At 44.3% G+C, this 56,074-nt stretch carries 64 protein-coding genes and 2 pseudogenes (1 of these 66 cut by a window edge); 26 read left to right on the top strand and 40 right to left on the bottom strand.

All coding sequences use genetic code 11. From position 1 onward, the window contains the following. The 15 genes from rplE to FTV29_RS11170 all read right to left on the bottom strand — a co-directional run. Positions 1-402: the 5' portion of a 50S ribosomal protein L5 gene (gene rplE / locus FTV29_RS11240; protein ID WP_005094146.1), read on the bottom strand. 135 nt of this gene lie to the left of the window's left edge; the window shows 402 of its 537 coding nt (coding positions 1-402); the start codon lies at positions 400-402; its stop codon lies beyond the left edge, outside the window. Between the two features lie 16 nt (positions 403-418). Beyond that, positions 419-736 (bottom strand): 50S ribosomal protein L24, encoded by a 318-nt coding sequence (rplX, locus tag FTV29_RS11235; protein ID WP_004281502.1) that lies wholly within the window; start codon positions 734-736, stop codon positions 419-421. A 9-nt stretch (positions 737-745) separates the two neighbouring features. Then, positions 746-1,114: a 50S ribosomal protein L14 gene (gene rplN, locus FTV29_RS11230; protein WP_005094147.1), complete on the bottom strand. Its 369-nt coding sequence runs from the start codon at positions 1,112-1,114 to the stop codon at positions 746-748. Between the two features lie 91 nt (positions 1,115-1,205). Continuing rightward, positions 1,206-1,463, bottom strand: a complete 258-nt coding sequence (rpsQ, locus tag FTV29_RS11225; protein WP_004281504.1) for a 30S ribosomal protein S17 — start codon at positions 1,461-1,463, stop codon at positions 1,206-1,208. Further along, positions 1,460-1,657, bottom strand: coding sequence for a 50S ribosomal protein L29 (gene rpmC / locus FTV29_RS11220; RefSeq protein ID WP_004281505.1), 198 nt, complete (start codon positions 1,655-1,657; stop codon positions 1,460-1,462). Before rpmC ends, rpsQ begins: the two co-directional genes overlap by 4 nt. Beyond that, positions 1,657-2,070, bottom strand: coding sequence for a 50S ribosomal protein L16 (gene rplP, locus FTV29_RS11215; RefSeq protein WP_004281506.1), 414 nt, complete (start codon positions 2,068-2,070; stop codon positions 1,657-1,659). Before rplP ends, rpmC begins: the two co-directional genes overlap by 1 nt. A gap of 3 nt (positions 2,071-2,073) precedes the next feature. Next, positions 2,074-2,826, bottom strand: coding sequence for a 30S ribosomal protein S3 (gene rpsC / locus FTV29_RS11210; RefSeq protein ID WP_004281507.1), 753 nt, complete (start codon positions 2,824-2,826; stop codon positions 2,074-2,076). 1 nt (position 2,827) lies between these two features. Beyond that, positions 2,828-3,157 (bottom strand): 50S ribosomal protein L22, encoded by a 330-nt coding sequence (gene rplV / locus FTV29_RS11205; protein WP_001982638.1) that lies wholly within the window; start codon positions 3,155-3,157, stop codon positions 2,828-2,830. Between the two features lie 11 nt (positions 3,158-3,168). Then, positions 3,169-3,444, bottom strand: a complete 276-nt coding sequence (gene rpsS / locus FTV29_RS11200; RefSeq protein WP_004281508.1) for a 30S ribosomal protein S19 — start codon at positions 3,442-3,444, stop codon at positions 3,169-3,171. A 19-nt stretch (positions 3,445-3,463) separates the two neighbouring features. Beyond that, a complete protein-coding gene (rplB, locus tag FTV29_RS11195) occupies positions 3,464-4,288 on the bottom strand; it encodes a 50S ribosomal protein L2 (protein ID WP_005094148.1) in 825 nt (274 codons plus the stop codon). An 11-nt stretch (positions 4,289-4,299) separates the two neighbouring features. After that, complete coding sequence (gene rplW, locus FTV29_RS11190; RefSeq protein ID WP_005094149.1) at positions 4,300-4,620, bottom strand: 50S ribosomal protein L23; 321 nt, start codon at positions 4,618-4,620, stop codon at positions 4,300-4,302. Next, positions 4,617-5,219, bottom strand: a complete 603-nt coding sequence (gene rplD / locus FTV29_RS11185; protein ID WP_005094150.1) for a 50S ribosomal protein L4 — start codon at positions 5,217-5,219, stop codon at positions 4,617-4,619. The genes rplW and rplD overlap by 4 nt, the downstream gene beginning before the upstream one ends. Positions 5,220-5,230: 11 nt before the next feature. Further along, on the bottom strand, positions 5,231-5,869 hold the full coding sequence (rplC, locus tag FTV29_RS11180) for a 50S ribosomal protein L3 (protein ID WP_005094152.1): 639 nt from the start codon (positions 5,867-5,869) through the stop codon (positions 5,231-5,233). Between the two features lie 60 nt (positions 5,870-5,929). Next, the gene (gene rpsJ, locus FTV29_RS11175) at positions 5,930-6,241 is read right to left on the bottom strand and encodes a 30S ribosomal protein S10 (protein ID WP_000070912.1); all 312 of its coding nucleotides are present in this window, start codon (positions 6,239-6,241) and stop codon (positions 5,930-5,932) included. 246 nt (positions 6,242-6,487) lie between these two features. After that, positions 6,488-7,249: a type 1 glutamine amidotransferase gene (locus tag FTV29_RS11170; RefSeq protein ID WP_005094154.1), complete on the bottom strand. Its 762-nt coding sequence runs from the start codon at positions 7,247-7,249 to the stop codon at positions 6,488-6,490. Between the two features lie 161 nt (positions 7,250-7,410). Here FTV29_RS11170 and FTV29_RS11165 point away from each other — a divergent pair, with 161 nt between their 5' ends. The 6 genes and pseudogenes from FTV29_RS11165 to FTV29_RS11145 all read left to right on the top strand — a co-directional run bounded on the left by FTV29_RS11165 (position 7,411) and on the right by FTV29_RS11145 (position 12,634). Continuing rightward, the gene (locus FTV29_RS11165) at positions 7,411-8,613 is read left to right on the top strand and encodes a PLP-dependent transferase (protein ID WP_159138630.1); all 1,203 of its coding nucleotides are present in this window, start codon (positions 7,411-7,413) and stop codon (positions 8,611-8,613) included. Positions 8,614-8,672: 59 nt separating this feature from the next. After that, positions 8,673-8,760 (top strand): annotated as a pseudogene (locus FTV29_RS15310) (hypothetical protein); the annotation flags it as partial. A gap of 436 nt (positions 8,761-9,196) precedes the next feature. Beyond that, a complete protein-coding gene (gene hmpA / locus FTV29_RS11160; RefSeq protein ID WP_005094157.1) occupies positions 9,197-10,408 on the top strand; it encodes an NO-inducible flavohemoprotein in 1,212 nt (403 codons plus the stop codon). Positions 10,409-10,497: 89 nt separating this feature from the next. Next, positions 10,498-10,950 carry an Rrf2 family transcriptional regulator gene (locus FTV29_RS11155; protein ID WP_100357821.1) on the top strand — a complete coding sequence of 151 codons (453 nt, stop codon included), beginning with the start codon at positions 10,498-10,500 and terminating at the stop codon, positions 10,948-10,950. Positions 10,951-11,038: 88 nt separating this feature from the next. Then, positions 11,039-11,983, top strand: a complete 945-nt coding sequence (gene yihA / locus FTV29_RS11150; protein WP_005168732.1) for a ribosome biogenesis GTP-binding protein YihA/YsxC — start codon at positions 11,039-11,041, stop codon at positions 11,981-11,983. Positions 11,984-12,214: 231 nt separating this feature from the next. Next, positions 12,215-12,634, top strand: coding sequence for a VOC family protein (locus FTV29_RS11145; RefSeq protein WP_180050822.1), 420 nt, complete (start codon positions 12,215-12,217; stop codon positions 12,632-12,634). Here the strand turns inward: FTV29_RS11145 and FTV29_RS11140 are convergent. Further along, entirely contained in the window at positions 12,631-13,869 is a 1,239-nt protein-coding gene (locus FTV29_RS11140; protein WP_034608350.1) for a dicarboxylate/amino acid:cation symporter, read from the bottom strand. The genes FTV29_RS11145 and FTV29_RS11140 overlap by 4 nt on opposite strands. A gap of 176 nt (positions 13,870-14,045) precedes the next feature. Then, positions 14,046-14,918: an acyl-CoA thioesterase II gene (locus FTV29_RS11135; protein ID WP_005094170.1), complete on the bottom strand. Its 873-nt coding sequence runs from the start codon at positions 14,916-14,918 to the stop codon at positions 14,046-14,048. Between the two features lie 285 nt (positions 14,919-15,203). On the opposite strand from FTV29_RS11135, the gene plsB reads away from it, so the two are divergent. Next, positions 15,204-17,771, top strand: a complete 2,568-nt coding sequence (gene plsB, locus FTV29_RS11130) for a glycerol-3-phosphate 1-O-acyltransferase PlsB (protein ID WP_159138633.1) — start codon at positions 15,204-15,206, stop codon at positions 17,769-17,771. 138 nt (positions 17,772-17,909) lie between these two features. On the opposite strand, the gene FTV29_RS11125 is transcribed toward plsB, so the two are convergent. Beyond that, positions 17,910-18,725 carry an NAD(P)H-binding protein gene (locus FTV29_RS11125; protein WP_159138634.1) on the bottom strand — a complete coding sequence of 272 codons (816 nt, stop codon included), beginning with the start codon at positions 18,723-18,725 and terminating at the stop codon, positions 17,910-17,912. A gap of 33 nt (positions 18,726-18,758) precedes the next feature. Between FTV29_RS11125 and recG the strand changes: the two genes are divergently transcribed. Continuing rightward, positions 18,759-20,804, top strand: coding sequence for an ATP-dependent DNA helicase RecG (gene recG, locus FTV29_RS11120; RefSeq protein ID WP_159138635.1), 2,046 nt, complete (start codon positions 18,759-18,761; stop codon positions 20,802-20,804). After that, complete coding sequence (locus FTV29_RS11115) at positions 20,791-21,426, top strand: ComF family protein (protein ID WP_100329359.1); 636 nt, start codon at positions 20,791-20,793, stop codon at positions 21,424-21,426. The genes recG and FTV29_RS11115 overlap by 14 nt, the downstream gene beginning before the upstream one ends. 3 nt (positions 21,427-21,429) lie before the next feature. Here the strand turns inward: FTV29_RS11115 and FTV29_RS11110 are convergent, their stop codons facing one another. Both FTV29_RS11110 and FTV29_RS11105 read right to left on the bottom strand, forming a co-directional pair. Then, positions 21,430-21,831: an NUDIX domain-containing protein gene (locus FTV29_RS11110; protein ID WP_005094183.1), complete on the bottom strand. Its 402-nt coding sequence runs from the start codon at positions 21,829-21,831 to the stop codon at positions 21,430-21,432. A gap of 31 nt (positions 21,832-21,862) precedes the next feature. Beyond that, positions 21,863-22,453, bottom strand: coding sequence for a TIGR00730 family Rossman fold protein (locus tag FTV29_RS11105; protein WP_005094184.1), 591 nt, complete (start codon positions 22,451-22,453; stop codon positions 21,863-21,865). 152 nt (positions 22,454-22,605) lie between these two features. Here FTV29_RS11105 and FTV29_RS11100 point away from each other — a divergent pair, with 152 nt between their 5' ends. After that, entirely contained in the window at positions 22,606-23,619 is a 1,014-nt protein-coding gene (locus FTV29_RS11100; protein WP_005168743.1) for a CorA family divalent cation transporter, read from the top strand. Between the two features lie 325 nt (positions 23,620-23,944). On the opposite strand, the gene FTV29_RS11095 is transcribed toward FTV29_RS11100, so the two are convergent. The 8 genes from FTV29_RS11095 to dxs form a co-directional block, all read right to left on the bottom strand. Continuing rightward, the gene (locus FTV29_RS11095) at positions 23,945-24,235 is read right to left on the bottom strand and encodes an STAS domain-containing protein (RefSeq protein WP_005168745.1); all 291 of its coding nucleotides are present in this window, start codon (positions 24,233-24,235) and stop codon (positions 23,945-23,947) included. A gap of 15 nt (positions 24,236-24,250) precedes the next feature. Continuing rightward, on the bottom strand, positions 24,251-24,883 hold the full coding sequence (locus FTV29_RS11090; protein WP_005094187.1) for a phospholipid-binding protein MlaC: 633 nt from the start codon (positions 24,881-24,883) through the stop codon (positions 24,251-24,253). Positions 24,884-24,901: 18 nt separating this feature from the next. Continuing rightward, entirely contained in the window at positions 24,902-25,579 is a 678-nt protein-coding gene (locus tag FTV29_RS11085; protein ID WP_180071967.1) for an outer membrane lipid asymmetry maintenance protein MlaD, read from the bottom strand. Further along, entirely contained in the window at positions 25,579-26,358 is a 780-nt protein-coding gene (gene mlaE, locus FTV29_RS11080; RefSeq protein ID WP_074383590.1) for a lipid asymmetry maintenance ABC transporter permease subunit MlaE, read from the bottom strand. The genes FTV29_RS11085 and mlaE overlap by 1 nt, the downstream gene beginning before the upstream one ends. After that, a complete protein-coding gene (locus tag FTV29_RS11075; RefSeq protein WP_005094190.1) occupies positions 26,355-27,173 on the bottom strand; it encodes an ABC transporter ATP-binding protein in 819 nt (272 codons plus the stop codon). Before FTV29_RS11075 ends, mlaE begins: the two co-directional genes overlap by 4 nt. A 406-nt stretch (positions 27,174-27,579) precedes the next feature. Further along, positions 27,580-29,457, bottom strand: a complete 1,878-nt coding sequence (locus FTV29_RS11070) for a DEAD/DEAH box helicase (protein WP_005168750.1) — start codon at positions 29,455-29,457, stop codon at positions 27,580-27,582. Between the two features lie 550 nt (positions 29,458-30,007). Beyond that, positions 30,008-30,838, bottom strand: a complete 831-nt coding sequence (locus FTV29_RS11065; protein WP_034608351.1) for an inositol monophosphatase family protein — start codon at positions 30,836-30,838, stop codon at positions 30,008-30,010. A gap of 114 nt (positions 30,839-30,952) precedes the next feature. After that, the gene (gene dxs / locus FTV29_RS11060; protein WP_180075518.1) at positions 30,953-32,863 is read right to left on the bottom strand and encodes a 1-deoxy-D-xylulose-5-phosphate synthase; all 1,911 of its coding nucleotides are present in this window, start codon (positions 32,861-32,863) and stop codon (positions 30,953-30,955) included. A gap of 309 nt (positions 32,864-33,172) precedes the next feature. Between dxs and ribA the strand changes: the two genes are divergently transcribed. Further along, complete coding sequence (gene ribA, locus FTV29_RS11055) at positions 33,173-33,775, top strand: GTP cyclohydrolase II (protein ID WP_180075517.1); 603 nt, start codon at positions 33,173-33,175, stop codon at positions 33,773-33,775. Positions 33,776-33,925: 150 nt separating this feature from the next. Here the strand turns inward: ribA and hemN are convergent, their stop codons facing one another. Next, a complete protein-coding gene (hemN, locus tag FTV29_RS11050; RefSeq protein WP_180075516.1) occupies positions 33,926-35,299 on the bottom strand; it encodes an oxygen-independent coproporphyrinogen III oxidase in 1,374 nt (457 codons plus the stop codon). Between the two features lie 236 nt (positions 35,300-35,535). Between hemN and hemF the strand changes: the two genes are divergently transcribed. From hemF to FTV29_RS11025, 5 genes are all read left to right on the top strand, one after another. After that, positions 35,536-36,492 carry an oxygen-dependent coproporphyrinogen oxidase gene (gene hemF / locus FTV29_RS11045; protein ID WP_005094200.1) on the top strand — a complete coding sequence of 319 codons (957 nt, stop codon included), beginning with the start codon at positions 35,536-35,538 and terminating at the stop codon, positions 36,490-36,492. A gap of 134 nt (positions 36,493-36,626) precedes the next feature. After that, positions 36,627-36,833: a hypothetical protein gene (locus tag FTV29_RS11040; protein WP_005094202.1), complete on the top strand. Its 207-nt coding sequence runs from the start codon at positions 36,627-36,629 to the stop codon at positions 36,831-36,833. 98 nt (positions 36,834-36,931) lie between these two features. After that, entirely contained in the window at positions 36,932-37,720 is a 789-nt protein-coding gene (aroE, locus tag FTV29_RS11035; RefSeq protein WP_005094203.1) for a shikimate dehydrogenase, read from the top strand. A gap of 396 nt (positions 37,721-38,116) precedes the next feature. After that, the gene (locus FTV29_RS11030) at positions 38,117-39,940 is read left to right on the top strand and encodes an acyl-CoA dehydrogenase C-terminal domain-containing protein (protein ID WP_100357830.1); all 1,824 of its coding nucleotides are present in this window, start codon (positions 38,117-38,119) and stop codon (positions 39,938-39,940) included. A gap of 346 nt (positions 39,941-40,286) precedes the next feature. Then, positions 40,287-40,496, top strand: a complete 210-nt coding sequence (locus tag FTV29_RS11025; RefSeq protein WP_004281542.1) for a cold-shock protein — start codon at positions 40,287-40,289, stop codon at positions 40,494-40,496. Positions 40,497-40,717: 221 nt separating this feature from the next. On the opposite strand, the gene hemW is transcribed toward FTV29_RS11025, so the two are convergent. Beyond that, positions 40,718-41,872, bottom strand: a complete 1,155-nt coding sequence (gene hemW / locus FTV29_RS11020) for a radical SAM family heme chaperone HemW (RefSeq protein WP_180075515.1) — start codon at positions 41,870-41,872, stop codon at positions 40,718-40,720. 126 nt (positions 41,873-41,998) lie between these two features. Between hemW and FTV29_RS11015 the strand changes: the two genes are divergently transcribed. After that, complete coding sequence (locus FTV29_RS11015) at positions 41,999-42,457, top strand: DMT family transporter (RefSeq protein ID WP_005168764.1); 459 nt, start codon at positions 41,999-42,001, stop codon at positions 42,455-42,457. A 40-nt stretch (positions 42,458-42,497) separates the two neighbouring features. Beyond that, entirely contained in the window at positions 42,498-43,874 is a 1,377-nt protein-coding gene (locus FTV29_RS11010) for an MATE family efflux transporter (RefSeq protein ID WP_005094210.1), read from the top strand. On the opposite strand, the gene FTV29_RS15305 is transcribed toward FTV29_RS11010, so the two are convergent. Then, positions 43,863-44,003 carry a hypothetical protein gene (locus FTV29_RS15305; RefSeq protein ID WP_005094217.1) on the bottom strand — a complete coding sequence of 47 codons (141 nt, stop codon included), beginning with the start codon at positions 44,001-44,003 and terminating at the stop codon, positions 43,863-43,865. The two genes, FTV29_RS11010 and FTV29_RS15305, sit on opposite strands and share 12 nt — an antisense overlap. 389 nt (positions 44,004-44,392) lie before the next feature. Here FTV29_RS15305 and FTV29_RS11000 point away from each other — a divergent pair, with 389 nt between their 5' ends. Both FTV29_RS11000 and FTV29_RS10995 read left to right on the top strand, forming a co-directional pair. Beyond that, the gene (locus FTV29_RS11000) at positions 44,393-45,691 is read left to right on the top strand and encodes an AarF/ABC1/UbiB kinase family protein (RefSeq protein ID WP_180075514.1); all 1,299 of its coding nucleotides are present in this window, start codon (positions 44,393-44,395) and stop codon (positions 45,689-45,691) included. A 97-nt stretch (positions 45,692-45,788) separates the two neighbouring features. Next, positions 45,789-46,040 carry a type B 50S ribosomal protein L31 gene (locus FTV29_RS10995; RefSeq protein ID WP_180075513.1) on the top strand — a complete coding sequence of 84 codons (252 nt, stop codon included), beginning with the start codon at positions 45,789-45,791 and terminating at the stop codon, positions 46,038-46,040. 86 nt (positions 46,041-46,126) lie between these two features. On the opposite strand, the gene crcB is transcribed toward FTV29_RS10995, so the two are convergent. After that, entirely contained in the window at positions 46,127-46,507 is a 381-nt protein-coding gene (gene crcB, locus FTV29_RS10990; RefSeq protein WP_004281556.1) for a fluoride efflux transporter CrcB, read from the bottom strand. Positions 46,508-46,682: 175 nt separating this feature from the next. Here crcB and FTV29_RS10985 point away from each other — a divergent pair, with 175 nt between their 5' ends. Next, positions 46,683-47,015: a HopJ type III effector protein gene (locus FTV29_RS10985; protein WP_180075512.1), complete on the top strand. Its 333-nt coding sequence runs from the start codon at positions 46,683-46,685 to the stop codon at positions 47,013-47,015. A 70-nt stretch (positions 47,016-47,085) separates the two neighbouring features. Here the strand turns inward: FTV29_RS10985 and FTV29_RS10980 are convergent, their stop codons facing one another. Beyond that, the gene (locus FTV29_RS10980; RefSeq protein ID WP_034608360.1) at positions 47,086-47,649 is read right to left on the bottom strand and encodes a hypothetical protein; all 564 of its coding nucleotides are present in this window, start codon (positions 47,647-47,649) and stop codon (positions 47,086-47,088) included. Between the two features lie 191 nt (positions 47,650-47,840). Here FTV29_RS10980 and FTV29_RS10975 point away from each other — a divergent pair, with 191 nt between their 5' ends. Then, positions 47,841-48,470 carry a class I SAM-dependent methyltransferase gene (locus FTV29_RS10975; RefSeq protein WP_180075511.1) on the top strand — a complete coding sequence of 210 codons (630 nt, stop codon included), beginning with the start codon at positions 47,841-47,843 and terminating at the stop codon, positions 48,468-48,470. A gap of 18 nt (positions 48,471-48,488) precedes the next feature. Here FTV29_RS10975 and FTV29_RS10970 read toward each other — a convergent pair whose 3' ends face one another. Both FTV29_RS10970 and FTV29_RS10965 read right to left on the bottom strand, forming a co-directional pair. Continuing rightward, positions 48,489-49,067 carry a hypothetical protein gene (locus FTV29_RS10970; protein WP_180075510.1) on the bottom strand — a complete coding sequence of 193 codons (579 nt, stop codon included), beginning with the start codon at positions 49,065-49,067 and terminating at the stop codon, positions 48,489-48,491. Between the two features lie 28 nt (positions 49,068-49,095). Beyond that, positions 49,096-49,563 carry a Holliday junction resolvase-like protein gene (locus FTV29_RS10965; protein ID WP_005094229.1) on the bottom strand — a complete coding sequence of 156 codons (468 nt, stop codon included), beginning with the start codon at positions 49,561-49,563 and terminating at the stop codon, positions 49,096-49,098. A gap of 124 nt (positions 49,564-49,687) precedes the next feature. Between FTV29_RS10965 and FTV29_RS10960 the strand changes: the two genes are divergently transcribed. The 4 genes from FTV29_RS10960 to FTV29_RS10945 all read left to right on the top strand — a co-directional run bounded on the left by FTV29_RS10960 (position 49,688) and on the right by FTV29_RS10945 (position 52,862). After that, positions 49,688-50,332: a ParA family protein gene (locus FTV29_RS10960; RefSeq protein ID WP_005094230.1), complete on the top strand. Its 645-nt coding sequence runs from the start codon at positions 49,688-49,690 to the stop codon at positions 50,330-50,332. A gap of 128 nt (positions 50,333-50,460) precedes the next feature. Next, positions 50,461-51,591, top strand: coding sequence for an AI-2E family transporter (locus tag FTV29_RS10955; protein ID WP_373683609.1), 1,131 nt, complete (start codon positions 50,461-50,463; stop codon positions 51,589-51,591). 122 nt (positions 51,592-51,713) lie between these two features. Beyond that, positions 51,714-52,256 (top strand): superoxide dismutase family protein, encoded by a 543-nt coding sequence (gene sodC, locus FTV29_RS10950; RefSeq protein ID WP_005168781.1) that lies wholly within the window; start codon positions 51,714-51,716, stop codon positions 52,254-52,256. A gap of 303 nt (positions 52,257-52,559) precedes the next feature. Beyond that, entirely contained in the window at positions 52,560-52,862 is a 303-nt protein-coding gene (locus FTV29_RS10945; protein ID WP_005094233.1) for a DUF3817 domain-containing protein, read from the top strand. A 74-nt stretch (positions 52,863-52,936) separates the two neighbouring features. Here FTV29_RS10945 and FTV29_RS10940 read toward each other — a convergent pair whose 3' ends face one another. From FTV29_RS10940 to FTV29_RS10925, 5 genes and pseudogenes are all read right to left on the bottom strand, one after another. Further along, positions 52,937-54,166, bottom strand: coding sequence for an MFS transporter (locus FTV29_RS10940; RefSeq protein WP_005168783.1), 1,230 nt, complete (start codon positions 54,164-54,166; stop codon positions 52,937-52,939). 172 nt (positions 54,167-54,338) lie between these two features. Then, positions 54,339-54,665 carry a hypothetical protein gene (locus FTV29_RS15160; protein ID WP_252721262.1) on the bottom strand — a complete coding sequence of 109 codons (327 nt, stop codon included), beginning with the start codon at positions 54,663-54,665 and terminating at the stop codon, positions 54,339-54,341. Between the two features lie 16 nt (positions 54,666-54,681). Then, on the bottom strand, positions 54,682-54,921 hold the full coding sequence (locus FTV29_RS15155; protein WP_005094237.1) for a hypothetical protein: 240 nt from the start codon (positions 54,919-54,921) through the stop codon (positions 54,682-54,684). An 82-nt stretch (positions 54,922-55,003) separates the two neighbouring features. Next, positions 55,004-55,381: a hypothetical protein gene (locus FTV29_RS10930; RefSeq protein ID WP_005094245.1), complete on the bottom strand. Its 378-nt coding sequence runs from the start codon at positions 55,379-55,381 to the stop codon at positions 55,004-55,006. Between the two features lie 104 nt (positions 55,382-55,485). Next, positions 55,486-56,074 (bottom strand): annotated as a pseudogene (locus tag FTV29_RS10925) (RNA-guided endonuclease InsQ/TnpB family protein); the annotation flags it as partial.

The raw sequence follows: 56,074 nt of genomic DNA, 5'->3' as shown, positions 1-56,074 counted from the left end.
TTCCTTAAGACCCATTGAGTAGTTACCACGACCGTCGAATGATTTCGCAGAGAAACCACGGAAGTCACGGATACGAGGGATCGCAATCGAGATCAAACGGTCTAAGAATTCGTACATACGTTCGCCGCGTAAAGTAACTTTACAACCGATCGGCCAACCATCACGGATTTTAAAACCAGCGATTGATTTACGAGCTAACGTAAGTACTGGTTTTTGACCAGCGATAGCTTGCATATCTGAAAGAGCACCATCAAGGAGTTTTTTGTCAGCAGCAGCTGCGCCAACACCCATGTTGATCGTGATTTTAGTGATGCGAGGAATTTCCATCACATTTTTAACGCCTAAAGTCTCTAATAACTGAGCTTTAAGTTCGTCATTGTAACGTGTTTTAAGTCTGGCCATGGCCTATATCAACCTATTACTTCGCTACCGCCACTGATTCACCATTTGATTTGAATACGCGAGTTTTCACGCCATCAATCACTTGGTAACCAACACGGTCAGCCTTTTGGGTTGTAGCATTAAAAACTGCCACGTTTGAAATATGAAGCGAAGCTTCCTGAGTTACAACGCTACCTTCAGCGCCTGTAGCACGGTTCGGCTTTTGGTGCTTCTTCACCAAGTTAAGGCCTTCAACCTTAACACGGTCATTAGAAACAGACAGAACAGTACCCTGTTTGCCTTTTTCTTTACCTGCGATCACAATTACTTGATCGCCTTTTTTAATCTTAGCCATGATCGCCTCTTATAGAACTTCAGGAGCCAATGAAATAATTTTCATGAACTGTTCAGTACGAAGTTCACGAGTCACTGGTCCGAAAATACGAGTTGCAATCGGCGCTTTGTTGGTGTTCAAAATAACAGCAGCGTTATCGTCGAAACGAATCACTGAACCGTCTGCACGACGGATACCGAATTTTGTACGAACCACAACTGCATTCATCACGTCACCTTTTTTAACACGTGCGCGTGGAATTGCTTCTTTTACAGTAACTTTAATAATGTCGCCAACAGAAGCATAACGACGATGCGAGCCACCAAGTACTTTAATACATTGTACGCGGCGTGCACCACTGTTGTCTGCTACGTCGAGCATCGTTTCGGTCTGAATCATTGCCCTACTCCAAAACCGAGCAACACCGGTCGAAATTTCGAAAGGCTCAAAGAGTACTCGAAATTGACCGATGATGCAACAAGAACGTTAATTACTCAGCAGCTGCTTCAACAACTTCAACTAGAGTCCAAGACTTAGTTTTAGAAATTGGGCGGCTTTCTTTAATGGTTACAACATCACCAGCTTTCGCTGTGTTGTTCTCATCATGAGCATGTAATTTTGTTGAACGGCGGATTAATTTGCCATACAACGGGTGTTGAACTTGGCGTTCAATAAGAACAACGATAGATTTATCCATCTTGTCGCTTACAACTTTGCCAGTTAACGTGCGGACTGTTTTATCACTCATTGTCCGTTCCCCTGTTTTTCGGTAAGGAGGGTCTTAATACGAGCAATCGTCTGACGAGTAAGTGCAACTTCATGCGATTTACCCAATTGACCAGTTGCTTTCGCCATACGAAGACGGAATTGGTTAAGCTGTTGCTCATCAAGCAAAGCTGTCAACTCTTCTACCGACTTTTCACGTAGATCTTTAGTTTTCATTACATTACCGTCCGAGTCACGATAGCGGTTTTAAACGGAAGCTTAGCTGCTGCAAGCGTAAACGCTTCGCGAGCCAATTCTTCGTTAACACCATCAATTTCGTACAAGACTTTACCTGGTTTGATTTGGCAAACCCAATATTCCACAGAACCTTTACCTTTACCCATACGCACTTCAAGCGGCTTAGAAGTAATCGGTTTGTCCGGGAATACACGGATAAAGATCTTACCACCACGCTTAATACGACGGCTAATTGTACGACGCGCTGCTTCAATTTGACGCGCAGTCATTTGACCACGTTCAACTGATTTAAGTGCAATAGTACCGAAAGATACTGTGCTACCGCGGTGTGCTAGACCAGTGTTACGGCCTTTCTGCACTTTACGGAATTTAGTACGCTTAGGTTGCAACATGGATTATTCTCCTTTTTCAGCAGAACGATCATTGCGACGACCACGACGCTCTTGACCTTCACCACGACCACGACCGCGTTTAGCTGGACGTTCTTCTGCTGGAGCTGGGTTCATGACTTGTTTCATGCCGCCCAAAATCTCACCACGGAAGATCCAAACTTTAACACCAATCGTACCGTAAGTAGTCTCAGCACGCATAGTCGCATAGTCGATATCTGCACGAAGCGTATGTAGAGGTACACGACCTTCACGATACCACTCAGTACGAGCAATCTCAGCACCACCTAAACGGCCTGAAACTTCTACTTTGATACCTTTAGCACCAGCACGCATTGTGTTTTGTACTGCACGCTTCATAGCACGACGGAACATTACACGTTTTTCCAATTGAGAAGCGATTGCTTCAGCAACTAGACGCGCGTCTAAGTCTGGACGATCAATTTCATTGATACTTACTTGCGCAGGAACACCCATGATAGATGTTAATTCGCGTTGTAGTTTCTCAATATCTTCGCCTTTTTTACCGATTACGATACCAGGACGAGCAGTGCTAATAGTTACTTTAGCAGCGCCTGTAGGACGTTCGATAAGAATGTTGCTGATCATCGCGTTTTTAAGTTTTTTGATTAAAAACTCACGAACTTGAAGATCTTTAAGCAAGTATTCAGCGTATTGTTTCGGATTCGCATACCAGTTAGCGTTATGACGTTTCACAACACCTAGGCGGATACCGATTGGATGAACCTTCTGACCCATATCAAACCCCTACCTTAACGGTGATGTGACAAGTACGCTTAGTAATACGATCTGCACGGCCTTTAGCACGTGGCATAATACGTTTCAGGCTCATGCCTTCATCAACGTAGATCGTAGAAACTTTAAGGTCGTCTACATCTAAACTGTTATTGTGTTCAGCGTTTGCAATCGCAGATTCCAACGCTTTCTTAACTAGAACTGCAGCTTTTTTGTTGCTGAAGTTAAGGATGTTAAGCGCGTGCGCAACAGATTTGCCGCGGATAAGATCTGCAACCAAACGAGCTTTTTGTGCCGAGATAGCGGCACCGCGTAATTTAGCAGTTACTTCCATCATAGCACCCATTAACGTTTAGATTTCTTGTCAACACCGTGACCGCGATAGGTACGAGTTGGTGCAAATTCACCAAGCTTGTGACCAACCATGTGTTCAGAAACGATCACAGGAACGTGGTTACGGCCATTGTGTACAGAAATTGTTAAACCAACAAAATCCGGTAGGATCATCGAACGACGCGACCAAGTTTTGATCGGCTTACGGTTATTAGCCGCGATAGCCGCTTCAACCTTAGCGAACAAGTGCGCATCGACGAATGGGCCTTTTTTCAGAGAACGAGGCATTGTCAGATTCCTTTACTTGTTACTTAACGCGACGGTCGCGAATGATCATCTTAGTCGTACGCTTATTGGTACGTGTCTTGTACCCTTTAGCTTTTTGACCCCATGGGCTTACAGGTTGAATACCTTTGTTACGCCCTTCACCACCACCGTGCGGATGGTCAACTGGGTTCATTGCCATACCACGAACGGTAGGACGAACACCACGCCAGCGCGATGCACCAGCTTTACCAAGCGAACGAAGATTGCTTTCCGAGTTAGATACTTCACCTAACACAGCGCGACATTCAACGTGAATTTTACGCATCTCGCCTGAACGTAGACGAACGATAGCGTAAGAACCGTCACGACCCAACAGCTGAACTGAAGTACCAGCTGAACGAGCAATCTGCGCGCCTTTACCGATTTTAAGTTCGATGTTGTGAAGAGTAGAACCGATTGGCATGTTGCGAAGCGGCAAGCAGTTACCTGGACGAATTGGAGCATCGTTACCAGACTGTACTTTATCGCCAGCGCGAAGGCCTTTAGGAGCGATGATATAACGACGCTCACCATCAGCATACAATACAAGTGCAATGTGTGCAGTACGGTTAGGATCGTATTCGATACGCTCTACAGTTGCAGGAATACCATCTTTGTTACGTTTAAAGTCAACTAGACGGTAGTGCTGCTTATGACCGCCACCAACGTGACGAGTCGTGATGTGACCGTTATTGTTACGGCCGCCAGTACGTTTTTTAGCTTCAACCAACGGAGAGTACGGTGCGCCTTTGTGAAGGTGATCATGAACCACTTTCTCTACAAAGCGACGTCCTGGAGACGTTGGCTTACATTTTTGAATAGGCATAATTCTCGTCCTTATTCCGCTGTGCTTTCAGCGGTATCGCCCAAGTCAGCCATTTCAACATCTTGGCCAGCTTTCAGGGTGACGTATGCTTTTTTAACATCAGAACGACGTCCTAATGTTTTACCAAAGCGTTTAGACTTACCTTTAGTGATAGTCGTGTTAACTTTAACAACTTCTACACCAAAGAGTTGTTCCACTGCTTTTTTGATTTCAAGCTTGTTTGCGTTGATAGCAACTTTAAACACTTGAACACCAGCAGTTTCACCTAAAACTTGTGCTTTTTCTGAGAATACAGGTCCTTGCAGGACTTGATAGATACGTTCGTTGTTCATCCGAGTTCTACCTCAATTTTCTTAGCAGCAGCTACAGACATAACAACTTTGTCGAACGCAATCAAGCTAACCGGATCGATTGCAGCAGCATCAACCACATCTACGTGTGGAATATTGCGTGCAGCAAGATACAAGTTCTCATCAACAGCATCGGTAACGATCAATGCACGAGTTGCATTCAAGTCGTTAAGCTTTGCAAGCAATTCTTTAGTTTTTGGAGCTGCAACAGCAAACTCATCAACTAAAATTAGGCGATCTTGACGAACAAGTTCAGCCATGATGCATTGCATAGCACCGCGGTACATTTTACGGTTTACTTTTTGAGACCAGTCTTGTGGACGAGCAGCAAAAGTTTTACCACCGCCAACCCAGATTGGGCTACGAATAGAACCAGCACGAGCACGGCCAGTACCTTTTTGACGGAATGGCTTGCGGCCACCGCCAGAAACGTCTGCACGTGATTTCTGAGCTTTTGAACCTTGACGGCCACCAGCTAAATAAGCTGTAACCACTTGGTGAACAAGAGCTTCATTAAATTCACGACCGAACGCAACTTCTGATAATTCAACAGCAGAGCCGGAAACAGTATTTAAATTCACGTTATTTCCCCTCAGGCCTTGATCGTAGGACGAACGATTACGTCGCCACCAGTAGCACCAGGAACCGCGCCTTTAACAACAAGAACTGAACGTTCTGTGTCGATAGCAACGATCTCAAGACCCTGTGTAGTTACGCGTTCAGCACCTAAATGGCCAGCCATTTTTTTGCCTTTGAATACGCGACCAGGAGTCTGGTTTTGACCAGTAGAACCTAAAACACGGTGAGAAAGCGAGTTACCGTGAGTTGCATCTTGCGTACGGAAGTTCCAACGCTTAACACCACCTTGGAAACCTTTACCTTTAGATTGACCAGTTACGTCAACGACTTGACCAACCTGGAACAATTCAACGGTAAGCGTACCACCAACTTCACGACCTTCAAGATCAGCTTCTGTAGCGCGGAATTCTTGAACTAGACGACCAGCTGCAACACCTGCTTTCGCGAAGTGGCCTTTCTGAGCGTTAGTTACGCGAGATTCGCGACGTTCACCAGTAGTGATTTGAATCGCTTGATAACCATCAGTTTCAAGCGTTTTGATTTGAGTGATGCGGTTAGGATCAACCTCAATCACTGTAACAGGCACAGAAACACCAGCATCTGTAAAGATACGTGTCATACCGCACTTGCGACCGACTAAACCAATAGCCATGTGCATAAACCTCTAAAAAAGCGGCCTAATTAACTTAGAGTGTTAATTAACCCGAAAGCCTTAACCCAATGCGATCTGAACATCAACACCAGCTGCAAGATCTAACTTCATCAATGCATCTACAGTTTTGTCTGTAGGTTGAACGATGTCGATCAAACGCTTGTAAGTACGGATTTCGTACTGGTCACGCGCGTCTTTGTTTACGTGTGGTGATGTTAAAACGTTAAAACGTTCAATGCGTGTTGGCATTGGAATTGGACCACACACTTGTGCTCCAGTACGTTTTGCGGTTTCTACGATTTCTTGAGCAGATTGATCAATCAGGCGATGATCAAAAGACTTAAGACGGATACGAATTCTCTGGTTAGACATACCAGTAAACTCCAAGCCAAATATATAAAGAATCACTCCTGACGCATCTCACCCCACTTTAATACGGGTAAGTGTCAAGAGCAGTGAAATATCACTAAGGTCGTGATCGATGCCACGACTGTAACGATAGTTAACTACTTTATTCGCAGTTAACCCCCTTCCTATCGAAGGGTCGCTTATTATAGCCATTGTTTAATGCATAAGCAAATCCCTTTTATGGTTTTATCCAAGTTTTCAATTTACCCCCTAAAACAAGAGTTTATTTTCTGAATGCGGGGCAGTTTTCGCCAAGACATATTCTATAGCTCGATTTAATATCTGATTTCCTTCAACAAACTTATTTTTATGGGTCTTTTTTAATTCAGAGAGATCCTGAACATATTTTCCTGAAAATTGTGCAAGCTGCTCCTCATCTTCCAAAAATAAAGACAGGGTTTCTGGGGTACTCTCTGGATGAAACTGAAAACCGAGCACATTTTTGCCCAACTGGTACATCTGATTACGACAGGCTTGGTTTTCTGCCAGATGCACTGCCCCTTTGGGTATTTCAAAGCTTTCACTATGCCATTGCAGAATATTGAACTGTTCGGGTAAGCTAAAACATTCTTGCGGTAGATTGGCTACCTTGTGTACCGTGGCCCAGCCCAATTCCTGCTCAGGATTACGACTGACGCCCGCCCCCAATGCATTGGCAATCAATTGTCCACCCAGGCATAAACCGATTGCCGGTTTGCCATGTGACAGATAACGACGCAACCAGCGTTTCTCTATCTTTAACCAGGGGAAATTCGCCTCATCATTGACACTCATGGTTCCGCCCATGATGATCAGTAAATCGACGTCCTCAACCCTTGGCAAAGCCTCAATCTCTAAAGGACGATCCAACGGTAAAGCAAAAAACTCAGTCGCACTAATGTACGCCTGATACTGCTTTAAAAACTCATGACAACTACCATAGCCTTCACCAGCAATATGCTGAAAATAATGCACTTTTAAATGCGACTTCATGCTCCTCAACCTATTTTTTAGCTAGATAGTTTTAGGTTTTGCAAAAATGAAGCCAACTTTTTTCAAGGACCAATTTTTTTAACAATTCACAACCGAACTGGCAGTGAGTCACAGATTCTCTTAAGCTAAGGTAATATTTGATTACATTTAAGGGCATTCACGTGAAAAAAAACGCTCAAACCACCCTGATTCATGCACCACGAAAAGCCCCTCAATCCATTTCTACGGTTCAACCTCCCCTGTTTCGTGCATCGACCATTATTTTTGAGAATACTGATGCGCTATTTAATCGCCACTGGACCGATGCTTATGACTATAGCTACGGCACCCACGGCACACCCACGACATTCACCTTAGGCGATAACATCGCGCAAATTGAAGGGGGTGAATACTGCCTACTTGCGCCGAGCGGTTTATCCGCCATTAACCTGGTGAATTCTTGTTTCTTGAGCCAAGGTGATGAAGTCTGGGTTGCCGATAACATCTATGGCCCAAACATGGAACATCTGCGCAATCTGGAAACGCGTTATGGCATTGCGGTCAAAGTGTATAACCCGCTTGAGGTCGAAACCTTTACACCAAGTGAAAAAGCAAAACTGCTTTGGCTGGAAGCGGCCGGTTCAGTCACACTGGAGTTTCCAGATCTGGTCGGTTTAATCAAAAAAGCCCAGGCACATCATATTTTGACGGCGCTGGATAATACCTGGGGCGCAGGTCTGGCTTTTAATGCTTTTGATTTTGGCGAAGAGCATTTAAGTGTCGATATCACGGTTCATGCCCTGACCAAATATCCAAGCGGTGGTGGCGACATCTTGATGGGCTCAGTTGTTACACGAGATAAAACCCTGCATCACAAACTGTTCCGTACCCATGCCATTCAGGGCATTAGTGTTTCTGGTGATGATGTGGCGCAGGTACAACGCAGTCTGGCTTCGATGCAACTGCGTTATCAGCATCAGTCCGAAAGCGCACTGACTTTAATGAAGTGGCTCAAACAGCAAACTGAGCTTGTTCAAGTTTTACATCCAGCCGATCCAGATTGCGCTGGACATCAATACTGGAAAGATATTTGTAAGACAGGTCAAAGTGCCGGCCTGGTTAGCGTGATTTTTGATCATTCTTATAAGCTGCAAGATATTCGCAATTTCTGTGACAGCTTAAACCTGTTTAAGCTCGGCTTTAGCTGGGGTGGTCCTGTTAGCCTGGTCATGCTCTATAACTTAAAAGACATGCGTGTACTGAAACATTCACATTTAAAAGATGGCTTTTTGGTTCGTTTTTGTATCGGACTGGAACATCCGCAAGATTTGATTCAAGATATCCAGTACGCCCTAGAACACATGAAAAAGCCTAAAAATGAATAATAAACAATAGGAAAAGTTATGTGAGCACCCCTTGGTATTGCTAAAAAACCACAAATACCATGCAAGACATTGTCTTATGCTCACAGCTTACCAGTCGGCATGGTCTGCTTGTCGGTTTAACTGAAACTAAAAAAACAGTCACTCTTATTTATGAACAGAGTGTCGATCGGAATAGTGCTTTTGAAATGCTGCAAAACCCAAGTGGCCGAACCTCAAAAAAATGCCAAACAAGCAGAATTTGCAAAACAGCAAGCCAAGGAACAGTGACCTCTAACCGGTGAGCAACAAAAGGAATTAGAACACGCGACTTAGGCAACCTAAAAAGTTCATAAAAGATACTGATCGATTTATCAAACTGCGCACGCAGGCTCGGAGATGATACCGGGGAGAATTGTCCGCGAGTTTCATGACTGCTTTTTCAGTGAAAATAGCACGATTTATTCCTATCAAGATTTTTAAAATTATGGGATATTCAGATATCCCATAATTTTTTTATGGTTTTATTAAAAGATGTATTTACAAGGCATGCTTTAAGATGTATTTTAAATACATCTTATAAATAAACAGCCATGAGAGATCAAACATGACTCCGCAGCAAATTGACCTTGTAAAAGCAACAGTGCCTGTACTCCGCGAAAATGGTGTGGCACTCACGGGCTATTTTTATAACCGCATGTTAGGCAACAACCCTGCCCTTAAAGAAACGTTTAATATGGGTCACCAACGCAGTGGTGCACAGGCGCAAGCTCTTGCCGGCGCTGTATTGGCCTATGCCGAAAATATTGAAGACCCATCTGTACTTTTACCTGTGGTTGAGCTGATCGCGCATAAACACGTGAGCTTAAACATTCAAGCGCCAGACTATAATATTGTGGGTGAAAACCTGCTGCATTCTATTAGTGAAGTATTAAGCATCCCGATGGAAGATCCATTAATTGATGCTTGGGCTACAGCTTATGGTCAATTGGCTGACTTGTTCATCAGCACTGAAAAAACGATCTATGAGCAGCATCAGCAAACCAAAGGTAGCTGGTTAGGCTGGCGCAATTTCAAAATTGCCCGAAAAGTAGTAGAAAGTGACGAGATTACTTCAATCTATCTACAACCGGTAGATGGTGGCGATTTACCGAAATATGAAGCGGGTCAATATATTTCAGTTCGTGTATTCGTAGAAGAACTCGGCTTAAAACAGCCGCGTCAATATACGCTTTCAACCAGCCCTCAAGCAGACTATTTGCGTATTTCAGTTAAACGTGAACCGGGCAATGGCGCAGATCAAGTTGCAGGTTGGGTGTCTAACACTCTACATGGTTTGCCGGAAGGTTCAGAAATTGAAGTATCTGCACCAACAGGTAACTTCTACCTGATCGATCCAGCTAAACGTAATGTGTTTATCAGTGGTGGTGTTGGCCTGACGCCAATGATCGCGATGCTGAACCAGCTGGTGACTCTGGATATGCCACAACCTGTGACCTTTATCCATGCTTGCCGTAGCAAACAGGTTCATGCGATGCACCAGCATATTCATGACCTGAAAGCAAAATATCCGCGCTTAAGCACCCTTACTGCTTATGAATTTCCACATCAAGCTGACAAACTGGGTGAGGATTATGATGTAGCAGGTCGTCTGGATCTGAGTACAGTTGATGCAGCGCTGTTACCAGTCAATGCCGATTACTACCTTTGCGGCCCAATGCCATTTATGGCAGAACAGCAAAAAGCACTCGTTGCCCGCGGTATTCCTGCTGAAAATATTCATAGTGAAGCATTTGGTACAGGTGGGGTTCACCACTAAGCCCTCGCTTCAAGCTGAATAGGTGGGGCTAGTCTGGTTATGCTAGACTAGCCCTTATCTATTTAATTCTTAAAGATATTAGTGCGATCATGCAATTAAACAAATTTACCGACTATGCTTTGCGTATTTTAATGTACATCTCCCAGCCGCGAGATACGCTGTATACGATTGCGGAAATTGCGCGAGATTTGTATGTGTCACAAAATCATTTAATGAAGATTGTGCATTTCATGTCGAAACAAGACTGGATTATTGCCACACGCGGTAAAGGCGGCGGCATCCGCTTAAATCCTACTACACTAAATCTAAAACTCGGTGAGATCGTGCGTAGCTTGCAGGGTGAAAATCATGTGATTGTCGAATGTAATACCCCACCCTGCGTACTGCGTAGCAATTGTGGTTTAAAAGGTATTCTCGACCATGCGCTGGAACAGTTTTACCAAAGCCTGAACCAATATACCCTGGCCGATGTGCTCACCCCATCTAACCAATCTCATTTTAGTACTGTTTCTCCAATCGGTTTAATTAACCTGATGGATTAAGTTGCAATAGCATTGCAAAGCAAAGTTCGCTTGCCTGTGCGACTTCCTTTATAATGTTTCTTTGTAGATCATTTATTGAAGTTGAGTTATGCACCACAGCAGAGGAAAATCCAAAAACAGTAAGACAGCCCATGCACCCAAGCAAAAGATCAGCTACGAGAAAAAAGTTGATTCTGCTATTACTGAATATTCTGTGCGCTCACTCAACTGGCTACGCAAAGCCGAATTTTTAATGAGTGCACCAAAACTCAGTCTTTGTGTAGAAGATACAGGCTATGAAATTGCTTTTGCCGGTCGCTCCAATGCCGGTAAATCCAGTGCGATTAATGCCCTGACCAACCAGAAACAGTTGGCACGTGCATCAAAAAGACCCGGCCGCACCCAGATGATTAACTTTTTTAGCTTGGGTAATCCAGATCAGCGTCTGGTCGATTTACCAGGCTATGGCTATGCTGCCGTACCAGAGGCGATGAAAATTGTTTGGCAAAAAGAACTGGAAAATTATCTGATTCATCGCAAAAGCTTACAGGGCTTGGTGCTGTTGATGGATATTCGTCATCCGCTACAACACTTTGATGTGATGATGCTGGAATGGGCTTATTCACGTCATTTGTTTGTGCATGTTCTTTTAACCAAATCAGATAAGCTGAATCGTGGCCCTGCCTCTAAAGCGCTTCAGGAAGTCAAAGCCGCATTAAAAAAAATGAAACTGGACTTCTCGATTCAATTGTTCTCCTCTATGAACAAAGAGGGACTTGAAGAACTGGCCAGCGTCATGGGCGGCCGTCTGAATTTCACTTTAGATCAATCAACTCAATTTGATTTGGACAGTATTCCGGAAGTATCGGCTCATGATCTAAATCAATTCGATGAACCAGTTGAACTCGACTCTGGGTCTGATGCAACTGCTATTGGTGAGGTTTCACCGCATGACTTAAATGAAGCTGAAGAACCGCTTGAATTACTTGAGCAGGATCAGTCAGAACTTAAAGCAGCAGATGAGCTAAACCAGAATAAACGCTCAGCTGAATAATCAAATGACAAAATATTTGATTGATTAATTTAAATTAAAAACCTCCGTTATGCCGCATAACGGAGGTTTTTTTCTAAGGTGATTTTCACCATATCAAGCTGGTCAAGTGATAGCAGCGCCGGATTGATCAGATTTACCTGTTTTTACATGAAGACTGCATTGTTTACTTAGTGATTAAATCCTGATTCATATTAGAATAAATCTTGATCAGCCTTAGATCAGGAACCCATTATGAAACCATCTATCTCTGTGATTACGCTGGCTGTTCAGGACATAGAACAGCCATTGCAATTTTATTGTGAGGGTTTAGGCTTTAAAAGTGACGGAATTATGGGGCAGGAATTTGAATATGGTGCGGTGGCGTTTATTCAACTGCAATCCGGTCTTAAGCTTGCCTTATGGCCGCAGCGCAGCCTTCAGCAAGATACCGGTCTTGAATTGAGCCCGATCTGCCCAACCCAAATGGCGCTGGGACATAATGTCTATAGTCCATTAGAGGTTGACCAGATCATGGTACTGGCTGAACGTGCGGGCGCTAAAATTATCAAAGCTGCACACACCACCTTTTATGGCGGATATGCTGGTTATTTTCAGGATCCCAATGGTCATCTCTGGGAAATTGTCTGGAATCCGGACTTAGATAAAGATTAAACCGGCGCTTCAGGTTCACGGGTATGCCGGTCTACCACCACACTGATCATCATATCGCCCTGCACATTCACCACGGTACGTACCGTATCCAGTAAACGGTCGATCGGCAATAAAATCGCAATCGCCTCGGCAGGCAATCCCACAGATTGCAACACCATAATCATGGTGACCATGCCAGCGCTTGGAATCCCAGGTGCGCCTAAGGATGCAATCATTGCCGTGGCACAGACCACCAGCTGTTGCCCCAGACTCAGATCCAGCCCCATTAAATTGGCAATAAACAAGGCGGCGGCTGCTTCATAGAGTGCTGTGCCATCCATATTCAGCTGTGTTCCCAGTGGAATCACAAAACCTGCCGTATGCGGACGTACGCCCAGATTTTCCTGCGCACATTTCATTGACAGTGGCATGGTGGCCGAACTGGAACTGGTGGCAAATGCGGTAATTAAAGCAGCGCGTGTGCCTTTAAAGAACGTGATCGGATCCATCTTGCCAAAAATCCACAGCAATAAAGGCAATACCACGATGCCATGGAAAATGGTGGTTCCGGTGACCACGGCCGCAAATTCAGCCAGACGACTGAGTACCGAAATATCCTCAGTCGCGATCAGCTTGGCCAATAAAGCAAAAATACCGAAAGGTGCCAGTTTCATCACCCAGCCAATCATCAACATCATGATTTCAAAAAACTGGTGACTCAACTTGCGCACGGTACGGAATTTATCTCCGCCTGCGACCAGTGCCACACCGACAAACAAGGCAAAGACCACCACTGCCAGGACATTGCCATCTGAAAATGCCTTAAACGGATTGATCAGAGTATTTTGGATAAAATTGGTAAAGAAAGAAGATGGCGTTAAGGTGTCCGGAGTCTGATGCTGCGCCATGGCATCCTGGAACATCAGTACATCGACACCCTTGCCGACATCAAACAGATGTGCACAGGCCAGACCTAAAATGAGTGCCAAAGTCGTTGTGGTCACACAGCACATCAGGGTGATTTTCCAGGTGCGATTCAGTTGTCCGCCTGCCTGTAGATTAGATACCCCGACCACAATCGACGTAAAAATTAGCGGAACCAACAGCATTTTTAATAAGCCGATAAAAACACTGCTGACGATGCCGATGCCGTATAAACTGACATCAAAAAATGAGGTCTGCGGAAATATTGTGAGTAAAAATCCAAACAGCACCCCCAATACGGCGGCAATTAAAATTTGCGTATTTAAGCTCATCTTTTCATGCATTTTAATATAGATCTTAAGCGGCACTATGCCATGCCGATTCTACAGAATCGAGTAATATTTTATAAACGCGTGCCTAGAACAAGATCTCAAATAATGATTGTTCTGCGGATTAAAAACAAAAAAACCGAATCTGGGATTCGGCTTTTTGAGCAAAAATATAAAAATTATTGGGTTTCGATTTCACGTAAGCGGATCAGCCCTTCCTGCGTGGTACTACAGACCAGTTCGCCATTCTGCCACATCCGTCCAAAATTCAGACCACGCGAACTGGCACTCTGGGTGGCATCCATGTCATATAGCATCCATTCATCGGCACGAAATGGCTTATGGAAGTACATGGCATGGTCAATACTGGCACATTGCAGGCTTGGCGAAATATAGCTCAGACCATGTGGACGCAGTGCCGTGGTCATCAAGGTAAAGTCTGAATAGAAAGCGGCAATGGCCTGATGCAAAGAAATCTGATCCACTTCTGCAGCAATTCGGTCATGCGTGCGGATATAGTGCGCATAAGACGGCGCTTCCGGTTGCGGCTGAAACGGATTTTGCGGATTGATCGGGCGAATCTCGACATGACGATCACGGGTGAAAGACGCACGGACATTTTCCGGAATAAACTCAATCATTTGTTTGATCAGTTCTGCTTCATTTTTCAGGCTTTCTGCTGGCGGATATTCCGGCTCTGAAATCTGGTAATTGAGACCTTCTTCCTGATGCGCAAAAGACACCATACACATAAAAATAGTGCGACCATGCTGAATCGCACGTACTTGACGGCTGACAAAGCTCTTGCCGTCACGGATACGATCCACTTCATAAATAATCGGTGCATTGACATCTCCACCAAACAGAAAATAGGCATGTAACGAGTGTGCCGGACGGTCTGTGGTATAAGACGCAGCGCGGAGTGCCTGCCCTAAAACCTGCCCACCAAACACGCGCTTGCCCACCAGATTACGGCTGATTCCCCGAAAAATGTTTTCTTCTAACTTTTCCAAGCTGAGCAGCTCGACCAGTTCCTGTGTTAAGGCATTCATAAGCAACCTACGTAATATTGGAGATATCCCAAAAATGGAAAAACAGATCTAAATAATTAATCTGGAATATTCTGCCACAAAATCAGACCGAAACTCTAAAGATTGCATGACTGTTCTGTCATACTGATGTCATAAGTGACTAGGAAAAGCATCTGCTTTCACGCTAAAATTAGAGCACTTCTGTTGAAGTTGTTAAAAAAAGATATATGGTTTCGCTTTGGAAACCCGCAAAAATAAACCCCCTCAGAAGTCCTGTGGTTTTGGTCAGTAAAATTAGGAGCAGCTATGTCCAAGAATGGCTTTGGTCAAATGTATCGCAAGCTTTCAAGTAAGCTACTTGATCTTGTGGTTACCCCTCATGTTCTTGGGGAAGTACCAAGTGAAGTGACAGCACCTGAACCTGATCAGACTGCAACAGAATCGCGAAAGCTGGTCTGCTACGTTTTACAGAACCATTCGCGTAGTAATGCGCTGGTCGTCGATGCAGAAACCCGCCGTTTAAAGTTGCCAGCTGCGCTCGATCCAATGCAACTGGGCAATAGTAAGGAAAAAGCTTCGCTGCTGTTTTTACAGCATCATGATGAAAATAACCTGCTCAGCTCACCGCCGCATGCGTTTCCGCCGCGCCTGTTACGCCTGATTGAAATCCTGGAACAACATCCTGGACTAGATGTGGAATTGGTACCAGTCACGGTGCTTTGGGGACGTGAACCTGAAAAAGAAGATTCCTGGTTCAAACTGCTATTTACCGATACCTGGTCTACGCCAAGCCGGGTCAAGCAACTGGTCAATATCGGTCTGCATGGCCGTCAGTCTTATTTAGAGTTTCACGAACCCCAGTCTTTACGTGCCATGATTGAGCATGCCAAAGAAACGCATCCAAATTCAGCGCCAGCGACTTATATTGTTAGCACTTTAAATGATTATCTGGATGGTCAGCGCGAAGTGATTCTCGGGCCGGATCTGTCCGATCGCCGTAACGTCATGCACGGCCTCATCAAATCGCCAGATGTACAGGCTGCGATTCGCAATGACAGTATTCGCAGTAAAATCTCGATGCTGGAATCTGAACGTCGTGCCATTGGTTATCTGAACGAAATCGTTTCCGATTATTCTCATTCGACTGTACGTTTTGCCGATAAAGCTCTGACCCGCTTATGGACGCAACTCTATGACGGCGTAGAAGTACATAATTTCAGTACCGTGCGTGAACTGGCCAAAGATTATGAGATTGTCTATACCCCATGTCACCGCAGTCACATCGACTATTTATTATTGTCTTATGTGATCTATCGTCGTGGCTTGATGGTGCCGTATATCGCTGCGGGCGATAACCTGAATATGCCTTTTGTGGGTCAGATTTTACGTGGTGGCGGTGCGTTCTTTATCCGCCGTACTTTCCGTGGCAATGCGCTCTATACCACAGTCTTTAAAGAATATTTATATAGCGTTCTGTCACGCAATACCCCACTGGAATACTTTATCGAAGGTGGTCGTTCACGTACTGGTCGTTTGCTACCACCTAAAACTGGGATGCTGGCGATGACCGTACATGGTCATTTACGCGGCAAAGCCAAACCAATTGTCTTTGTACCGACCTATATCGGTTATGAACGCCTGATGGAAGGTGGCACTTATGTCGGTGAAATGAGTGGCAAGCCAAAAGAAGCTGAGTCTATTTTTGGTATTGTCAAAACCCTGCGCAAAATTGAACGCATTTTCGGTAAAGTGCATCTGAATTTTGGTGAGCCGGTATTTCTGGATGACATCCTGAAACAGCATGGCGCAGAAAATATTAAAATTGAAAAGAACGATGATCCAATTCCACAAGCAGTTTCTGATGCAGTAAACAGCTCTGCGCAAGCGATTCTGGAAAATATCAACCGTGCAGTGGTGATCAATCCGGTATCGCTATTATCGTTGATCCTGTTGGCGACACCGAAACATACGCTGGATGAAGAAATCTGTATCAAGCAGCTTGATACTTATCGTACCCTGCTGGCGGCATTACCTTATGATGAACGGATGGAAGTAACCCCGCTTTCAGGCAAAGAAATTATTGCCTATGCAATGAAGCTGAAACTGATCAAGCGGGTAAAACATGTGCTGGGCGATATCATTGCCATTGAAGATAATCAGGCAGTTTTGCTGACTTATTTCCGTAACAATATCGTGCATTCCTTTGTGCTTCCGTCATTGATTGCAGCACTGGCTGAACACAATGGAACGATTCGCCGTGATGATGTCGTCAACATCAGCAGCACCCTGTATCCATTCCTAAAAGCAGAGCTGTTTTTAAAATGGCGTGAAGATGAGATTCAGGATCAGGTCAATGCGCATATTGATAACTTGATTTCTGCCAAACTGATCACGCAAGATGGTGAAAATCTGCTTGCTCCGGCACCCAATACTGAAGTCCATCATCAGCTCGAAGTTCTGGCTGCACCAGTGACTCAAAGTCTGGAACGTTATTACATGACTTTGGCACTGATTACCCAGCGTGGTTCAGGCAATATTTCGACCCGTCAGGTTGAAGAATTGAGCTATCTGGTCGGTCAGCGCCTGTCTGTGCTATATGAATTCAACTCGCCAGAATTCTTCGACAAAGCCCTGTTTCAGAGCTTTATTAAAGTCTTAACCCAAAAAGGTTATCTGTGTACCAATGACGACAATGCCATTGTTTTTGATGAGCAGCTGACCAACGTAGCGCAATATGCAGATCTGGTACTGGATGAAGTGAAATTACAGATGTTGCATCACATCACCGCCTTTACCGATGAAGAACTCAAAGAAGCACTTGATGCAGTTGCGGCTGAACAAGCCAAGAAACGTGCCAAGCGCAAAAAGAAGTAAAGCTTTTATTCTCTCTCCTTTCAGGAGATGGGAAGCAATGCTTCATAAGGGGATGAGGGGGAATTTAAAATCCTTCCCCTTCTCCCCAGCTCTCTCCTACAAGGAACGGGAATTTAATCCTCCCTTTTTAAAGGGAGGTTAGGAGGGATTACTTTTCCTCATTAGTTCCAAATAATCCTCAAAAAAATCTGTATGCTTTAATTCAAATCCTGTTTTTTGCATCCGAGTGGCATAGAGCTTTTTACCGGTGACCTGCTTGTTCTCAACTTCGAGTAAAGGCAGCCCCATCTGCTGCTGAAACCATTGCAAGACTTCATGTAAAAGCTGTGGCTGGTTATTGCTCACAATATAAGAAGACTCAGGATGTTCCACGTGAATCATCTGTGATAAGAAACGTGATAAATCTTCGATATGAATCCGGTTTGACCAGTGCAGATTTGGATAGCTGGTCGTAGATACTGCCATTTTTTGTAAGCGCTCTACCGATGTTCCATAAATTCCACTTGGGCGAATAATTGTACATTGCTCAGGATAAGCCGCTAAATAGATCTGCTCCATCCGATGCAGGATTTTTCCTTGTACATCGTTGGGATGTAGAAGCGTTTCATCATTGACATTTTCTCCAGCATTTTGCCCATAGACCCGTGTCGATGACACCACCACAATCCGCTGCACTGGATGCTGTTTCAAGGCAGTGACAATCGGCTGAACTGAATCCAGATAGGTCTGTTGATAACCATCGACAGCACTTTGTTTTGGACTAAGCAATACATAGACCCAATCAATCGGTGTGACTGTCGTTAAATTCAGTTTATGCACATCTTGAATCAGATGAGTTGCAAAGGAATCTGTTTTGGGACTTGAGCTAATTGTGCTAATTTGATGACCTTGCTCAAATAGTTGTTTAGCAACACGTCGGGATGTTTTACCATAACCGATAAATAAAATATGCATTGAGCACCGAATCACAAATCTGGTTGAGGGGACATGGCTGCAGTCCATCAGTTACAAGGCGTTGGCAATGCCGCCGCTGCATTACTCGAAAAATTAAATATCTTCAATACTGATGATTTGCTTTTTCATCTACCACGTGACTATGAAGACCGTAGCACGATCATTCCCATGAATCAATTGAGCGTGGGGCGTAGCTATTTGCTCGAAGGTATCGTCAAAGGTGTGGATTTCCCGCCGGGTAAACGCAAGTCCATGGCTGTATTACTGGATGATGACTGCGGTAAAGTCACTTTGCGTTTTTATCATATTTATAAAGGCATCACCGATCGCTGCAAGCTCGGTCACCGTTTAAGAATTTTTGGTGAAGTCCGGGTCGGTGCGCGCGGTCTGGAAATGTATCATCCCGAGCTGCAAGTCATTACTGAAGATACCCCGCTACCGCAAACCCAACTTACCGCGATTTATCCGGCCACTGAAGGTCTGACCCAGCCAAAAATACGCGATTATATTCAGCAGGCTTTGGCTCAGTATAGCGATCATCTGCCTGAACTGCTGCCAGCAAAATTTAGCAATGGTTATGCGTTAAAACAGGCACTGGAATATATCCATCATCCGCCAGTCAATGCCAATATGTTGCAACTGGCACAAGGTTCGCATCCCGCACAGCAACGCCTGATCTTTGAAGAACTGGTGGCGCATCAGATCAGTTTATTGACCCGGCGTGCCTTTATTCAGCAGGTTGAAGCCCCTTCATTTACACCGAGTAAAACCTATGCCAAACAGCTTCTGACCAGTCTGGCTTTTGAAATGACCGGTGCGCAAAAACGTGTATCCAAAGAAATCGCACAAGATTTAAAAGCCAATAAACCGATGTTACGTCTGGTACAAGGCGATGTCGGTGCCGGCAAAACATTGGTGGCCGGTGTCGCAGCCTGTCATGCCCTGGAAGAAAGCTGGCAAGTGGCGTTGATGGCCCCTACCGAAATTCTGGCCGAGCAGCATTATCTCAACTTTAAACGCTGGTTTGAGCCACTAGGTCTTAATATCGCTTGGCTGTCCGGCAAGCAAAAAGGCAAAGCCCGCGCCGCAGCGGAACAGCTGATTCGGGACGGGAGCGCCCATCTGGTGATTGGCACCCACGCCCTGTTTCAGGAGAATGTCGAGTTTGCCAAACTCGGTCTGGTGATTATTGATGAGCAACACCGCTTTGGAGTCGATCAACGTCTTGCACTCAGAAATAAAGGTCTGGATGGCATGTCCCCGCATCAGCTGGTGATGACCGCAACCCCGATTCCCCGCACCTTGGCCATGTCGGCTTATGGTGATCTGGATACCTCGGTGATTGACGAGCTGCCACCGGGTCGTACCCCGATTCAAACGGTGACCATTCCACTGGATCGGCGTGAACAAGTTCTGCAACGTATTGCGACGAATTGCGCTGAAGGCAAACAGGCCTATTGGGTCTGTACCTTGGTGGAGCAATCCGAAACTTTAGATGCCCAGGCCGCGGAAGCCACTTTTGCCGAAATTCGGGAACGCTTTCCTGCGCTGAATATCGGTCTGGTACATGGCAAAATGAAAGCCGATGAAAAACAGGCGGTGATGCAGCAATTTAAGAATAATGAATTACAGCTACTCATTGCCACCACCGTAATTGAGGTCGGGGTCGATGTACCCAACGCTTCCATTATGGTGATTGAAAATGCCGAACGTTTAGGCCTGTCACAGCTACATCAGCTACGTGGCCGGGTCGGCCGTGGTGCCAAAGCCAGTTTTTGCGCCCTGCTATACAAGCATCCGCTGTCGCAAAACGGTCAGGAACGCTTAAGAATCATGCGTGAAACCAATGATGGTTTTATGATTGCCGAGAAAGATCTGGAATTGCGTGGGCCAGGTGAATTACTGGGGACTAAACAAACCGGCGATATGAATTTCCGCGTGGCCAAACTTGAACGCGATGATCACCTGCTCAATCAGGCACATTATGTGGCGCAGCAAATTTTAAAAGATTATCCAGATCAGGCTGAGGCGTTATTACAACGCTGGCTACCGGAAGCACCGCGTTATGCCTATGTTTAAATTACTGGCACAGGGAATCTCCAAGCTGAATACGCTTCAGCCCTGCCAGTTGTGTCAGACTGATTATCAGAGCATTTATTCAGTCTGTCAGGATTGCTGGCAGCAGTTGCCGTGGATACATCAAACCATTCAGCGTCAGGAAATGCAGTTTCAGATTGCCTGCGATTATGCCTACCCGATGGATCGGTTGATTCAGCTGTTTAAATATGAACAGAAGCTGCATTTGCAAAATTTACTGGCCGGTACGCTGTTGAGTTTAGAGCTACCCAAAGTCAGTGCAATAGTCCCGATGCCGATCTCGACTGAACGCCTGGCCGAACGCGGTTATAATCAATCTCTGGTGCTGGCCAAGCATGTGGCGAAAAAATTGAATGTTCCCATCTGGCAACCTATTAGCCGGCTGAAACAGCATTCACAAAAAGGCTTAAGCCGTCTGGAAAGAATCGAAGATATCCAGTCGCAATTTCAGATCAGTACACCGTCTAATATTCGTTACCGACGCGTGCTAATCATTGATGATGTAGTGACGACTGGCAGTTCGATTCTAGCGCTCACTCGAAAACTTGAAGAGCTAGGCTGTCAGAAAATTTATGCAGCCTGTCTGGCAGGCGCGCAAATCTAAAATTTAAGCTTGGGCGAGCAAATGTGACTTCACCCACGGAATCACAATTTCAGTCGTTAAGGGCGCCAGCAAGACCTCTTTTTCATCCAGATCAACCCATTTCATTTCAGCGATTTCTGCTTCAATTTTAGGTGCTTGATCGAGCCTTACCCAATAGACATAACTCACCAGTTGATGATCAGGTTCATTGGCAGTCTGGGTTTCAAAACGGCCAATGAATTGCTGAATCTGGGCTTGTGTGCCAATTTCTTCCTGAATTTCACGCAACATGGTGGCTTCCGGGGTTTCATTTGGCTCCAGCTTGCCACCGACCTGCATAAAGCAGGATGTTCCTTGCTTGCGAACCACCAGCAGTTGCTGCGCTTCATTTAAAATAATGGCTGCAGCCACCGTAATCACTTTCATTTATTTTCTACAATTGCGTATTCTAGATAACTTATTTTACAAGGTCGGTCTGATCAACCATACCCCATTTGGCTTCAGGCGGCTGATAACTTTCGAATTGGCGCAAAATATCGTCCAGATCATCACTGATAATCAAAGCCTCAGTGAAACGTGATTTAGTAAAACCCTTCTCCGTGGTCATACGGATGAATTTAATCAGGTCATCATAAAAACCATCGGTATTGAGAAAAGCACAAGGCTTCTGATGAATCCCCAATTGTGCCCAAGTCCATTGTTCAGAAATCTCTTCCAGTGTTCCTGCACCACCGGGAATGGCAATAAATCCCTGAGCCAGTTCCGACATCCGGGTTTTACGCTCATGCATATTATCCACCACATACAGCTCGGTAATATGTGGATGTGCCAGCTCACGATTGACCAGCTGCCTTGGAATCACGCCAATCACCTTACCGCCCGCCGCCAATGCACTATCAGCCACAATACCCATTAAGCCAGAACGACCTCCTCCATAAACCAGCGTTTGCTGTCGTGCCGCCAGAGTCTGACCGACTTTTTCGGCAACCTGCGTATAAAGAGGATCCGAGCCAAGCGCTGAACCACAAAAAATTGCGATAGAATTCATCATTTCATCCTCTAATTGACGCCATATTGTACGAAATCGCGGCAAGCGCGCTTTTTACCAAAATAACTGCTTAATATCAGTGTTTTTATTCAATTCCTTGTCTAAAATACACCCATTCCAATTCACATACTGCGCCCGGGAGAAAAGACAGCATGCTTGAAGCCTTTTACGCCACAGAGCGCGGTAGCTTAGAAGATATCACGATTAATGGTGATTTCGACCTGCATCCAGATTTAGTCTGGCTTGATCTGATTGCGCCTTCACAGGAAGAGCAGCAATGGATTTTAGATGCCTACGAGCAAAATTTACCGACCTTAAAATCGCTGGAAGATATTTCCTCGAGTGCCCGATTTTACCGTGATGATGACGGTATTTTGCATATCAGCACCTATTTTTTAACCAAGAATAAAAACTATCAGGTCGAAAATGAACACGAAGATGAATCCAGTATGCTGGCAACAGTACAAACCGTTGCATTCATTCTGCACAAGGATCGTCTGTTTACTTTGCGTGGTGAAAAACTGGTGGCTTTTCGCGCCTTTCGTGCCCGCGCGCGCCGCAATGATTATGAAATCGATTATAAAGATCCGACCTGGATTTTATTGGGCTTACTCGAAGCCAAGCTGGATGAGCTGGCCGATATTCTGGAAGATGTGCATAAAGATTTAGAGAAATATTCAACTGAAGTGTTGAATAACCGCCATCGTGAACAGATTCTGGATCTGGATGACATGATTACCCGCTTGGCGCAACTTGAAGATATGTTGGGTAAAGCGCAACTGTGTTTAATCGATTTACGCCGCGTCCTGACCTTCCTGTCGCGTCCACGCGCCTTGGGCAGTCATATTTATGATGCGGATATTCGAGAACTGAGTGAAGATGTGCGCTCGCTGGTCGAGCATGATGCTTTCTTGTTCCAGAAAGTACGTTTCCTGCTCGATACCACGTCCGGATTCATTAACACTGAGCAGAACGATACCATTCGTCGATTCTCGATTCTGCCGAGTATGCTTGCGCCACCAATGCTGATTGCCAGTATTTACGGTATGAACACCGAAGTGCTGCCCTTTGCACAAGGCACCATGAGTTTCATCATGGTCAGTATTATTTTAATTGGCTTCCTGATTGGCCCATTAATTTACTTTAGATGGAAGAAGTGGATCTAGAATCCCTCCTAACCTCCCTTTTGAAAAGGGAGAGATGTTTCCTGTCAGGGAGAGGTTTTTTTATTAGATATCCCTTTCTAAGTCTCACTTGCTCTTTAATTAAAGTGAAGCGCAAGAAATGCCTGTATTTAATTCATATTTATTTAATCCCTCTTCAACTTCTCTTTAAAAAGTGAAGAAAATGGTTAGGGAGGATTTTTACACCCCTCTCTCTAACTCTCTCCCTGAGGCAGAGAGGACGTGCAATCCATATTTAGATCTATTTGATTTGAATGATTTCTTAAAATTTGATCACAATAAAAAAGCACCTTTCGGTGCTTTTCTTTTACTGAACGATGTTTAAATCATCCTGCAAATGGCTGGCCTGAATGATATTCATCATTTTAGCAGGAACAGCTTTAAACTGTAGCCCTTGAGCCTGAGGAGTCTGGCGCAGCCAGCGCACCAACACTGCCAAAGCCAAAGTACTGCCACTTTCAAGCTCAGCCAGATTAACCACAAGTGGAAACTTGCTTTGTGACTGGATCACACGCAGACCATTTAAGTAATAGTCCTGTGCATTGTCATAGTCAATCTTGCCTGAAACCTGTAGTTCCTGATCATTGAATGTAATCACGGCTCACCTGTTTGATTATTTCTTGTCGATTGCAGCTTCTGCATCCGGTTTAAAGTTAGCAATTGCTTTATCAATATTACCGCCATTACGTTTTACCGTCGCAGCAAACTGGTTACGGAACTGCAAACCCAGGTCAATACCCGATACGTTGATATTGCGGATTTTCCATTGTGAACCCTTGTCCACCAGCTGGAATGCTACTGGAATTTTCTCGCCCTTGTTATTAAAGTCGATGGTCACAACAGGGTTTTTGCTGTTGCTGGCCTTGTAAGGACGCACGCTATAAGTCTGATTACTGAACTTGGCAAAGGCAGAACCATAGTTTTCAATTAAGGTTTCACGGAAATTCTTTTCAAACTGCGCACGCTGTGCCGCCGTACTATATTGGTTCGTGGCATACGTGCCCATCACAATACGTGTGAAAGACTGAGAATCAATATACGGATCCAGATTCTGGCGCACAATGCTTTTGACCAAAGCTGGATTTGATTGCAGTTTTGCATTGTCAGCTTTGAGGCGCTCAATTAAACCATCTGCTACTTTTTTAATAAAAGCAGGTGGTGCTTCAGACGGTGCAGCAAACACTGTACCAGCAACCATTGTTGAAAGAATGCTTACTGCAAGCGTTTGTTTTACTAAAGTCTTCACTGAATTCTCCTCAATCTATTATTCAACAAATGCAGGTTCTGCATCTGTTGTTTCTGAAACTGTCGTCTGTTCCGATGTAGTTTCTTGACTATCTGACGATTTGCCGGCACCACCAGTAATAAACTTCGTCACCAAATCTTCAATTTCCATGGTGCCTTGGGTATTGGCAATCTGATCGCCGCGTTGCAAATAGCTCAGACCACCACCTGGAATAATTTTCAGGTACTTTTCACCCAATAAGCCATTGGTCGCTACCATAATATAAGCATCTTCATCAATATTGGTGATGGATTTCATGTTAGCTAACAGTTGTTTTTCCATGTCTTTTTGTTGCGCAGGTGTCGCTGCTTCATAGTCCGAGCTGTAGCGTAACTCGTCCAGAGCTTCCTCTTGAACTTGCTTTAATTGTTCAGCATTAAATGAGGTCAATGAGCCATCTAAAGTCATATGTACGGTTGCCAGACGCGTTACAGGATCCAGGGTAATATCATCGACCTGTCCCACTTTCACCCCGCTTAAAGCGACTTTGGCACGTGGCTTGATGCCATTCACATTTTCAAAAGTTGCCGTCATTTTATAGCTGTCGGAAATATTGCTGCCGACCAGACCACTGACACGCATCGCTAAAAAGAATAAGGCAATACCAAATAAAATAACAAAAACACCAACGGCCAGCTCACTAGTACGTGATTTCATTAAACACCTCCGAACATGACCGCAGTCAACACAAAATCAAAGCCTAAAACGCACAGTGAAGAATAGACGACTGTACGCGTTGTAGAAGTTGCAATACCTTCCGATGTCGGTACACAGGCATAGCCTTGATATACCGCAATCCAGGTACACATTAATGCGAATACAAAACTTTTAATAATAGTGCCATTCAAGACATCTTTATAGAATTGCACGCTGCTTTCCATGCCGCTCCAATAAGCGCCTTCATCAGCCCCCAAAAAGTCTACACCGACCATTTTGCCGCCCATAATTCCGACTGCGGCAAAGATCACCGAAAGCATAGGCAAGCTGAAAATCCCCGCCCAGAGACGTGGCGAAATCACCCGTTTTAAGGGATCCACCCCGATCATTTCCATACTGGACAATTGTTCAGTGGCTTTCATCAGACCAATTTCTGCGGTCAAAGCCGAACCGGCACGTCCTGCAAACAGCAAAGCCGCGACCACAGGTGCTAATTCACGCAGCAAGGTCAACGCCACCGCTGTACCAAGCATGGATTCACTGCCAAAGGTCGACAGAATACTGAACATCTGCAAGCCAAGCACGGCACCAATAAACAGACCAGAAACCACAATAATCAGCAGGGACAATACCCCGACCCGATACATCTGATAAACAAATAGTCTTAGCCCAAGCCAGGTCGGCATGGAAAATAAGATCTGCAACAGCATCAGGGTTGCGACCCCAATCCCCTGTACACGTTCAATAACGCGTCTACCTAATGCGGCAATTGCATTCATGAACGTACCTCATCACTTAAATAAGCCCGGTGACTAAACTGATAATCGACTGGACCTTCCACCGAACCCGTCAGGAATTGCTGCACAAAAGTTGAAGGATGCACTTTTAGCTCTGCCGGTGTCCCCTCGCCCTGGATCTTGCCTTCTGCCACAATATAAATGTAATCAGCAATGGATAAGGTTTCTGTCACATCATGCGAGACAATAATCGTGGTCAGATCTAGTGCTTCACGCAATGAACGGATCAGGCGAGTCAATACCCCCATCACAATCGGATCTTGTCCGGCAAAGGGTTCATCGTACATGATCAGTTCAGGGTCCAGCGCAATCGCCCGGGCCAAAGCCACACGTCGGTTCATACCACCAGACAGTTCCGATGGCATCATTTGCTCTGCACCGCGCAAGCCGACGGATTCCAGTTTCAATGCCACGATTTCCTTAATTAGATGTTCTGGCAGTTTGGTATGGGCCCGAATTGGAAACGCGACATTTTCATACACGCTCATATCGGTAAACAAAGCACCACTCTGAAATAGCATACCCATCCGTGCACGTGCTGAAAAAAGTTCGGAACGTGACATCGAGGCAATATCTTTGCCATCCAATAAGACCTGCCCATGCTCAGGCGTCAGCTGCCCACCGATCAATCTTAATAAGGTGGTTTTACCAGTACCGGATGGTCCCATAATGGCGGTAATCTGCCCACGACGAATATTTAAACTCACGTCGTCATAAATCACGCGCTCGCCTCGTTTGAAGCTCAAATTCTTGACTTCAATCAAAGACTGAGTATCTCGCGCTGTTTGATTTTTCATAGCTGAGTTTATTCCTACATTTTTTCAGCATGCATACTATAAAGGAACGAAGTTCAAAATGTTAGCAGTTGAAAAAGGTGGGTGAATATCATAAAAAGATGACAATAATTGATTATTTCGTGTTTTTTATAATAAAAATACGTACTTAGGCTTAAAATGACTAGATTGATTAATTAAAAACACTGTATAAATAATAGATAATATTACATAAAATCAAAGTCAATGCGATATATGGCATATGCACCTCTATCAATTGAGATCGAGCAGCTAAACTTTTCATATTAATAATTATCATAACCCTGACAAAATATGAATTAGTAGACATTTTACGTTAAAAAGCAAAAAACTCAATGCATAAAAAAACCGGTATTTCTACCGGTTTTTTTATCTTCATCTAGCGACTCTATTAGTCGTTAAATTTACGACGTGGACGATCTTCACCACCGAACGAACGTTCACCACGTGGTTTGTCATCAAAGTTGCGACGTACTGGACGATCACCGAAATCACGTTTTGGACGATCATCACCGAATGAACGCGCTGGACGATCACCGAAACCACCTTCACGACGTGGAGCAGGACGATCACCAAAATCACGTTTTGGACGATCACCATAACCGCCTTCACGAGCTGGCTTGTAATCTACACGGTTGCCACGGTTGTCATCATTAGAGCGAGGACGGTCACCAAAACCACCTTCACGACGCGGAGCTGGACGATCACCGAAGTCACGCTTTGGACGGTCATCAAACGAACGTTGTGGACGGTCGCCAAAACCACCTTCACGACGTGGCGCTGGACGGTCACCGAAGTCACGCTTTGGACGGTCATCAAACGAACGTTGTGGACGGTCGCCAAAACCACCTTCACGACGTGGCGCTGGACGATCACCGAAGTCACGACGTGGACGATCTTCGCCAAATGCCGGACGTTCGCCACGTGGTTTGTCATCGAAGCTACGACGTGGACGATCATCACCGCCTTCACGACGTTTGAAGTTGCTTTCGCCTTCAAAACGACGACCACCGCCAAAACCACCACGACCGCCATCACGACGACCGCCGCCATCACGACCACGACCACGGCCAGCGCCATCACGGCTACCACGTGCAGGAGGTGGAGATGGCTCAAGACCTTCGATTTCAGATACGTTTAGACGCGCATCAAGGAAGTCTTCCAAAGCACGGATTTTGCCACGCTCACGGTAAGTTGCAAGTGTAATGGCTTTACCAGTACGACCGGCACGACCTGTACGACCAATACGGTGTACATAGTCTTCGTTCTTCATTGGAAGACCGAAGTTAATTACGTGTGAAATGGTTGGTACGTCAAGACCACGAGCAGCAACGTCAGTTGCAACAAGGATTTTTGCACGACCTTCACGGATGCTGCGTAAACGACGGTTACGTACAGTTTGTGGCATAGCACCATGCAGCGCTACAACTGATAGGCCTGCTTCAGCAAGTTCTTCAGCCAGCATATCTGTGTCTTCTTGAGTTGACGCAAATACAACTGCTTGATCAACGTCTTCTTCGTTCAACCAGTGCGTAAGCAATTTTTTCTTGTGCTCAAAACCGTCAGTCCAATGCAAAGTCTGAGTAATGTCAGTATTTGTAGAGTGACCAGTTTCAATCGAAATACGCAGTGGATCATTCATCATGCGTTCTGCAAGTGTAATGATACGTGGTGCAAACGTCGCAGAGAACATTAGCGTTTGTTTACGGTTTGCAGCCAACTCACCAATTGCTTCCAAGTCTTCAGAGAAACCTAGGTCAAGCATACGGTCAGCTTCATCGACGATTAACGCGTCAACTTTATCAAGCTTGATTTGACGACGATTCACCAAGTCAAGTAGACGGCCTGGAGTTGCAACAACAACTTGCGCGCCTTTTAACTGTTGAATTTGCTTACCGAAAGGCATACCGCCCATGATTGCAGCAATACGAACACCTTTCATGTGACGTACAAATGCAATTGCGTCTTGACATACCTGTTGTGCCAATTCACGAGTTGGTGAAATTACCAAAATATTCGGTTGAGTAACCGCTTTCATGCGGTCTTTAAATGGTACTAATGTATCTTGGCTTGCCAACGCATTTAAGGTAGGAAGCAAGAAAGCAGCAGTTTTACCAGAACCTGTTTGGCTTGACACAAGAAGGTCTTTACCTTCAAGTGCAGCTGGAATCGCTTGTTCTTGTACAGGAGTTGGAGTAGTAAAGCCTAAAGCATCGAGAGCCTGGGTTAGAGATTCGTCGAGGGAAAAATCAGCAAAAGTTTTGCTCATAGAGAGTATTCACCCTGAAGTGGGTGCTCCATTTAATAAATAACAATTATGGACATCGGCAAAAAGCGGCACAGCAAATAATGCTGAAAATATTAGGATTCAGCAGCGATCCGAGTAACGACGATGTGGATATAACGCACGCATGATTACGGCCGCAAACCTGAAGGAATCGCTTAAGCGATTGGGGCGCGAAGGATATGTCCTCTCTATGGACAGCACGCGCATACAATGATTAGAAGATAGTGTTCAGGTAAAGAACAGAAATTAAGTGCGTGGCGAAATTATAGCAGAATAATCAACAATGTCATTAAGTTTTAAAACTAATTTGCTCTGTCTATAATTTATATATTAATTTCATACACTTAAATATGAATAAAAAATGTAACAACCGGTATAAAAAGGCAGTTTTCGCCAATTCACTTGATATTTCCAATATTCATATCATGTTAGAAATATACTCTACCTCCCTTCTTAACTATTTTACTGCTCTAAAAAAGGCATCCCGAAGGATGCCTTTTCTGAAAATTAGATATATTTCATCTAAACCCGATTATTTTGCTGCTTCACCCCAAGCAGGAACAACTGCTTGCATTAAAGGTTTAAGCATTTTCATTGAACAAGCCAAAACTTGACCATTTTCCATAGAGTCGCTACCACCACGTGCATCAACTACAGTACCGCCTGCTTCTTTCACGATCAATTCGCCCGCTGCGATATCCCAAGGTTTTAAACCAAGTTCGAAGTAAGCATCAAAACGGCCTGCAGCAACATAGGCTAAATCCAATGCCGCAGAACCTGAACGACGATATTGCGCGCCAGCTTCAGTCACGTTTAACAAACTTTGAAAATGGTTCTTGGCATAAGATACAACTTCGCCATTACGTTTAGCACGGTAAGCGTGACCAACAGCCATAAAGGTATTTTCCAGGCTGTCTTTGACATTCACACGAATACGACGCTGGTTCATCATGGCACCACGACCACGACTGGCAGAGAATAGCTCATCTTTCACCGGGTCATAAATCACCCCGTGTTGAGTAATGCCTTTGTGCTGAACTGCGATAGAGATACAGAAATGCGGGAAACCGTTAATGAAGTTTAAAGTACCATCCAGTGGATCGATCACCCAACACCAATCGGCGTCGTGACCATTACCTTCCTGATAGCCAAACTCTTCACCAAGGAAACTGTGATTTTTATAGCTTTTACGTAGGGTATCGATGGTCAACTGCTCCAAATAACGATCTACACGCGTTACTGGACCATCAATTCCTTTTTCTTCGACTTGTAGATCGAGTTTATGACGATTCTGATGCGCTTTTAAAAGCTCTTGACCAACTAACTGAGCCGCACGCGCAGCCATCACCACCATAGGTTCCATTGAACACCCACTACAAATTTAAAGAAACTGATAAAGAATAATGCATAAAAGCCCCGATATCTTAGCAAATATCAGGGCTTTTTTGGAGAAAATGTGTCTAAAATTTTTAAGAACTTATGACAAAACGCTTTGCCTCAAGGCTGACCAGGCTTGATTCATTGATTTTTCAATACCTTGCGCATCCAATCCGGCCTGATGCAACATTTGTGCATGCGTGGCCTGAGCCATGAACGTGTCGTCTAAACCAAGATTCAGCAGCGGTTTCACAATCTGTGCTTCTGCCAGATATTCATTGACAGCACTACCCGCACCGCCCATCACGGCATGTTCTTCTACTGTCACAAACAGACTGGTGCTTGATGCCAGATCATCCAGCATTTGCGTATCAAGAGGTTTGATAAAACGCATGTTCACAACACGCACACCAATCTCATGTTTCACTGCAAAGGCTTCAGCGGCGTCGACTGCGGCCTGTACCCGGCTACCAAAAGCCAGAATAGAAATATATTCGTCACACTGCACATTAAAGCTGGCGACAATTTCCGCCTGACCGATTGGAATTTCAAGCATCTTTTGCTGGATATCCACCCCTAAGCCATTGCCACGTGGATAACGCACAGCTGCCGGCCCAGGATATAAATACGCAGTATGCAGCATTTGACGACATTCATTTTCGTCTTTTGGTGCCATGATTACGATATTCGGAATGGTCCGCATATAGGCATAGTCATAGGCACCGGCATGGGTCGGACCATCTTCACCGACCAGACCAGCACGATCAATACCGAAGGTCACATCCAGATTTTGTAAGGCCACATCGTGTACCAGCTGGTCATAACCACGTTGCAGGAAGGTCGAATAAATTGCCACGACCGGCTTTAAGCCTTCACAGGCCATGCCCGCAGCCAGCGTCACGGCATGCTGCTCTGCAATCGCGACATCGAAAAAACGTTCCGGATATTCTTTGGCAAACTGCACCATACCTGAGCCTTCGCACATGGCCGGTGTAATCGCGAGCAAGCGCGAGTCCTGTGCTGCTTCATCGCAGAGCCACTGTCCAAATACATCCGAATATTTCGGTGCAGTCTTGGCAGCGGTAAGGGCATTAAGCTTGCTAATCGCGTGATATTTGATTTGATCCGATTCGGCCGGCGCAAAGCCCTTGCCCTTTTTAGTATAGATATGAATCAGACGTGGGCCTGTACGCTTTTTCAGCGCTTTAAATACATGCACCAGTTGTTTGACATCATGACCATCATAAGGGCCAAAATAGTCAAAGCCGATGGCTTTAAACAGGTTATCTGCGGCATCAGTCGCGGCACAGTGCAAGCGTGAGTTATACAGCCACTCCGGATGCGGCTGTACATAGGCCTCACCTTCCTCGGTAATATTAACGAATTCACCACGCTCCCAGATCGCCGCCAGATGCTTGGCAAAACCGCCAGTACTGCAAGAAATCGACATGTCATTGTCGTTCAGCACCACCATCAGATCGGCATTGTGCGCAACGGCATCGTTCAAGGCTTCAAAGGCCATACCCGCCGTCATGGCGCCATCGCCAATAATCGATACCACTTCACATGGCTTGTTCTGGTAGCGACGTGCCAAGGCCATGCCCAGACCAGCAGAAATTGCCGTCGAAGAATGCCCTACCCCAAAGGTATCAAATTCAGATTCTTCACGTGCCGGAAAGGCTGCCAGACCATCTTTGGCCCGGATAGTGGTGAGCTGTTCACGACGACCGGTCAATGCCTTATGCGGATAGGCCTGATGCCCCACATCCCAGATCAGACGGTCATGTGGAGTATTGAAGCAATAGTGCAGAGCCACCGTAAGTTCAATAACACCGAGGTTGGCACCAAAATGTCCACCACTTTGCCCGGCAGCATACAAAATGAATTGACGTAACTCATCTGCCACTTGCGCTAGCTGGCTTTGCTCGAGTAAACGTAGTTGCTCAGGATGATTGATCGTATCCAGCAACGGTGTTACAGGGCGTTGAGTAGGGATTTCTGTATACAGCATATTATGGCAAAGCCTTCTAAAGCCTGGCAAATCTAAAGCTAGGTCAATGGGGAGTACCCGATCATATAGCTGAATTGTAGCAGCTTCAATTCAGCTACGCTTCTAGCGATGCAATATTAAACAATGATCTCATCGGGGTGAAAAAATCGCAGGCTACGATTATCCTGAATAATCTTACTATTTATCAACTATTATCGTCTGCTTTCTACAAAAAAGAAAATCTAATACAGAATTTCGACTTTGCAATTCTACCAATGTTCAATCATTACGCTATACTTTAGCCACTTTCAGGATTTAACGGGTTCAGCTGTGCCAATCGAATTTGTCGCAACGTCAAGATTACCTACCGCTAACGGTGAATTTAAAATTACTGTATTTCAAGACCCTAAGACTGGCGAAGAACATGTCGCGCTGTCTAAAGGACTTGAAGAAGTTTCTGACGAGCCAGTCGTGGTTCGTGTACATTCTGAATGTTTAACCGGTGATGCCTTTGCTTCACTTAAATGTGACTGTGGCCCGCAATTGCAGGCGACTTTAAAGCTGATCAATGAGTTAGGTCGCGGGGCGATTCTGTATTTGCGTCAGGAAGGACGCGGTATTGGCCTGACCAACAAGATTCGTGCCTATGCCCTGCAAGATCAGGGACATGATACGGTCGATGCCAATTTAATGCTTAATCTGCCGGCTGATGCACGTCAATATGACATGTGCAGCATTATGCTGGATCATTTGCAGGTCAAAGCGGTACGTCTGGTGACCAACAATCCTTTAAAAATTGAAGCTTTAAAAGCCCAAGGGATTAATGTGGTCGATCGGGTGCCCCTCACCGTCGGCTTAAATCCGTTTAATGAGCAATATCTCAAAACCAAACATGAACGTATGGCGCATCTTTATCAGAAGGATGATTTTTAAATCCTCCCCTTAATAAATCCCTCCAAACCTCCCTTTCTTGCGCTTCGACTTAAAGCAATGCTTAAGTCTTGCTCAGGGAGGCTTTTCCTTCTTTCAAAAAGAGGAGAAAACTTCCTCCTTTCTTAAAGGAGGGCTGGGGTGGATTAAGTGTTAAATCGTCATCGAAAAAATCCGGTTCTCGGGCATGCGTCGCTTTAAACGTAAATCAAAAGCCATACAAATATTACGTACAAATGGTTTCCCTTTCTCCAAAATCGTGACTGATGAGTCTGTCATTTGAATCAAACCATCCTGTGCCATTTCTTTAAGCTGTTCCACCACCTGATCGATTTCAGGGAAAAATAGCTCGGGTTTTTCCCATGAGGTACTAAAGCTGCACATCAAATTCAGAATATGCTGACGAATAATCAAATCTTCCTGATTTAAGACATGTCCTTTAAATACCGGAATTTCATTGCGAGCTAAACAGGCATAATATTCTTCAATAGTTTTCACATTCTGGGCAAAGCTGTACCAGCTATCACTGATCGAAGAAATTCCTAAACCGATCATCACTTGAGTTTTAGAGGCGGTGTATCCCATAAAATTGCGGTGTAATGTTCCAGCTTGAAAGGACTGGTACATGCCATCTGTATCTAAAGCAAAATGATCCATGCCAATTTCATGATAGCCATGCGCCAGCAGTTTCTTTTTGGCCGCTTCATAACATTCACGTTTGATTGCATCTTTGGGTACATCAGCATCTTTAAAACCGCGCTGGCCATTGCCTTTAATCCAAGGCACATGTGCATAGCTATATAAAGCCAAACGATCCGGCAGAAGTGAATTGGTTTGCTCAATGGTGTTTAAGACATCGTCCAGATGCTGAAAAGGCAAGCCAAACACCAAATCATGCGAAATCGACTCATAGCCAATTTCACGCGCCCATTCGGTTACCTGTTTGACATGTTCATAGGGCTGAATCCGGTGAATGGCTTTTTGCACGGTTTCATTATAATCCTGCACCCCATAACTGACCCGGCGAAAGCCCAGATCATACAAGCCTTGCAAATGCTCACGCGTGGTATTGTTCGGATGCCCTTCAAAACTGAATTCATGCACAGGCGCTATGTCTGCTTTGGCCAAAATACCTTGAATCAGTTGAGTCAAATGCTCAACAGAAAAGAAAGTCGGTGTTCCCCCACCCAAATGAATTTCTTTAATGACCGGCTTATCTTTCAGCAACTCACAATACAAATCCCATTCTTTCAGCACTGCCTGAATATAGGGCTGTTCCATTTCATGTTTTTTCGTGACTCGCTTATGACACCCGCAAAAAGTGCACAGGCTTTCGCAAAATGGCAGATGGATATACAGGCTGATGCCTTCACTTTGATTGGATTCCGCAAAAGACTTTTTTAGCGTTTGCTTCCATTGTTCCAGTGAGAAATTCTGCTCTTCCCAATATGGAACGGTCGGATAACTGGTATAGCGGGGACCGGGAACATTATATTTTTGAATCAGGGAACTGACCTGTACCGACATGACACCCACCTACTACCATCGAGAAATGCCCAAACCCATGAGCGCTTGCAAGTTATTGTGCTGAGCTTGAAAAAAGAATTCAACCTAGCCATTTGGTCGGATTTAATGCCCCATTCTGTCCATCAATACTCAAATTTAAAGCCTGGTTCAATCCACTACATTGCTAAATAGACCTTAATCTTTGACTGATTTTATGCTTTGATGTAGCTAGTTTTTTATTTTCCTACGAGGCTCTGATGCAGCATCCTACATCTGCGGATATTCAACGCGTTCGTGAATTTCTCCTCGACTTGCAGGCACGGATTTGTGCAGCACTGGAACAACAGGAGCGTGCTGGCGGCGGTACGGCCGAATTTATCATTGATGACTGGGAACGTCCTGAAGGTGGTGGTGGCCGTTCGCGTGTCTTGCAAAATGGTACCGTGATTGAGAAAGGCGGGGTGATGTTCTCCCATATCAATATTTCCAAACTGCCCGCTTCAGCCACTGAACGCCATCCCAATATTGCCGGTGCCAAGGCGCAAGCGATGGGTGTATCGCTGGTCATCCATCCGAAAAATCCGAATGTACCAACCTCACATGCCAACGTGCGTTTATTCGTTGCAGAAAAAGAAGGGCAAGATCCAATCTGGTGGTTTGGTGGCGGTTTCGACCTGACGCCGTTCTATCCAAATGATGAAGATGTCCTTTCGTGGCATCAGACGGCGCATGATCTGTGTGCGCCATTTGGTGAAGAGATTTATCCTGAACATAAACAATGGTGTGATGATTATTTCTATTTAAAACATCGTGATGAACAGCGTGGTGTCGGCGGGTTATTCTTTGATGATCTGAATCAGTGGGATTTTGATACCTGTTTCCAGTATATACAGGCCGTGGGCAATGGTTACCTAGAGGCGATTCTGCCGATTTTCCAGCGTAATCAGGATAAGCCTTATACCGAAGCACAACGTGAGTTCCAGTTATATCGTCGTGGCCGTTATGTCGAATACAATCTGGTTTATGACCGCGGTACGCTATTTGGTTTGCAGACCGGCGGCCGAATTGAGTCGATTCTGGTGAGCTTGCCTCCGCTGACCGGCTGGTCCTATCGTCCTGAATGGGATGAAGGCTCGCCGGAAAAGCGTTTGACTGATTACTATCTGAAACCCCATGACTGGCTCACAGAATTAAAATCAACTGCAATGAAATGATACAAACAGCCCTCAAATAGAGGGCTGTTTTAATCCATTATTCCTCTATACTGTTGCAGAGTAATCCCTGATTTGGTCGCGGCATCCTATCGCTACATCGATCACAATCTATTAGATGTCTAGTGAGAATAACAATGCATCATCTTCAATTAAATCTTCCTGTTTTTGCCTTTTGGCTTTTTCTGGCTCTCGCCATCAGTGCGATGAGTACCGCCGTTTTGAGTCATAATCTGCTTCTGGATGGCGCGGCTATTCTGGTGAGTATCCTGACTGTGGTCGGAGCTGTGCTTAGTATGGCGCTGGTATTTGCAGAACATATTATGGACATCTGCAGTTCCTAAACCGCACTTCCAGCCCCCTTATTTAAAACAGCGCAGGCTTTAGTCCCTGCGCTTTTTCACGTATATTGATGCTCATTTCAGCACATGGACATTGTGAAATGAGCAAACAATTTGCCGTGATTGGTAATCCGATTGAACAGTCACGCTCTCCAGAATTGCATCATGCTTTTGCAGCAAAAACCGGAATTGATCTAAATTACAGCAAACGTCTGGCTCCACTGGATGGCTTTGAGGCCAATATTCAGGAGTTTTTTGCCCATGGCGGAATCGGGATGAATGTCACCGTGCCGTTTAAAGAGCAGGCTTTTGCCCAGTGTCAGGTGCTCAGTGAGCGAGCCAAAATTGCCAAGGCAGTGAATACCCTGTGGATGAAAAATGGTATTTTGCATGGCGATAATACTGATGGTCAAGGTCTGGTCGATGCGATTCGTGCACTCAACTGGCCGCTGGAAAATACCAACATCCTGATTATCGGTGCAGGCGGCGCAACCCGTGGCGTGATCTATCCTCTCGCCCAGGCAGGCGCAAAAAAAATTGTGATTGCCAATCGCACCTTGGCACGCGCTGAACAACTGGTTGCGGATCTGCAGGATGCTGTAGCGCAGCTCGAATTACAGGCTATTTCACTAGAACATCTTGCAGGTGAGTTTGATCTGGTGATCAATGCCACTTCAGCCAGTCTCAGCGGTGATGCTTTGCTGCTTCCAGAAGCCTTACAGTTTAACTATGCCTATGAAATGGCCTATGGCAAGCCTTCCTCCTTCCTTGATCAGGCCAAAGCACGTGCTGTGCCAACATCTGAAGGCTTTGGCATGCTGGTCGGTCAGGCACTGGAATCTTTTTCTATCTGGAATGGCATCAAACCAGATTTAAAAGATTTTCTATAAATATCCAGTTATTTTGACCAGAGAATTCGGGTTGTAACAACAATCCGAATTGATCTTAACTCCATTATTAAAGACTAAAAATTCAGCTACTGGATTTAATGACATTTTTAACTTGAATTTTTTATTGATAACAATTGAGTACAATTCATACAAAAGTAGCACTAGACAATCTGGTGTTCAATTCATTAAAGTCCAATCAGATAAGAAGTTTTCAACCTTTCTGTACGCTGACAGCCAGAAGATGAAATCATCCGATTTTATTGGTTGGCTCTAAGACTCGATTCGCTTTTCTGACATTTTTATTTGCTTGCCTTATCAATGTTTTTTTATCTCAAATATGAATAATCAAAGAATCGATACAGATAATCCAAAACTATTTTAATCAGGATTAAACGCATGCCAGCATATAAAGCCCCTTTACACGACATTCGCTTCCTTATGAATGAAGTGCTCGATTACCCTGCGCACTACCAGAATTTGTCGAATGGTGAATATGCCGATACCGACACGGTAGACATGATCTTGGAAGGTGCAGCAGATTTCTGTGAAAATGTACTTTCACCTCTGAATGAAAGCGGTGATGCTGAAGGCTGTCATTTTGAAAATGGCGAAGTGAAAACGCCTAAGGGCTTTAAAGACGCTTATGATCAGTTCGTCCAAGGTGGCTGGCAAGGTCTGTCTTATCCTGAAGAGTTTGGTGGTCAAAACCTGCCAATGTCTTTAAACCTGATCAAATCGGAAATGATGGGAACTGCAAACTGGTCATTCCAGATGTATCCGGGTTTAAGCGTGGGCTGTATCAATACCATTATCCAGTACGGCACCGATGAGCAGAAGAATACCTATCTGCCGCATCTGGTTGCGGGTACTTGGGCTGGCACCATGTGTCTGACTGAGCCGCAATGTGGTACTGACTTGGGTCAGGTTAAAACCAAAGCCGAGCCGCAAGAAGATGGCACGTATGCCATTTCAGGAACCAAAATCTTTATTTCCGCAGGCGAGCACGATCTCACTGAAAATATCGTACATATCGTGCTGGCGCGCCTTCCGGATGCACCGCAAGGTACTAAAGGCATTTCACTGTTTATCGTACCGAAATTTATTGCTGCTGCCGATGGTGGCATCGGTGAACGCAATCCAGTCAATTGCGGTTCGATTGAACATAAAATGGGGATTCGTGCCTCAGCAACAGCCGTGCTGAATTTCGACAAGGCCACGGGTTACTTGATTGGTGAACCGAATAAAGGCTTGCATGCCATGTTCACCTTCATGAACACTGCGCGTATTGGTACTGCGATTCAAGGCATCTGTCATGCGGAGTTATCCTTCCAAGGTGCTCTGCCGTATGCCAAAGAACGTATGTCGATGCGCGCCCTGTCTGGCAAAAAAGATCCGGAAAAAGTGGCGGATGCCATCATTCATCATGCCGATGTACGCCGTATGCTGTTGACGCAAAAAGCCATTGCCGAAGGTGGCCGTGCCATGATTTATCATGCTGCGCAAATTGCCGACAACATGAATGATGCTTTATTGCGTGGCGATACCGCTGCCTTTGAACAGCATGATGATCACTTAGGTTTCTATACCCCGATTCTAAAAGGCTTCCTGACTGAAATGGGCTATGAAGCATCGAATCACGGTATGCAAATCTTTGGTGGTCATGGCTATATCAAAGAATGGGGCATGGAACAGATCGTGCGTGATTCACGTATCTCTACCTTGTACGAAGGAACGACAGGTGTACAGGCACTCGATCTGATCGGTCGTAAAGTACTGTTAACCTCGAAAGGCAAAGTGATTCGTGATTACACCGCTGAAATCCTGAAATTCTGTGGTCAGCATGCGCGTAATAAATATATGCGCCGTTTTGCCTGGGATCTCACCAAGCTATGTGCCCAGTGGAATGCATTAACTGTTCGAATCATGCTGGCAGCCCGTAAAGACCGCGACATCGTCTCTTCTGCTTCAGTCGATTTTCTGATGTTCTCGGGCTATGTGATGATGGCATACTTCTGGGCGCAGCAAGCCGCAGTTGCCTCAGCCAAACTGGCTTCTGGCGATGGCGCAGAAGTACCTGAGTTCTATAAAGCAAAAATCAAAACCGCTGATTTCTATTTCGAACGTATTCTGCCTCGTACCCAAGGTCATGCTGAAGCGATGGTGAATCCATCCAAAACCATGACCGCGCTGGCGCCAGAGCACTTTAGTTTTGATTACTAAGCTGTAAATTGAATTACAAAGAGCGCTTCGGCGCTCTTTTGATTGAGAGCTACCCTTTTAAAACCCTAAAAACACTGATCTGAATACAAAATATACAGGTTTAATTTTATATTTTTCAATAGCCTAATAAATTAGATAAATAAAACGCTTGTATATCTCAAAATAAGCGGTATGATAATCCCAACTAGAAAAATTCTTGTTTTGGTTAGTTTCTTTTAAGTATCGCAGTTTTAGTCATAAACCTTCGTATTACAGATCAAAAAGCTCCATCCTTTTTATTTTTCAAAGTTACAGTTAGTCATCTGAAATTTTGGCTATAAATTCATACGATTCAATAGGTTACATTATGTCTAATACAGTTAACGGTACAGTAAAATGGTTCAACGAAACTAAAGGTTTCGGTTTCATTCAACAAGAATCAGGTCCAGACGTTTTTGCTCATTTCAGCGAAATCACTGGTTCAGGTTTCAAAACTTTAGTTGAAGGCCAAAAGGTTTCTTTCAGCGTAGCTCAAGGTCAAAAAGGCCCTACAGCTGTAAATATCGTTGCTCTATAATTTAGAAGCAAGATATTGAAAAAAAGCACTTTTAGAGTGCTTTTTTTGTGCTTGTAATTTCTCTTATTCAGCTCTAGCTTTTAAAGCTTATTTGTTTGATCTAAAAACCGGTGTGCTCTATGCCAAGCTAAAAATTCCTGATCTGGTAAAATCTGCACAATAAAAAACCCTCATATAGATTTATGAAGGTCTTTGAAAAATGTTCAGAAAATAAAAATCAGTTAAAGAAATTCTTCCAGTACCGAATTTAAGAAGATATGCCCCTGCTCGGTACATGCAAGCCGGTTTTGGTCATCGATCATTAATTTTCTTTTACGTAAAGAGCTTAATAAATCTTGTAAAGTATCCAAACTTTGACCAGTACGCTCGATATAAAATTTAGCCTCTACGCCCTGATTTAAGCGTAGCGCATTCATCATAAACTCAAATGGCATCTCTTCAGCTTCAATACGCTTAAACTGCAAATGTTCAGCAGGTACTTTGGCTAAGTAATCCTTAGGTAAGCGGGTTTTCTGGAAACGATATACGCCATCAGGTTGAGTCACTTTGCCATGTGCACCCGCACCAATCGCCAGATAATCGCCGAATTGCCAATAATTCAGGTTATGCGCTGAAGGTAATTCTTTACGCCAGGCAGAAACTTCATAATTGATAAAGCCTTGAGCTTTGAGGTAAATTTCACCCTGCTCCTGAATATCTTCAAGTACATCATCTACCGGTAGAATAGGTTGGGTACGGAAAAATACCGTATTCGGTTCAATCGTCAGCTGATACCAGGAAATATGTGTCGCGCCATTTTCTACCGCAAGTTTTAAATCATGCAAGGCCTGATCTAAAGTCTGCTCAGGCAAGCCATGCATTAAATCGACATTAATTCGTTGAAAGCCTGCTTCACGCGCCAATCCAATCGCAGAAATCGCATCTTCATTGCTGTGAATCCGACCCAAACGTTTAAGATGGTCAGTATTAAAACTCTGCACCCCAATCGACAAACGGTTAATGCCAGCCTGCAAATAACCTGCAAATGGGTCATGCTCTACCGTACCAGGATTAGCTTCCAGCGTAATTTCACAGCCTTCTGCAAAGGGAATAATGGCTTGCAACTGATCAAATAGCCACTGATAACCTTGAGCAGAAATCAGCGACGGCGTACCGCCACCAATAAACACACTATTAATCTGACGGCCTTGGGCAAAATCGACCTGCGTTTTAAAATCCTCAACCAAGGCATGTAAATATTCCTGTTCTAGTTCCAGTGATAATTCACCATCAGGAACAGCATGCGAATTAAAGTCACAATACGGACATTTGCGCACGCACCATGGCATATGAATATATAAAGACAATGGGATAACAGCAGGATTCAATTCAGCCAAAGAACTACTCAAAAACGACTACAAGATATAGCTGAATTTTAACATGACTCGGCAGCAACACTGCTAAAATTAAAATGATCACCGGGTTATATCTAAAAACTCAAATAGAATTAGACAGTTAAAATTATGAAAATATCTTCTCAACTGATTATTTTACTTCCTTTAGTCTTTACAATTGGTGTTTTGCTGACGCTTCAAACCGCAATTAACACGCAACTGAAAGAATATTTATATTCTCCTATGCAAGCTGCATTTTTTTCCTTTTTGATTGGTACAATAGTGCTCGCTGTGATTGTACTTTTTCAGTCCAATCCCAAACCCGGTTTACAGGAATTAATGAATGTTCCCTGGTATTTATGGCTTGGGGGCATCGTGGGTGTCTACGCGATTAGCATGAGCATTTATGCAGCCCCCAAACTTGGCTTTCTGGTGCTTAGCGGCCTGATTATTTTTGGTCAGATGGCCATGTCGATGCTGGTCGATCATCTGGGTTTATTGGGCAACGAAAAAATGCCGATTAACTGGCAACGTCTTTTAGGCGGCGGAGTAATTTTTATTGGTGTGCTTCTCACTTTACAACGCTAAACCCCTCTATTTAAGCACATGATCACGATGAGTAATTTTTGTGTCGAATGTTACACCGGTTACGACCTTTGGTTTTGAATTAAAAAAACTGTTTCATCTGATGTTACCTATTCTGGTAACCCAATTTTCCCAAGCAGGTTTGGGCCTGATTGATACCATTATGGCAGGTCATCTGTCTGCGACCGATCTTGCAGCAATTGCAGTCGGGGTGGGTCTATGGATTCCGGTGATGCTGCTGTTTAGCGGCATCATGATTGCCACGACACCCTTGGTGGCTGAAGCGAATGGCGCACGTACCCCTGAAAAAATTGCCACCATTGCCCGTCAGTCACTTTGGGTGGCCCTGATTCTGGGGATTATTGCTGGCCTGATTTTGCAGCTGTTGCCAGCGACTTTACCAATCTTAGGTGTACCGGAAAGCTTGCAGCCCAAAGCCGGTTTATTCCTGCATGCAATTGGTTTTGGTATGCCGGCAGTGACTATGTATGCCGCTTTACGTGGCTATTCAGAAGCGATTGGTCATCCACGTCCGGTGACCGTCATCAGCCTATTGGCACTGGTGTTGCTGGTTCCACTGAACTATGTATTTATGTATGGAATTGGCCCTGTTCCAGCCTTGGGTAGTGCCGGCTGTGGTTTTGCTACGGCAATTTTACAGTGGTTAATGGTCATTACTCTGGCACTGTATATTTTTAAGAATAAAGCCTATCAACGCACCCAGCCGTTTACTCATTGGGAAAAAATCAACCCGGAATGGATGAAACGCATCTTGCAGCTTGGTCTGCCGATCGGACTGGCGATTTTCTTTGAGGTCAGTATTTTTAGTACTGCGGCGATCGTGCTCAGCCCTTTGGGAGAAACCATTGTTGCTGCGCATCAGATTGCCATTTCAGTGACCTCACAGCTGTTTATGATTCCAATGTCACTGGCGATTGCCCTGACCATTCGGGTCGGCACCTATTATGGCGAACAGAACTGGCAGGCAATGCGTAAAGTGCAATATCTCGGCCTGATCACTGCCACTATTCTGGCAATCCTGACCATGATTTTGCTTTGGGTGTTCCGTAATGAAATCGTGGCGCTCTACACCTCGGATATGATCGTGACCCAAATCGCGGTCTATCTGATTCTGTTTGCGATTGCTTATCAACTAATGGATGGCTGGCAGATCAGTGCAGCAGGTTGTCTGCGTGGGATGCAGGACACCAAAGGCCCTATGTGGATCACCATGCTGGCTTACTGGGTGATTGCCTTCCCGGTCGGGGTGTATCTGTCCCGCTTTACTGACATGGGCGCAGCCGGTGTCTGGGTTGGCCTGATTGTGGGTCTGAGTGTGGCCTGTGTACTTTTATTAGCTCGTTTATATGGCAACAATAAACGTTTAAGTCTCGACCACTCAATGCGTTCAGCCGATTAATTCAAGCTGGAAAATGCGCTGCGATTCAGGATCCAGCGCATTTTTTAATGCTTTGGAAATCTCTGATTCGTCTATCACATCTTTGATCAGCAGCGGCTCTACAACCACCTCCGTGCCATTAAAGCGCATGGTGGGTGAATCATCTAACTTAGGTCCTGTATTTAAAGTTTAAGTGATACGCACACAAAAATACACATCATCTTGAGCAGTAAAATATCGATAGACTTTCATTGAATTTTCTTCATTACTGCGAGTTGTTTTATTTATACTTTTGGGACTAAAACAACCTTTAGTATGATTATGCAGCCTGACCTAAAACAATGATGTATTCAGGAATCTTGTTTGGGTTTAAGTACAGGAGATGAAGAAAAATCTTCTGATAAATCAAAGATCATGCACCAAAGATGGAGAAGTTAAAGAAAATCACAACACAACCTCTACAATTAAATCTAGGCAATTGAATCTTTGTCACCTATGATCAAATACATCAAATAATTGTTGGTTTCAAGGAATCTCGCATGGCAAAAACGGCTAGCACACCCGGTCGTCGCTTTATGAAACTTGCCGGAATGACCGCAAGTATTGCAGGTAAAACCCTATCCAATTCAATTAAAAATTTAACTGCCGACGAAGAGCAGAAAAATACTGCGCGCAGCAAATTATTTCAGGATATTGGTATACAAATCGCGGATACCTTGGGAGAAATGAAAGGCGCGGTCATGAAAGTTGGTCAGATCGCCTCGCAATATAAAGATATTTTTCCACCCGAAGTTGCCAAAGCCATTGCCAAATTGCAACGTCAGGCACCGCCCATGCCATTTAAGGACATTCAGGCGCAAATTGAAAAGGAACTCGGTAAACCTTTACAGCAATTATTTCAACAGTTTGATGAACAGCCTTTTGCCGCAGCATCGATTGGTCAGGTACATAAAGCCACTTTACCCAATGGCCAGCAAGTGGTGGTCAAGGTACAGTATCCGGGGGTCGATGAAGCCTGTGAAAGTGACCTGAAACAGGTACGTCTGGCGCTACGCATGATGGGCGTTTTAAAGATTGACCGTAAACTTCAGGATCAGTTATTTAAAGAAATCCAGCATAGTCTGGACAATGAGCTCAACTATGAAATTGAAGCTCAGAACCTAGAAGTTGCCCGCGCCTTCCATGAATCCCTGGATCATAAAATTGTGATTCCACAGGTTTTTCATGAATATTCTTCACGGCATATTCTAACCTTGAGTCAGGAAATGGGAGAAAGTATTGAAATCGCCAGCACCTGGCCACAGGAAACCCGCAATGCCTTAGGGCGCCGTCTGCTGCGTGCGATTGGTCAGGAAATTTTTTATCTGAAACGCTTTCACTGTGACCCGCATCCGGGCAACTTTGCCTTTCGTGAAGATGGCTCTGTGATTGTTTATGATTATGGTGGCGTTAAGACTCTTTCGACTGAAGTGATTGGGCATTTCCGGGAACTTATTCATGCCGCACGCGAGAAGAATATTCCCGTGATTGAGCAACAGTTAGATGCGCTGCATTCCTTGACTGAAACCGGAAAATTCCCGACTGAACTGTATGAACAATGGCTGGAAGTTCTGATGCGTCCACTGGTCACCCATTATGATTTTGCTGAAAACTCGGCCCATCATGATGGCATGGAGTTGCTCAAACCTTCTCTAAGATATTGGGATGTGTTTAAGCCATCTCCAGATACGCTCATGGTGAACCGGACGATTTCAGGACAATACTGGAACCTGATTCATTTAAAAGTTCATGATGATCTGAGTGATGTATTTGAAGAACTGGTGCCGAGTCGAGGTTAATTTTGACCCCAAAGGCTTACACGCTGTAACTCTAGATAACTTGAAATACCAAATGTTATATTATAACATTTCATTAAGAATCATAAGGGAATTATATATGCGTCCAGATATTCATCCAGCGTATCGTGAAGTGTTATTTCATGACACCAATGCCGATACTTATTTTGTGATTGGCAGCACAATGAGCTCTAGCCAGACTAAAGAATATGAGGGGAAAACATATCCTTATGTCACGCTTGATATTTCAAGTGCTTCTCATCCCTTCTATACTGGCGAGCAGCGTCAAACCAGCAATGAAGGTCGCGTGGCAAGCTTTAATAAACGTTTTGGCCGCTTTAAACGTGGTTAAAACTAAAAACCGTCGATTATCTTGATCTTCAAATCGTGGTTTATGTCAGGAAATAACCTCCAGTTTCCTGACTTTTTATGTCTGTTTCAGCTTTGAGCCAAAGCCAGTGAAGTCAAGTAAAAACCCAGCGCCAGAACGATAATTCCAACAATTACACTCGACAGCGCATACAATAGAGCTAAACCTACAGCGCCATGTTTCAAAAGCTGAAAGCTTTCCAGACCAAAACTGGAAAATGTGGTAAATCCGCCCAGTATCCCCACCATTAAAAACAGACGTGCTTCCTGTTGCAGCATTGGATATTTTTGGCTACAGGCAAAAAAGATCCCTGCACATAAGCAGCCCAGAATATTGACCCACCAAGTCGGCCAAGGAAATTGCATCTGTGGTTTTAGCAACCAGAGCCCTGCTGCATACCGTAAACTGGCACCCACTGCCCCACCGATTGCCACCCAAAGCCAGCCCATATACGTTCCTATTCTATTTATTGATCCAGTTGATTTGATCCGAAATTTCAAATTAATTATGAATCATTTTCATGATTATCTTGAACTGAAAACCTATTAAATACCATGGAACTTCGCAAGAAAATTGCTATATTCATCGCATCGAAATTTTTATTGATTGCAAAGGGAAAACAGCATGGCACAAGATTTATTGGCACAATTGGCCGCAGGTGAGGCAAAATTTGCAGATGTGATTGCCTATATCGAAACGCGTTATACCCATACCCCGACTGCATTTAAAAATGGCCAGCAGAGCAATGCAACCACTGAAAACCAAGGCAGCGCCAAAGTTTTTGCCTTTGCACGACTCAATGGGCTGGATCAGGCCCAAACCTTAAGCCTGTTTGCCGAGCACTATGCAGCTGTACAAGCGACGCCTCAAGCCAGCGATCATCAGAATATCCGCCAGTTTATGCAAAATGGCTGGGATGGCATTGCATTTGAAGGTCAGGCTTTAACTGCTAAATAAGCAGTTTATCAGTATAAAAAACCGCTCATAAGAGCGGTTTTTTATAGGCATCTAAATAGCAAATTTTAATTTAGCTTTTCCCAACCTGTTCAATCCACTGAATTGAACTGACACGGAATACCTCACAGGCGCCATCACCGGTATCCGTCGGGGTCAATGAAGAAGTCCAGACCAGATCTTTATCACGCACTTCAACCAGCTCACCCTGCATACGCACCAGATCACCACGTTTTACCTTTTTAATGGCCTTGGCAATTTCAGGATTGGCCGGAATGATATGCATATTGGACACCATCTGCTTGGCTTGTTCTACCGGCACGGGCACCCGATCCATTTTCCAGTTCAGATAACGGTCATATTGATTGACACTAATATGTCGGGCAATTTCAGGTTCAGCAAACAGACCCCAACTCACCGCATAATCAATCGGAGAGAATTTGGCCTGCGGATCAGCGCTATAGACTTTGGAACCCAAAATACGGAAATCACCTTTAAAAGGCTGCAAGACGGAAATCGACTGTCCTTTGACCACAGGTGGCAAACCTTTGGCAATATTGTGATCGACCGAGCTATAGCTGGAAATAGGCAGCAACAAACCGGCCAACAAAGCATAATGTTTAAAGTGTTTGAACATCATTTTTAATCTAATCCTAATCGAGTTGATCAAACGTTTTAAGGATATCTTCCTTGATCTTACGTATTTTTTAATGAATAAACAGTTGAACTTGGTAACAAACTGGGTGTATTTAGTCAGCTTGGGCATTCCCGAATATTGTATTTTTCAGTTAAGCTAAAATACATTCAGATTAAATTAAAATAACCCAAATGCTGTATCAACTTTATCAACAACACATCTTTCCGCACCTTTTAAATCAGGTGATGCAAACGCCGTCCTTGATGGATTTACGCCGTGAATTGCTTTTGAACATTTCTGGTGAAGTACTGGAAATTGGTTTTGGTACAGGGCTGAATCTGCCTTTCTATCAAGAAGTAGATCTGGTCTATGCCGTAGAACCCAATCCGGCCATTTTCAAGCTGGCAGAACCGCGCATCCAGCAGGCTGCTTTTCAGGTTGAACATATTCAGGCCAGCGCAGAAGCATTGCCTTTTGCAGAACATAGTCTAGAACATGTGATCTCGACCTGGACGCTGTGTAGTATTGCTGACCTCGGCCAAAGTCTGCGTGAGATTTATCGTGTGCTACAACCGGGCGGTCACTTGCATGTGGTCGAACATGTGCTGAATCGACAAAATTTAAATATCCAGCGCCTGCAGCATTTACTCACCCCGATTCAGAAGAAAGTCGCAGATGGCTGTCATTTAAACCGGGATATTGAAACTGCCTTACTGGAAACTGGTTTTGAAATTGAAGAATTGAATTGTATCAATGCCGCAGGGATTCCGAAGATTGGCCAGCGTATGCTGCTGGCTCGACTGCGTAAACCGCAAGGCTAATTTATTTTCGTTTTGCCGTTAATGTTGCTGCAACTGAGTCACACGCAGCAACTGACAATGGGCATGATATTCCGAGCCTGTACCCACCTGAAATTCCTGTCCCGTGCTTCCTGAATGTACTGTGACCAGATCACCGCTGAGTGTAATCTTCTGTCCTGATTTTAGCCTGCGAATCTGATTGGCAATTTTCTCGTTGGCAGCGATCAGACTAAAATGTTGGACATGCGTGTTGAGAAATTCAGCTTCAGCCTGGCTGATTTGTTCCTCGATTTGATAACAGCGTTTTGCTTTATCAAATGCTAATGTTGCCTGCATGACTGGCAGTGACTGACTGAGCAACAGCACATCGATATTACTGACATAGGCCAGATCATTAAAATGTCCAACCATAGGGCTGGCCTGATGCAAGACACGACGATTCGGTTTAACGAAACGTTTATCATGCACAGTAAATGTAGCTGAAATGGGCTGAATCGGCTCTACCGAAAAGTTTTTCAAGACACCTCGTTCTTCCAGATGTGGGATCGCACGAAAAAACTCATTCCAGACCCACAGTCCAAGCATAAACAGCAGCGCAGTGATCAGTAATTTCTGCATAATTTTTTATTCTTTTCCTTGGTTGTGCTCAATCATCGAAATCAATCCGGATGGTTTCAAAACGCACCCGCCCTTCCTGAACTGCACGGGCAATCGCTTGCTGGCCTTTGGTCAGCCGCGCTCCACCACTTTTGATATCAATCAATACCACTTCAATATCCTCTGCTTCGCCTTCGCCGTCTCTGAAATCGGTATAGCCATCAAAGACCACATAATCGACAGGATCGCCCAGAAACTTGGCATCACTGGGCAGATATTGAAATTCCGGCATGATCGGTGCGAGCTGTTCCGCCATTTTGCCTTTCAGGACTGCCCTGCTGGTATTGACACTGCGTTTTTGCGCGGCGATCAATGCCTGCTGATGTTCTAGTTCCAGCTCGGCAATATACTGCTCATATTCAGCCTTGATGCGTCCATTGCGTGTCTGACTTAAAATAATGGTGGTCAGCACCACCCCGATACATGTGCCAATCAGCATGGCCATCCATATGGACATTCAATCTTCCTAATTTACTTTATTTTTTCAGCACAATATTCGACTGAAGTTGAAAACATCAGCCATTGGTACGCTTGAAAAGAATGATATGCTAGGCAGGAACAGAATAAAATCACCTTGAGTCATGAAAACAATTTTAGTTGCGAATCAGAAAGGCGGTTGTGGCAAAACCATGACAGCTATTAGTTTAGCGTCAGCACTCGCACAAAAAGGTTATAAGGTGGCGCTGGCCGATGCCGATAACCAGAAATCGGCATTGCAATGGCTCAAGCAACGTCCGGAACAGGCCATGCCGATTCAAAGTCTGGACTGGCGCAATCACAAATCCATTGGTGATGCACCGAAGCAGATTGAGTATCTGATCATTGATGCACCGGGAGCGTTGACTGAAGATCATGCCGAGCAGCTGATCAGTGAAGCGCATGCGATTATTATTCCGATTCAGCCTTCATTTTTTGATATTGATTCGACCCGCCGTTTTCTCAAGCATTTGCAGGACATTAAGCGGATTCGTAAAGGCAAGGTTGAAATTTTACTGTTGGCCAACCGTACCAAACCGAATGCAGCCAGTAATCAGGACATACAGCAGTTTTTTGACAAGATCGACCAGCAGCCGGTGGCCTGGATTTCAGAACGTGCACCTTATAGCCGTCTGGCTATGGAAGGTCTGTCAGTCTTTGATAAACCTCAAAAAATCTATCGGGAATTACAGGATCAATGGCAACCGGTGCTGAATGCCATTATCGATGATCCCAGTCAGTGGTTTTAAGCCAGTCCGCTGAATCCTAACACTGCTTTGGGAAAATAATCACGCTACTTACCAAGCCGTCATTTTCGATCGCTTTTTTTTCAGTTAATATGCCTGAACACGACCTAAAAAATGAGCCATTAAATTCAGTGCAACAGTACGCGCCTACATTACAAAAAGTCTTATTATTTGGATTGTTCTTTATCCTGATTTTTTTGAGTTTTCATATACTCAAATATTTCATCATCCCTGTAGTTTGGGCAGCGATTATCGCCTATATGACTTGGCCCTTGTATCAGTCGGTGTTACGCATGTGCGGCAATCGGCCAACGCTGAGTGCAACCGTGATGATTCTGGCCGTGATTCTGGTGTTTGGTCTGCCATTTATCTTCGCCATTTTTATGTTGCAGCATGAAGGTCGTAATCTGTATTTTGAATTGCAGCGACAGGTCTTTTCCGGTCATCTGGATGTACCGGATTTTATTCGTGACCTTCCGATTGTCGGCAAGGAAATTAGCCGAACTTTAAATGAAATCAATACCGATCCAAACAGTATCGCGCTATCGATCTCGAGCTGGATTCAAGGTCATCTGAATTACGGCAAAGTGGTATTGAATGAAGTCAGTAAAAATATCTTTAAATTGTGTTTTGCGATACTTTCGCTGTTCTTTTTCTACCGTGATGGTCAGACCATTTTAAATCAGGTGCGTAAAGCTTTTGAGATGGTGGTCGGGCCACGTGTACATCATTATTTTTCTACCATTTCTGCCACTACACGTGCGGTGGTCTATGGCGTTGGTTTGACTGCAATTGCCCAGTCTTTATTGGCAGGTCTGAGTTATTTTGTCGCGGGTGTGCCAAATCCGATGGTCTTGACCATTGTGACCTTTATTTTCGCTCTGATTCCTTTTGGCCCACCGGTGGCTTATAGCGCAGTATCACTGTGGCTCTTTTCACAGGGACAGACGATTGAGGCGATTGGGGTGATGGCTTGGGGTGTCTGTGTTGTCAGCACTGCCGACAACGTAATTCGTCCACTGGTGATTTCTGGCGCAACACAAATTCCATTCCTGTTGATTATGTTTGGTGTTCTGGGCGGTATTGCCAGTTTTGGTCTGGTCGGCGTCTTCATTGGTCCAGTGATTCTTGCAGTCTTGCTGGCAATTTGGCGTGAATGGTTACATGAAAGTAATTTGAATGAACCCTTAATGATGCCTAAAGCCACCATGGCACATGACCTCGATCCACAGACCGAAGACACACCGCCCAAAGCACCTTAAAGCACAAATTGAGTCGACTTAAACAAAACAAAACATTTAAGTACTGATTCTATATAGAGCTTCTGATCTTGCTCTGTTTCAATAGATTTACAAAACAGAATAAAGATCAGGATGCCAATACCATGTCTTCATTGTTTAAAATTACGACACTTTGTGCGCTCAGTGCTGCACTTTTCACAGGTTGCGCCTCGACTTCTCCATCGAATGAATTGGTCAGAGCCGTGACTGTAAATGCAGTAACCGCTGAGGGGATAGGTCAAGAGATTGGCACCGTATTACTCAGTGACAGTCCAGCCGGTCTGGTGATACGTACCAACCTGAAACAGCTCCCTGCCGGTGAGCGAGGTTTCCATATTCACGAAAATGGTTCATGTGCACCCGCCATGAAAGATGGCAAGATGGGTGCAGCACTGGCTGCCGGTAGTCATTACAATCCGAACCAGTCACCCAATCATGGTACGCCGGTGACCGGTCACCTCGGTGATTTGCCTGCATTAAAAGTCAATACTGACGGTACTGCCCGTGTCACCCTGCTTGCACCACGTTTGAAACTGGCGGATCTTCAGGGTCGTGCCATTATGGTTCATGCCGGCGGCGACAACTATTCTGACAACCCCTTACCATTAGGTGGTGGTGGTGACCGCATTGCATGTGGTGTGATCTAAACAGATTAGTGTAGATATAAAAAGAAAAAGACGGGCTATCTGCTCGTCTTTTTTCATGAAATTTTCTTTAGAGTTGGCATCTAAATAACTTTTTTGCTCTTGAAATAGATCAGTTTATTGTAGGAAAACTTAAAGTTTTTTTTGCAGTTATGCCATCAATAATAGTATCGTGAAACTAAATAACCAACTGCTTTACTCGGTTATAACTCATTATAAATATTGAATATATTTTTATTTTTAAGATTTAATCTTCAATTTATATTGGGTACACTCAGGGTTAATTTAATTAAATCAGTATGTCTTATGAACATCAAAACTTTACGTCTGGTCGGTTTGTTTGAAGGGATTTCATTTCTGCTACTTTTATTTATCGCGATGCCAGTCAAATACATGATGGATAATCCGATCTTAGTGAAATATGTTGGTATGGGACATGGCGTACTATTTGTGCTGTTTTTAGTGGTGTTATTTGCGGTCTGTGAAAAGCAAAAATGGTCGCTCAGCATGTTTTTGATGGGCCTGATCGCTTCAATTTTGCCATTTGGGCCATTTTTGTTTGATCTGAAATTAAAGAAACTAGAGCAGCCAGTCGCTGAGCTTCAATAGATATTAAAATCCTCTCTCCCTCTGGGAGAGAGTTAGAGAGAGGGTATAGCCTTCCTTTATAAAAGGAAGGAGCTTTAAAACTCCCCTCTCACCTTCCGCTCAGAAATAATCTGCTTTAAGCTCAGACGCGGCAAAGTAAACCACAATGCAATCAAAATGAAAGAGGCGATGCAATAGGCCCAAATGTCATAGGCTTCATAAGCCATTCGAACTGCTTCAATCACCACGAAAAAGCTCAGCATCAGGATAATCGAAACCGTAGCAGCCACCGTACCTTTGGACACTTCAGAAGACATCAGTGCAAAACGGTACAGCACCGAGAAACTTACGCCTTCACCAAGGCTGATACAGGTGGTGCCGATAATCAGGCAATGCACAAAATAATCTGGAATAAACAGACCGAGTATTAATAAGCCTGTACCAAACAGCATCAATGGCACACCCAAGAGTACAGTTTTCCCCAGCGGCATTTTGTCGATGATTTTTAGCAAAACCAGATTACCGATAATCAAGCCGCCCAAAACCGGAAACTGCGCCAGACCATATTGCACGCTGCTGAATCCAAACTGCTCGACCAGAATTACAGGCGATAAGGCAATCCATAACATCAACGGCAGGCTGACCAAGGGCAAGGCTGCGGTCATAATTACAAAACGTTTATTTTTTAAAACCTGTTTAAAGTCATCCAGAATATAGCTAAACGGCTGCTTCGGAACACTGACTTTCAGGTTTGGCATTTTGGCTTTCAGACCAAACCAGCTTAAAAATGATAGAAATGCAATGCCGATAAAGCCCCAATGCCAGGAGATATGATCGATCATAAAGGCACCCAGCACCGGCCCGAGCAATGGCGCCAGTAAAGAAACATTGGCCATCAGTGCCATGACTTTAATGGCATCGCGTTCTTCAAAGCTTTCCTGAATGGCGGCATAACCTACGGCGGTAATAAAGGACAGTCCAAAGCCTTGTAAAAAGCGCAGGAATAAAAAGCTTTCGATATTGGGTGTCAATAAAATGGCCAGACAGCTAATTGTGAAAAATGCCACGCCACCCAAGAGTACGGTTTTACGTCCAAGACGATCGGACAATGGCCCCAAAATCGCTGCAACAAATGCCCCACCTAACAGGAAAAAGGACATGGAGGATGGCGCCCATGAACTGCTTACCCCAAAGTCACGGGTAATCGATAGCATGGCTGGTTGGATCAGGTCATTACAGATATAGACGGAAAATTCAAACAAGACCAGTGCCAGTGGAAACATGAGTGTGGCACGGGTCAGTTTTTGGGTTTGGATGTTTTGCATGGGAGTTTTTATTGTCACCCTGCTCGTTTAAGCAGGCTAAACTTTGTCTAAAATAGAAAGAGGAAATTTTAGCAGAGTCCTGTTTTTAAGTCCGTTCTCTTTTTTAATGACCTACTCAAAACAAATCAATGGAGGATACATTATTCATCTATATTCTAATAATTTATAAAAATCAAATAGACTCTACTGAGTTCCACTCTTGAAACCATTTTTCTTTTCTAGGATTTTCAAAATGAAGAATTTGTTCTACTAAGTCTATAATTAGTTGATCAATATCTTTTGCTATCGAAGATCCTAACTTTATTTTTGAAATACTTCCACTTTTTAATGGGTCACTACAGTCTAATCTAGAGTAATGATAGTTAGCCCTATCCATGATAAATTTATCAATATAATTAACATGTCCTTCTGTTGAAAAATGGTCTTGAGGAAAAAATTTTACTAAGCTCAGCCAACAGAATCTTAAAAACCAGATTAAGTCTTCATTACCTTTCATCATATTAAGAGCAATTTCGCTATCCCAATTGATATGACAGTTTAAATACACCTCTTTTCAAGTCAGGTAAAGAAAAAATAAAATTTTGATCTGCCTCTAATTCACTATCTTTCTCACGATACAATAATTTTTCTCGTAGGATTTTTTCTGATTTTCTTTTATCGTAATTGGTATAAAACCTATTTAGATAGAATAATAAGAGTGAAGCTAAAAATCCTCCAATCACGCCAATTGTAGCGGCTAATATATTTGAGTCCATCAACTCCCCCCTCTTCCCAAAAGCAAAAAGCGCATCACTAAGATACGCTTTTAACCAAATTCTGACTAAAGATCAAACACTATTATGGGCAGGCTGCTTTCTGGAAGTTTCTGGTATTTGAACCACGTGCACACTGATATAACTTTTCAGCATTCTGCATTTTCCAGCTTTTCTGTTCTTTTTTGAAATGATAAATGGTCTGAACTGATTTGACCGAATCATCCAACAAACCTGTTTCAGTCACTTTCACCTGCCCAACGGTGGGTGACTCCACATTATTAAAAAACTGACGAATCTCGACTGTTGCCAGTTCATTACGTAAATCAGGCCTCATTTTAAGTACCTGATCCAAAGGTGTATCCGAAGAAGACTGCACTTTTGCAATCACCTGCTGGGTAGTGGTACAACCCGACATCATCATACCCAGACCTAAAGCTGTAACCGCTAATAACCGTAACATATCGTTTAACCCAGATTATCCTTATTATACAAATTTATCATGCCGCGCTTTTCAGCTTAACGCTATTTAGACTATGTAACCCCATTTACACAGCATTGACATCCTCACCTCCCTGAAACGGAGGTGATTCCTACTACTAGACGCTTATGCCCAAGCGCAAGTATGTTCTTAGCTGCGTTTTCGTCCCTGTTATTGGAACTTCCGCATTCACACTCCCATACTCTTATTCGCAAATCTGCTCTACCTTTCGGACTGCTAGAAGTGATCTCACCACAGCACGAACCTTGCGAAACAATGTTTCTCAGGTTGTGAATCTCTCACTTACTTCTTCAAACATTGCCCCTGCGTTCTCGCATTTATACTTGAGCATTGTTTTGAATGCTGAAAAACCTGTATCTAAAACAGATTTTGCCATTTTAGTTTTTACAAGTTTACCCGCGCTCAGATCGCCAATAACAATCAGTGCATTTTCTCTCACAAGCATGGTGCTTGCCTTATGCAAATGATCTTTACGACAATTAGCAATTTTAGCGTGTAATGCACGTACACGTTTTTTATTCTTGGCGCGTTGAGCAATACCTAATTTCTGTTCATATTTCCGATAGAACTTAGGATTTGAAATTACAGTACCATCAGAACAGGTGGCAACGTCTTTTAAACCGAGATCAATACCAATCGCTTTAGTTGCAGTAG

The sequence above is a fragment of the Acinetobacter sp. YH12254 genome (genome assembly GCF_013417415.1).
GTDB classification, from domain to species: Bacteria; Pseudomonadota; Gammaproteobacteria; order Pseudomonadales; family Moraxellaceae; genus Acinetobacter; species Acinetobacter pseudolwoffii.
This window is presented reverse-complemented; position numbering and strand designations above follow the sequence as displayed.

Bases quoted from the DNA above. Each gene is read 5' to 3' on its own strand.
- rplX (WP_004281502.1), bottom strand. From the start codon at position 736: ATGGCTAAGATTAAAAAAGGCGATCAAGTAATTGTGATCGCAGGTAAA.
- rplN (WP_005094147.1), bottom strand. From the start codon at position 1,114: ATGATTCAGACCGAAACGATGCTCGACGTAGCAGACAACAGTGGTGCA.
- rpsQ (WP_004281504.1), bottom strand. From the start codon at position 1,463: ATGAGTGATAAAACAGTCCGCACGTTAACTGGCAAAGTTGTAAGCGAC.
- rpmC (WP_004281505.1), bottom strand. From the start codon at position 1,657: ATGAAAACTAAAGATCTACGTGAAAAGTCGGTAGAAGAGTTGACAGCT.
- rplP (WP_004281506.1), bottom strand. From the start codon at position 2,070: ATGTTGCAACCTAAGCGTACTAAATTCCGTAAAGTGCAGAAAGGCCGT.
- rpsC (WP_004281507.1), bottom strand. From the start codon at position 2,826: ATGGGTCAGAAGGTTCATCCAATCGGTATCCGCCTAGGTGTTGTGAAA.
- rplV (WP_001982638.1), bottom strand. From the start codon at position 3,157: ATGGAAGTAACTGCTAAATTACGCGGTGCCGCTATCTCGGCACAAAAA.
- rpsS (WP_004281508.1), bottom strand. From the start codon at position 3,444: ATGCCTCGTTCTCTGAAAAAAGGCCCATTCGTCGATGCGCACTTGTTC.
- rplB (WP_005094148.1), bottom strand. From the start codon at position 4,288: ATGCCTATTCAAAAATGTAAGCCAACGTCTCCAGGACGTCGCTTTGTA.
- rplW (WP_005094149.1), bottom strand. From the start codon at position 4,620: ATGAACAACGAACGTATCTATCAAGTCCTGCAAGGACCTGTATTCTCA.
- rplC (WP_005094152.1), bottom strand. From the start codon at position 5,869: ATGGCTATTGGTTTAGTCGGTCGCAAGTGCGGTATGACACGTATCTTT.
- rpsJ (WP_000070912.1), bottom strand. From the start codon at position 6,241: ATGTCTAACCAGAGAATTCGTATCCGTCTTAAGTCTTTTGATCATCGC.
- FTV29_RS11170 (WP_005094154.1), bottom strand. From the start codon at position 7,249: ATGAAGTCGCATTTAAAAGTGCATTATTTTCAGCATATTGCTGGTGAA.
- hmpA (WP_005094157.1), top strand. From the start codon at position 9,197: ATGACTCCGCAGCAAATTGACCTTGTAAAAGCAACAGTGCCTGTACTC.
- FTV29_RS11155 (WP_100357821.1), top strand. From the start codon at position 10,498: ATGCAATTAAACAAATTTACCGACTATGCTTTGCGTATTTTAATGTAC.
- yihA (WP_005168732.1), top strand. From the start codon at position 11,039: ATGCACCACAGCAGAGGAAAATCCAAAAACAGTAAGACAGCCCATGCA.
- FTV29_RS11145 (WP_180050822.1), top strand. From the start codon at position 12,215: ATGAAACCATCTATCTCTGTGATTACGCTGGCTGTTCAGGACATAGAA.
- FTV29_RS11140 (WP_034608350.1), bottom strand. From the start codon at position 13,869: ATGAGCTTAAATACGCAAATTTTAATTGCCGCCGTATTGGGGGTGCTG.
- FTV29_RS11135 (WP_005094170.1), bottom strand. From the start codon at position 14,918: ATGAATGCCTTAACACAGGAACTGGTCGAGCTGCTCAGCTTGGAAAAG.
- plsB (WP_159138633.1), top strand. From the start codon at position 15,204: ATGTCCAAGAATGGCTTTGGTCAAATGTATCGCAAGCTTTCAAGTAAG.
- FTV29_RS11125 (WP_159138634.1), bottom strand. From the start codon at position 18,725: ATGCATATTTTATTTATCGGTTATGGTAAAACATCCCGACGTGTTGCT.
- recG (WP_159138635.1), top strand. From the start codon at position 18,759: ATGGCTGCAGTCCATCAGTTACAAGGCGTTGGCAATGCCGCCGCTGCA.
- FTV29_RS11115 (WP_100329359.1), top strand. From the start codon at position 20,791: ATGCCTATGTTTAAATTACTGGCACAGGGAATCTCCAAGCTGAATACG.
- FTV29_RS11110 (WP_005094183.1), bottom strand. From the start codon at position 21,831: ATGAAAGTGATTACGGTGGCTGCAGCCATTATTTTAAATGAAGCGCAG.
- FTV29_RS11105 (WP_005094184.1), bottom strand. From the start codon at position 22,453: ATGAATTCTATCGCAATTTTTTGTGGTTCAGCGCTTGGCTCGGATCCT.
- FTV29_RS11100 (WP_005168743.1), top strand. From the start codon at position 22,606: ATGCTTGAAGCCTTTTACGCCACAGAGCGCGGTAGCTTAGAAGATATC.
- FTV29_RS11085 (WP_180071967.1), bottom strand. From the start codon at position 25,579: ATGAAATCACGTACTAGTGAGCTGGCCGTTGGTGTTTTTGTTATTTTA.
- mlaE (WP_074383590.1), bottom strand. From the start codon at position 26,358: ATGAATGCAATTGCCGCATTAGGTAGACGCGTTATTGAACGTGTACAG.
- FTV29_RS11075 (WP_005094190.1), bottom strand. From the start codon at position 27,173: ATGAAAAATCAAACAGCGCGAGATACTCAGTCTTTGATTGAAGTCAAG.
- FTV29_RS11070 (WP_005168750.1), bottom strand. From the start codon at position 29,457: ATGAGCAAAACTTTTGCTGATTTTTCCCTCGACGAATCTCTAACCCAG.
- FTV29_RS11065 (WP_034608351.1), bottom strand. From the start codon at position 30,838: ATGGAACCTATGGTGGTGATGGCTGCGCGTGCGGCTCAGTTAGTTGGT.
- dxs (WP_180075518.1), bottom strand. From the start codon at position 32,863: ATGCTGTATACAGAAATCCCTACTCAACGCCCTGTAACACCGTTGCTG.
- hemN (WP_180075516.1), bottom strand. From the start codon at position 35,299: ATGTCGGTACAGGTCAGTTCCCTGATTCAAAAATATAATGTTCCCGGT.
- hemF (WP_005094200.1), top strand. From the start codon at position 35,536: ATGCAGCATCCTACATCTGCGGATATTCAACGCGTTCGTGAATTTCTC.
- FTV29_RS11040 (WP_005094202.1), top strand. From the start codon at position 36,627: ATGCATCATCTTCAATTAAATCTTCCTGTTTTTGCCTTTTGGCTTTTT.
- aroE (WP_005094203.1), top strand. From the start codon at position 36,932: ATGAGCAAACAATTTGCCGTGATTGGTAATCCGATTGAACAGTCACGC.
- FTV29_RS11030 (WP_100357830.1), top strand. From the start codon at position 38,117: ATGCCAGCATATAAAGCCCCTTTACACGACATTCGCTTCCTTATGAAT.
- FTV29_RS11025 (WP_004281542.1), top strand. From the start codon at position 40,287: ATGTCTAATACAGTTAACGGTACAGTAAAATGGTTCAACGAAACTAAA.
- FTV29_RS11015 (WP_005168764.1), top strand. From the start codon at position 41,999: ATGAAAATATCTTCTCAACTGATTATTTTACTTCCTTTAGTCTTTACA.
- FTV29_RS15305 (WP_005094217.1), bottom strand. From the start codon at position 44,003: ATGCGCTTTAATGGCACGGAGGTGGTTGTAGAGCCGCTGCTGATCAAA.
- FTV29_RS11000 (WP_180075514.1), top strand. From the start codon at position 44,393: ATGGCAAAAACGGCTAGCACACCCGGTCGTCGCTTTATGAAACTTGCC.
- FTV29_RS10995 (WP_180075513.1), top strand. From the start codon at position 45,789: ATGCGTCCAGATATTCATCCAGCGTATCGTGAAGTGTTATTTCATGAC.
- crcB (WP_004281556.1), bottom strand. From the start codon at position 46,507: ATGGGCTGGCTTTGGGTGGCAATCGGTGGGGCAGTGGGTGCCAGTTTA.
- FTV29_RS10985 (WP_180075512.1), top strand. From the start codon at position 46,683: ATGGCACAAGATTTATTGGCACAATTGGCCGCAGGTGAGGCAAAATTT.
- FTV29_RS10980 (WP_034608360.1), bottom strand. From the start codon at position 47,649: ATGTTCAAACACTTTAAACATTATGCTTTGTTGGCCGGTTTGTTGCTG.
- FTV29_RS10975 (WP_180075511.1), top strand. From the start codon at position 47,841: ATGCTGTATCAACTTTATCAACAACACATCTTTCCGCACCTTTTAAAT.
- FTV29_RS10970 (WP_180075510.1), bottom strand. From the start codon at position 49,067: ATGCAGAAATTACTGATCACTGCGCTGCTGTTTATGCTTGGACTGTGG.
- FTV29_RS10965 (WP_005094229.1), bottom strand. From the start codon at position 49,563: ATGTCCATATGGATGGCCATGCTGATTGGCACATGTATCGGGGTGGTG.
- FTV29_RS10960 (WP_005094230.1), top strand. From the start codon at position 49,688: ATGAAAACAATTTTAGTTGCGAATCAGAAAGGCGGTTGTGGCAAAACC.
- sodC (WP_005168781.1), top strand. From the start codon at position 51,714: ATGTCTTCATTGTTTAAAATTACGACACTTTGTGCGCTCAGTGCTGCA.
- FTV29_RS10945 (WP_005094233.1), top strand. From the start codon at position 52,560: ATGAACATCAAAACTTTACGTCTGGTCGGTTTGTTTGAAGGGATTTCA.
- FTV29_RS10940 (WP_005168783.1), bottom strand. From the start codon at position 54,166: ATGCAAAACATCCAAACCCAAAAACTGACCCGTGCCACACTCATGTTT.
- FTV29_RS15160 (WP_252721262.1), bottom strand. From the start codon at position 54,665: ATGATGAAAGGTAATGAAGACTTAATCTGGTTTTTAAGATTCTGTTGG.
- FTV29_RS15155 (WP_005094237.1), bottom strand. From the start codon at position 54,921: ATGGACTCAAATATATTAGCCGCTACAATTGGCGTGATTGGAGGATTT.
- FTV29_RS10930 (WP_005094245.1), bottom strand. From the start codon at position 55,381: ATGTTACGGTTATTAGCGGTTACAGCTTTAGGTCTGGGTATGATGATG.